Below are 57,671 nucleotides of genomic sequence, written 5' to 3' on the forward strand. Positions count from 1 at the left end.
GGTATTTTCTCCAATTACTTCCTCCTGTAGCTTCTAAAGCAGTATCATCTCCTCCTAAATATTTACCAGCAGCGTTATAATGTGCCATTACCCATTTTACATTAACCGTGTAATCATAATGACGCATCGCTTCAATTAATTCCTTATTTTCTTGCACCTCTTTAGGTAGTTGTTTAAACTTTTTTGAAAGATTACAATCATTATAGTCTTCCATAAAATCAATAAACTCACCCATGTATTTCTTTTCAAACAACTTTAACAAGGTTGTCTTTTGTCCAGTAGAATAGTTCTTTCCAGCAGCTTGCCAATATAAATGATCATAGGCATTCTTGAATGACGAACTTCTGTCAATAGTATCTCTAAATCGGGCATCTATTAAATTTATCAACTCTGTTGATGCAAATTCTATTTTTCTATATTGCGCACTTTGAAATCCACTTGCCGGAGTTAAAGTATTTCTAAACTTTAAATATTGGTCTACGTCCATTCCTTCTCCCATTACGGAGAAAGAACTACTTAGAACATCAAAATATCTGCTAATTCTCATTAAGTGTTTTGTGAATTTTTCCGCAGATATGTCATTAGATTTTGCCACTTGATCTATTTCCCAAAGAATCATTTTAAACAACAATTCATTTACCTGATGATACATGATAAACACCATTTCATCTGGCTGTGTTGTTCTTGGTATTTGTAATCCTAAAAGCGCATCGGTTTGTATATAATCCCAGTAAGTAATTGGTTTACTCCAAAGTAATCCTTCTAACATAGCTTCTACTGGTACTCCTAACTCTTCGTATTTATTTTCTATTGATTTTAATATTTCTTCTTTACTCATTGTTTTGTTTATTAAAATAGGTATAACATTCACTTTCTAATTTTAAAGTGACGTTTACGAGAAGGGAGATTTTATATTTAAATATCGATCCATTTTTTATACCTAAAAACCAAGAAACGCAACATATATGTTTTGATTCTTGGCTTTTGATTTTATTAACTGAGTTATATTCCTATAATGTTCCTCTTAATTGTTGTTCTCTTTCAATTGATTCGAAGAGTGCTTTAAAGTTTCCTGCTCCAAAACCACGCGCTCCCATTCTTTGAATAATTTCAAAGAATAATGTTGGTCTATCTTCAACTGGTTTTGTAAAAATTTGCAATAAATATCCTTCTTCATCTGCATCGATCATAATACCTAAAGCTTTTAATTTTTCGATATCTTCTCTTAACTCATGGCTAAATTCTTCTAATCTACCTGGAACTGCTTTGTAATACTCTTCTGGAGGAGTTGATAAAAACTCTACACCATTAGAACGTAGCTGAGTTACGGTTTTGATGATATCGTCAGTAGCAACTGCAATATGCTGTACGCCTGCTCCTTCATAAAAATCTAAATACTCCTCAATTTGAGAACGTTTTTTCCCTTTGGCTGGCTCATTAATTGGGAATTTAATCCTACCATTTCCATTAGACATTACCTTACTCATTAATGCAGAATACTCTGTGTGGATTTGTTTATCATCAAATGATAAAAAGTTTTCAAACCCCATTACATCTTCATACCATTTTACCCAAACATCCATTTGGTTCCAACCAACATTTCCAACCATATGATCAATGTATTTTAATCCTGCTGCTGGTGGGTTATATTCTGATTCCCATTTTTGAAACCCTGGTAAAAAAGCTCCATTATAATTTTTACGTTCTACAAACATATGTACTGTTTCTCCGTACGTATAGATTCCAGCTCTTACAACTTCTCCATGTTCATCGGTTTCTACTGTAGGTTCCATATATGATTTAGCTCCACGAGAAGTAGTTTCCTTATATGCTTGTCTTGCATCCTCAACCCAAAGTGCAACAATTTTCACACCATCACCGTGCTTTACAATGTGATCATTAATTGGTGACTTGCTATTTAATGGAGTAGTAAGCATTAATTTGATTTTGTCTTGTGTTAAGACATAACTTACTGAATCTGTTGCACCAGTTTCTAATCCACGATATGCGTGTGATTGAAATCCAAATGCTGTTTTATAAAAATGTGCTGCTTGTTTTGCGTTTCCTACGTAAAACTCTACATAATCTGTTCCTAAAAGTGGTAAGAAGTCTTGTGCTCCTTCAAATATTTTTTCTAAACCGTAGTTTACTGATTTTATTTCTTTACTCATGATGTTGTTTGTTGTTTTTGTTACTCTAACCAAGATTTGTAATAATCCTCGTCTGCTATTTTCATTGCTTCTTCAGTTACCTTTAATGGCTTAAATGTATCTACCATTACAGCTAATTCTTCAGTAACTGTTTCTCCTATACTTCTTTCTGTTGCTCCTGGGTGTGGTCCGTGTGGAATTCCTGCTGGATGTAATGAAATATGACCTGCATCAATATCATTTCTACTCATGAAATCTCCATCTACATAATACAATACTTCATCAGAATCTATATTACTGTGATTGTATGGTGCAGGAATGGCATTTGGATGATAATCGTATAATCTTGGAACAAAACTACAGATAACAAAAGCGTCTGTTTCAAATGTTTGATGCACTGGTGGTGGTTGATGTATACGACCTGTTATTGGCTCAAAATCATGGATTGAAAAAGCATACGGATAATTATATCCATCGTATCCTACTACATCAAAAGGATGTGATGCATATACCATTTCAATAATTTCATCTTGCTTTTTTACTTTAATGACAAAATCTCCTTTTTCATTATATGTTTCTAGTTCTTCTGGTCTACGAATGTCTCGCTCACAAAATGGAGAATGCTCTAATAATTGACCAAACCAGTTACGATAACGCTTTGGAGTATATACAGGACGATATGATTCTACGATAAATAAACGATTTTCTTCAGTATCAAAATCTAATTTATAAATCATTCCTCGAGGAATTACTAAATAGTCTCCGTACTTAAAATCTAAATTTCCATACATCGTACGTAATTTCCCTGTTCCTCTGTGAACAAAAATTACCTCATCTGCATCTGTATTTTTATAAAAATAATCTTTTGTTGATTCTTTTGGAGCTGATAATATAATATTACAATCTGAGTTAGTTAAAACTACTTTTCTACTCTCTAAATAATCATTCTGTGGAGGTACTTGAAAACCTCTAAAGCGATATGATTGTATATTATTGGCTTTGGCTACTTTTGGAGCAACTGAGTATTGCTTACGAATTTCTTTGACCATTGTTGGTCTAAATTCGTGATAAGAATTGGTTGACATTCCATCAAAACCAATAGTACCAAACAATTGTTCGTAATATAAACTTCCGTCTTCTTTACGGAACTGCGTGTGACGTTTAGGTGGTATTTTTCCTAATTTATGATAAAAAGGCATATTTTAATGTACTTATGAATTTATAAAAATGATGCTACAATTTATTCTAGTAAATAAATTGTACCATCCCATACTACTTAACACTTAAGTAACATTATTCAGGATTTCGCTTAATCATAAACTTCAAATGTGCTAAAAGACCTAGCCAATACATTGTGTAAGCATTTAGTTGTTGCCTTACAAATATACAGATTTTAAAAATGGAATTCATTTTATTCGTTTTCAAAAAATACATTATTTAAATTTATTCTAAATAAGTATTGTGAATCCGTTTTTCATACCATACATTTGCAGTTAAATTATTTTTAACAAATCTAAATAAAAACAAATGAAAAGAGTTTTACTAGCCATATTTCTACTTACTACTTTGGCAATAACAGCTCAAAATTCTAGAATAAGTGGAAAAGTCATTGACAACAATAACAACCCATTAGTAGGGGTAACTATTCTAGTTAAGAATTCCGAAATAGGTACTCAAACCGATATTGACGGAAAGTTTGAATTCACTAATTTAAATGCCGGTGGTGCAGAATCATTAGTTATATCTTATGTTGGTTTCAAAACGAAAACAATTAACGTCACAGCGCCTCAACAAAATCTATTGATAACCTTATTCGAAGGAAATGAATTATTACAAGAAGTAGTAATTGATACTGACAGAAAAAACAAGTTTTCAAGAAAGAAAACTGCCTATGTTTCTAAGCTTCCTTTAAAAAACATTGAAAACTCTCAAGTATACAGTACAATTACGAATCAACTTTTAGTTTCTCAAAACGTTACTAATTTCTCTGATGCCCTAAAAAATGCAGTTGGAGTAGATCAGTTATGGCCTTCAACTGGTAGAAGTGGTGACGGTGCTGGATATTATTCAGTAAGAGGTTTTTCTGTTCAACCTCAACTGGTAAATGGTATGCCTGGAATTACCAATGGTTTTATCAATCCTTCTAATGTTGAGCGCGTAGAAGTAATTAAAGGACCTTCTGCTACTTTATTCGGAAGTACTGTTACTTCTTACGGTGGATTAATCAATATTGTTACTAAAAAACCTTTCAAAGGAACGGGGGGTAACATCTCTATCGGAGCTGGTTCATTTGGCTTTAGAAAGTTAACCGCAGATGTTAACACTACCGATGAAAGTCAAAAATTCTCATTACGCTTAAATGCAGGATTTCAATCTGAAGATAGTTTTCAAGATGCTGGTTTTAGGAAATCACATTTTATAGCTCCAGCTATTTCATATCAGGTAAACAACAAGTTATCTTTAAACGTTAGTTACGAATTGTCTTCTACCGACCAAACTAATCAAGTTTTTTTATTCTTGAATAGAGCAGCTCCTTTGACATTTGGGAATATAGAAGAACTAAACTACAACACAGAATTATCATTAACCAATAATGATGTTTCTATTAAGAACCCTACTCAAAACTATCGTGGAGAGATTGCCTATAAAATAACAGACAATTGGTCATCTCAAACCATTATTGCAGGAGGAAACGCAAAATCTAAAGGTTACTATACCTACCTATATAATTTACAAGCAGACATGTTTGGGTTATATGCTCAAAATACAGACGCCGAAACAAACACTCTTAATTTACAACAAAACTTTACTGGAGATTTTAAAATAGGAGAAGTAAGAAACAGAATTGTTGTTGGTGTAGACTATTTAGAATCACAAACCATAGACAAAAGTTCTAATTGGAGAGGAATTCATGTAGTAAACCCGCAGGGTCAAGTAATTCCAGTTCCTGCTGCTTTTGGCTTTGCTAATTTACCTATTAACAAAGCAAATATTGATACTGTATTAGCCAATGCTGGTAATGTTGACACTGATGTTAATCAAAACATTTTCGGAGCCTATATTTCTAATGTTGTTAACGTTTTACCAGAACTATCATTAATGGCTGGTGTGCGTTATGATCGTTTTGATTATAAAGGTGATGATAACAACCCTTTAGATGATGATACAGCATATACAAAATCAACTTTCTCTCCGAAATTTGGTGTTGTATATCAACCGATACTAAATAAAGTTTCTGTTTTTGCAAACTATCAAAATGGATTCTCTTACGTAAACCCAGAGTTAACTTTAGTAGATCCAAGTAATCCAGCTGCAGGAACTCAGCTACTATCATTTGATTTGGAAAGAGCAAATCAGTTTGAAGCTGGAGTTAAAACAAATTTATTCAACAATAAATTAGAAACTACTGTTAGTTACTATAACATTTTGGTAAGTGATAAAATTATTGGTTTTGGACCTACTAAAACACAAGATGGAAAGGTTAGAAGTCAAGGTATCGAAATTGAAGCAAACGCTAGTCCTATAAATGGATTAAATATTAGAGGTGGATTTAGCTACAATGATTCTGAGATATTAGAATCTCCTTCGAATCCTGCAACTGTTGGTAACAGATTCGGAGAAGCTGGTGCCAAATTCAATTATAATTTCTGGGCCGATTATAAGTTTGACACAGGAGTTTTAAAGAACTTTGGAGTTTCTGGTGGATTTAATGGGGCTAGCGATTTTAACACCATGGAAAATTACCCAATCTCAGGAGATTTCATCCTTCCTGCATATACGGTATTTAACGCTGCTATATATTATGAAAACAATCTATTTAGAGCTAGCATAAACGTAAACAATTTAACAGACGAAACCTATTTTAAAGGGTGGAGTACTGTAACACCACAACAACCACGAGCTTTTTACGGATCATTAACGTACAAGTTCTAATTAAACACCTATTATTTATCTGAATTTCAATCAACTAACCCAAAACTCTGGATAAATTATCCAGAGTTTTGATTTTCTAGTCACTTTACTTTTCTCAATAAAATCTTAAACTAAGATCTTCTTTATTTTTATTTAAAATAAATCTTAATAAGCTTTGTTCTTAAGCTTTTGTGAAATATCTTTGAGCCGTTTTTTAAATTATTAATCTTATTAAATCTAAATTAAAACAATGAAAAGATTTATGACAACCATAGTGTTTTTTATAGCTATGGTAACTGCAGTAGCCCAAAGTGGCTCTGTAACAGGTACTGTTGTTGATAACAGTAACCAGCCTTTAGTAGGAGTAAACATTCTTATTAAGGGAACAGAAAAGGGAGGGCAAACCAATTTCGACGGGAAATTTGAAATCAAAAATGCTCCGACTGGAAATCAAACATTAGAAGTATCTTATATTGGATATAAAACTAAGTTTGTAAATGTTAATTTACCAGTTCAAAATATTGCTATCACTTTAAACGAAGGAAATGAGCTATTAGAAGAGATTGAAATCACTTCAAGAAACAATAAATTTTCTCGTAAAAAAACCGCATATGTGTCTAAATTACCATTAAGAGACTTAGAAAACTCACAAGTGTACTCCACAATTACATCAGACTTATTAGAGTCTCAAATTATAACAAATCTAGAAGATGCTTTAAATAATTCTACTGGTATTAGTAAGTTATGGGAAGCTACCGGTAGAGCCCCAGGAGAAGGAACTGGTTATTTTTCTGTACGCGGTTTCGCTACACAACCAAAACTAGTTGATGGAATGCCTGGCTTTACTTTAAGTGCACTAGACCCTTCTTACATAGAAAGGATCGAAGTTGTTAAGGGGCCTTCTGCAACCTTATTTGGAAGTACAGCAACTTCATTAGGAGGTTTAATTAATATTGTAACTAAAAAACCTTATAAAGGAAAGGGCGGAAGTGTTTCTTTCACTGCTGGTTCATTCGGACTTAATAGGTTTTCCGTTGATTTTAACACACCTCTTTCAGAAAATAAAAGAACTTACTTTAGATTAAATGCTACTCATTTAAAACAAAATAGTTTCCAAGATGCTGGGTTTAGAAATTCTTTCTTTGTTGCCCCATCTATTACCCATAAAATAAATGATCGCTTAAATATTTCGTTTGGTTTTGAATATGCGAAAACTTCGCAAACCAACCCTTCAATGTTATTTGTAAACAGATTAGGGAAAGACAGATTAACGGCTATTTTAGCTCCATTTGGAGTAACTCCAAACGTACCAACAAATGTAGATGAGCTAAATGTAGATCCGTCGAAATCTTTCACTTCTGATGATGTTGTTTTAAACAGTTTAAATTTCAATACAAGATCTATTGTTGATTATAAGCTTTCTGACAACTGGACTTCTCAAACAATTTTTGCTAGTAGTTATGCAAGAACTAAAGGTTTCTATCAATATAATATTGATGGTGGTGCTGCTGGTTTATTACAAGTAGCCGGAGGTTTAGGCGCTTTATTACAAAACCCTACTTTAAATGCTGTATTAGGGCCTACAATTACTCCATTAATTGATGAGGCTGTAAACTTAACTGCAACGCCTTCTTTTGCTAGAATCTTTGATAAAAGAAACGCCAATGCTACAAATTACAATTTGCAACAAAACTTTATTGGAGACTTTAAAGTTGGTGATTTAAGAAACCGTTTTGTTGGAGGGTTAGACTTTGTTAGTAGATCTCAACATTCCAGAAATCAAAATGGAAGTCCTGTAATATCTCCATCTTCAAATCTTGGAACTGTATTAGGCTTCTTAGATAACCCACAAGCTTTTGCTCCTATAGACGACACAACCGCTGCGTTTTTACAAGGTGTTGGTGATCAAATAAGAAATGGATTAACTGTTTTCCCATATTTCGATGCTTTCTTAAGCCCTCAAGGGAATATTCAATCTCCATACTTTACTCCTGATGCTACTTACAACATTAGAAGAACAGATTTAGAGAATGTATTTAACAGTGTTCCTGTTATGGATATTAAGACAAACTCTAAAACCTATGCTGCATATATCTCGAATGTATTAAATGTAACTCCTCAATTAACGGTTAACTTAGGTTTACGTTTAGATCACTTTGATCAAGATGGTAATACCGCAACTAGTGCTGATAATTATACGAAAACAACATTATCTCCAAAAGCCGGAATTGTGTATCAAATTATTCCTAATGAATTATCTGTTTTTAGTAACTATCAAACAGGATTTGTTAACAAAGACCCTGTAATTAACCAAGATGGTACAACAACAAATTTTAAACCTATAAAAGCAAATCAATTTGAGGGTGGTATAAAAACAAGTTTGTTTAGCAATAGATTAGACTTAGGAGCTTCATATTATCATATTATCGCAAATAATATTACAACTACTGATCCTATGGCTTTTTTAACAACTAATCAGGTTGATTTAAAAGAAGTTACTAGTAAAGGAGTTGAATTAGAACTAAATGCAAATCCTATAAATGGATTAAACATAAGAGCTTCTTATGCATATAACGATAGTAAAGTTACCGATGCTTATAGTGAAAAAGCTGTAAGAGGAAATGTTACTGGTGTAACTTTAACAGAATTAGAAGGAAGAAGACCAGAAGAGGCAGGTCCTCAAACTACCTATAACTTTTGGACCGATTATAAGTTTCCAGAAGGAACTTTCTTAGAAAAGTTTGGTATTGGAGCTGGATTCAATGGTGCTTCTGAGCATTTAACAATTAACAATGCTATTTCAGGAACTTTTACATTACCAAGTTATGTGGTTTATAATGCTGGTATGTATTATAACTCAGATAAGGTTAGAGTTGGCTTAAAAGTAAACAACTTAACTGACGAAGTTTATTATAAAGGATGGAGTACAGTGAATGCACAAGCTCCAAGAGCATACTTAGCTTCTGTAACTTATAAGTTTTAGTTTAGATCAATTTGAATTACCAATCACAAAACTCTTTACAAACTTGTTTAGGGTTTTGTGATTTCAACAAAACAACAAATGATTACAAGTATAGTTTTATTTATTTTCTTAGGAACTTTTGCCTTATATAACACCTCTAAAAAAGCTGTATTAAATAATCATACGTCTCTTAATAAATGGTTACAAGCAAACATTAAGCAATCTAAAATAATTGGTGTAATTTCTTTAATCCTAGCTCTAATTTTAGCACTATTAATGTTAGGCATAATGGGTGGCTTTTTAACCTGGTTAATCGCACTGATGATTGCTTTAAGTTTATTAATCATTTTTGCTCCTACAGGAATTTTTAATCGAAAAAAGTTAATAATTCTCTTTGTTTTAATTTTTGTACTAGAATTGCTCTCTAATCTTTAAAAATCATATCTGTGCCTGCTAATCCAAAACATCTTTCAAAGTCTCCCTCTCAACAATTTGCTAAAATTTCAGCAGGAATTATTGGAGGATATATTGTTACTGCTTTATTTCATATGTGTTTAGCCTTATGGTTACCCAATCCAAAAGAAGTTCTTATTACTTCTATCTACACCACATTTATTTTATGGTGTACCTTATTAATCATTCCATTTCTTTTTAAAAATGGATGGAAAGCTTGGGGATTATACATAGCCATTAGTATTGTGCTTTTTGGTTTTTATTATTTAGGAAATCAACAAAATCCATTTGTATAATGAGTAACAGAAACTACAATGTATTTTTTAATACCCATACCGTAAGTGGTATTGTTATTAGTGTTGCTTTGTATGTGATATTTTTTGCAGGAGCTTTTGCTCTATTCAAAGATGAAATAGAAGCATGGGAAGAAGCAAAGCATTCGCAAAATATTGCTAGAGAAAACATCGACTTTGATTTTTTATTAAATAAACTATCAGAAAACAATCATCTTACAAGCAGAGACATTCGATTCAATTTAGGACATAATAGTGATAATATTTATGTGCTAATGGATGCAGCTAAAGACACATTAAATGTTCCTGCAGAAGCCAAGGGATTTACCTATCTCTCTGTAGATGTTAACTCAGCAAAAACAGCTACCTATACTGAAAAATATAGTTTAGGAGAGTTCTTATATCGTTTACACTTTTTTGCTCAAATTCCAACATTTGGGGTGTATCTTGCCGGTTTCGTTTCTTTATTTTTCCTCTTTGCAATCATAACAGGAGTTATCGTTCATTGGAAAAAAGTTATATCAAACTTTTACCAATTCAACCCTCAAGTAGTTTTAAAACGTGTTTGGACCGATGCTCATACTGCCTTAGGAATTATCGGCCTACCTTTTCAATTTATTTATGCCGTTACCGGAGCTTACTTTTGTTTGAGTATTCTTGTTTTGATTCCTGCTAATTTCTTATATAATGGTGATCAGAATAAACTAATGGAAGATTTACGTCCTGATCGTAAAGTTATTGAATGGGTTGCTAAAAGTGAAAAAGATATCCCTAGCATAAATAGTTTTGTTAAAAAAAATGCTGCTCAATGGGATCACTTTAACCCCGAATACCTTATTATAAAAAATTACGGAGGTGTTAATATGCAATATCTTCTTATAGGAGCTTTAAATACGGACAAAAGGTTTTTAAGCTCAGGAAGTATTATATACGATACCGCTACTCAAAAAACTAATATAAATAGAAATCCCAATAACGCTAAATATACTGATGACATTCAATTATCAATGGGGCGTTTACACTTTGGTAATTTTGGTGGTAAAACAACCAAAGTTATCTACTTTATTTTAGCTTTAATTACTTGTTTTGTAATTATTACAGGTGTTTTAATTTGGATTGAGGCTCGAAATAAAAAGAGCATGTCATTAAAACAACGATTATATACTGCAAAAGTAGGGCATATTTATATGGCTATTTGTCTATCTCTATTCCCTGTAATTGCACTTTTCTTCTTAGTTGTAAAACTGTTACCAGAGGCTTACCAAACTCAAAAAATGAGTATTTTATATACTTGGTTTTTCCTAGTTTGGTTGATAGCTACTATTTACTTTAGATTTAAAAGAAATAACTATTTTACAAATAAATTTACTTTACTATCTGGAGCTATTTTAGGATTTTTAATTCCTATTTCTAATGGCGTTGTATCTAACAATTGGATTTGGAATACATATCAAGCAAAACAGTTTGACATTTTATCAGTAGATCTACTATGGATATTTCTTTCACTAATTGCCTTATTTGCTTATTTCAAAATAAAACCAAACGTACAAACTCAAAGTGCATTTGACAAACATCCTATAGATTATAAAAACCGAAAAGCTTTATTAGCTGAAGAAGCTAAAAAATCAACTTTAAAATTAACCAACAACGAGAGTGAAGACCTCTCAAAACACAAAAATCATATACCCATGAAAACAAAGATTGTAATACTATGGATATTTTTAGGAATTGGATGGATAGTACATCATATGTACGGTTTATTCAACATCTATTATAATGAAACATTAGTAATGGAAGGTGCCACTGGTGAAGCTCCATTAGTACATCATATTTATCGAATTTTATTTGAAGGAATGTGTTTACTTTTCGGACTATTAACATTAGAAGTTTCTAAAAAATGGTTTAAAGTAACTTCATTAGTTTGGGCTAGTATTGCTGCCTTATATAACGTATATCATTTCATTGAAGCTATTTTACATGAAAGTGGAAATGTTTCAGAAATTTTTATGCTTACCCTTGTAGCAATAGCAAGTATATTCTTAGTAAAAAATATTTATGCTTGGACGAAAGAAAAATAAGCCTTCAAGGCTTATTTTTCTTTTTCCTTAATTACCCTTCTTTATGGAAATTGCTATTGCGAACAATGAAGCAGAGCAGTTTAAAAAAATTTTAACCCTACAATCGAAAACAAATGAATGTGGGTTAAAAACATCTACATATTTAATTAATACGACCTTTGGGAAAGGGAATGTTATTAGTTATTATTTCGATGGATTATTAATAAACATTATCAATGCTCAATTTAAAGAGGATATACTCTTTACTGGAAAACACAACTTTAATACATTAGAATTATCTATTTTAACTCAAGGACAGAAAATTATACGAGTTTCTGAACTTAAAAATGACATTGTTTTGGAACAAAATGAAAGTTATCTCGTTTACGCCAATGATGTACAAGGGAAACTTATTTTTTACAAAGACAACCCTGTAAAAGAAATAAAAATTAGAATGTATGATGAGTTTATAAACAAACATCAATTACAACCAATTTTGTTTAAGGAGGAAGTAGCTGGTTTAAAAAAATTAAACAAAAGCTTTTCCATGCAATTGACTTCTAAAATGGAAGAAATTGTTACTGAAGTTTTAGGTAATACCCAACAAGGACTGTTAAAACGTCTTTTTTTAGAATCTAAAACACTCGAGTTATTAAATCAACAACTCAATTTTAAACACAAACAATCTGACAATCTATTAAAAAAAGTATATAAAGCAGAAGCCATAATTCAATCAAACATCCATCAACAAATTACGATACAACAACTCTCCCGGAGGGTCCTACTAAATGAAAATGTGTTAAAAGTAGAATTTAAAAAAATATTTGGTTCTTCTATTTTCAATTATAGTTTAGCCTTAAGAATAAAAAAAGCAAAACTTCTTTTAGCAAATACATGTAAACCCATCTACGAGATCGCAGATACTGTTGGATATAAAAACCCTACGCACTTTACGGCAGCGTTTAAAAAAGCCGAAAAAATGACCCCGAAAGCTTATCGAAAAACATTTAATTAGATAAAAAAAGCCTCTTAAAAGAGGCTTTTTTTATCTACTATGTTAATTTGTTGTTTCGTTCTGACCAAGCCTTATCTCTATATTCTTTTGCCATCTTTCCTCCATCAATATGATTCCAACCTGGTGGTTTTAACATATACTTTATCTTATCAGAAAAGGTTGGTGCTTTTTTTACATCATTCCACAATTCTTTCCACATTAGAAATTGAACATCTGAAAAACTCTCACTATTCAATGTATCGTGCATAATTCCATAGCTTATTTTCTCATTGTCTAATTCTTTCTGAAAAGTTTTAAAAATGCGATCCCAAATACTAAATGTCTCTCCGTAATTTCTATCCAAATAAATATGGTTTTTTGCATGGTGTACCCTATGAACAGAGGGGGTAATTAAAATTTTATCTAACCATCTTTGCTTTCCTATCACCTTCTCATTAACATGCGTTAGAGTTGCATACAATCTTGCAACAGGCTCTATAACAAAAATCATAAATGGATGAAATCCTAAAATTGGTAACCAAATAAAGTTAAATGGGGTAAAAAACACATCAAAAACAGATCCTCTTGCGACCACCGTTAAGTTCATATCTTCTGCAGTATGGTGTACTCCATGAATGCACCACAACACCCTTACTTTATGCCCTAAATAATGAATAAAAAATACTGTAAAATCATATAACAAATAAGCTAAGACCCACACATACCATTGGTACCCTAAATCAAATAACCTGTTTTCATACAGCAAAAACATAGTTCCTACAATCATAACTTTTGATAATAAAAAGTATGGAATACTTTGCACTAAGTATGATATTATACTTACTACTCCTTCCTTTTTATGCTCTACATAATTGGTCGCAATCAATATTCCCCATTCAATAAGCATTAATGCTAAAACAATTACACTCATATGTTGTAATTGCCCCATAATATTCTCAATTGATGATAAATCCATAATATAAAATTCTTCGAGGTATTACTTATGTAATTTCTCTTTACGCAATTGCGCATTAATTATTAATTCCATTCGTCTTAGACTCTCCTTTTCCATACTCATACAAGCTTCTACCCACATATTAGTAATATCAAACAGCTCTTCCTTTTGAAGTGGAAATACTCGTTTTAAACATTTGTAATGATTGTAGATAAAATGGAAGCTATTCTTAGAAATGTATTGGACAATAGCATCAAAACCTGCTACTTCCTTAAAAGCCATATTAATCAATCCTTTTTGTTGTAGTTGCTTAGCATCGTATACATCTCCACTATATAAAATATCCATTGCCGATGAAAGATTTATCTTTCTACACAAAAAACTATAGGCCCCCATTCCTGGAAAAAGGTGAAACTTGTTTTCTGGTAAACAAAATTGGGCAGACTCTTTAGCTATAATGATGTCATGTGCCATTACACATTCAAAACCTCCTCCATAAGCGTTTCCTTCTACCAATGCTATACTTAATACAGGGAGCCCAAAAGCATTGTGTATATTGTAAACAGCTTCAATGCATAAATCGGCATACTCTGCAAGTGCCTCTTTATTATTTTCTTTAATGTTTTTATAGAAAAAAGGTAAGTCTCCACCCATATTATAAACCTCATCATGAGAAGATGCAGAAACTAAATACTTTAACGGGTATTTATTATCGGCAAACATCATATGCATATCTTTCGACAAAATTTGAAACTCCTTTAAAACTTCTATTGAAAAATTGGGAACCCCACTCGTTTTTATTCTCCATAACACCATTTCATGCTCTGGATAATAGGCTACTTCAAAATTTTTATAATTCTTTATCATTGTTCTTTTTCTTTCTTTTATAACTTTCTTTTAAAAAACTTGATATTTGTGCAACAGCCGCCTTTGAGGCTACCGTCTCTCGCAATGGATTTAGTACTATAAAATCATGTATTGTTCCTCCATACCTTGTAGAAATCACGGGTACTCCTGCTGTTCTTAGTTTTTTAGCATAAGCTTCTCCTTCGTCTCTTAACACATCATATTCTGCAGTAATTAAAAGTGTTTGAGGTAAATTTTGAAGTTCCTCTAAACTTGCTTTTAAAGGTGCTACTGTAGGTAATATTTGTGTTTCCTTTTTAGGAGTATACACATCCCAAAACCACTTCATAGTGGCTCTAGTTAAGTAATGTCCTTTAGAAAATCGTTCGTAAGAATTTGTATTCAAATTAGTATCGGTTACTGGATAGAGTAAAACCTGCCCTTGAATTTTAGGGAATCCTTTTCGTTTTGCCATCATGGTAACAGCAGTTGCCATATTACCACCTGCACTATCACCTCCAACAATAATATTATTAGAGTCTAAACCGTATTTTTTTCCGTGTTTCGACACAAATAATGTAGCTGTATATCCTTCTTCATTTGCAACTGGATAACTTGCTTCTGGTGCTCTTGAATATTCAACAAAAACGATTGCTACCTCAGCTTTTAATGCAATATCTCTCATTAGTCGCTTATGAGTTTCAAAACTATTAAACACCCATCCTCCTCCATGGAAATAAACTAATGTTGGTAATAGCTTCTTTGCTTTCTTTGGCTTTACTACTACCACATTCACTTCTTTATTTTCTTCTTTAAAAATGGCTTTGGTAAAACTTACTTTGTCATAGGTTAATGTAGAATCCTTTTGCATATTCTCCATAGCGGGTCTACCTATATTTAAAGGTAGTTTTTCTAATGGGGAGCCGTTATATGAATGTATTGCCTCTAAAAACTCTTGAACTGCTGGATCTAATCCATAGCTTCCTGCTAGTTTTGCTTGTGCATAGTTTTTGGTGCCTAAAAACAACAGCAACACAATTGTAATATATCTCATAAATTAAGTAGTTGCTTGTTTGATAGCTTTTGATGAAATCTCTTTCTTTCGATTAAGTAACAAAATTCCTTTTTCTCTTAACCAAAGTATTCCGAAGGTTAGTAAAGTAATACCAATAATTATTGAAAGTAATTTTATTTGACTCGTTTGTGATGAAAACCCAAAGACTAAAACTCCCCAGTACACTAACACCCATTGTATTAAATAAAAATAGGTAACATTCTTACTTGAATAATAGATAACATCGTATATCTTATTATGAGGTATATAAGTAACAAGTATATGCCCAAACCACACTAAGAACAAGTTAACCCCAATTAAGGCAATTGTACCTCCTGGTCCTAAGTGATAATAGTCTCCAAAATGATAATCATAATTATAATAACATAAAGCCACACCAATAGCTATTGATAATATACCCGAAACAAGCATTCTTCTATAAGTCAATACAACATTGTTTCCACTTTCTTGATACCACATTCCAAAAAACAATCCCATTAAAATAAATGACATCCATGGAAAAACTGGGAAATACACATTATAGTTTTTTCCCCATAATAAATCGCAGATATAATCTAATCCAACAATTCCTGGTCTATAACCACTTAATTCTCCCGAAAAGAATACAATAAACAAAGCTAAGATTAAAGCAGCGTATTTGTTTTTTATAAACTTTATAATAATTCCCATGATAATTAGTGAGATTCCTGCTAGTTGTAAAATATCTCCTAATAATGTAAAAAATAACAGATTGTAAGAATCTCCAACAGTTAGTCCATTCCCTTCTATAAATGCTCTTGGGAAACCTCCAAACAACAACATTGGAATAGCAAACCTTAAAATATTCAGCAAGTATCCTTTCGCCAAAATATCTAATCCTCTTTTAAATATTTTAGTCATACTTAACTTACTTGAAAACACAAAAGAAAACCCCATTACTACTAAAAACATTGGAGTTCCTCTTTCCATTACTTGAGCTATTTTTCCTATCAATGTATTGTTCCATGTATCCATTGTAGAATACACAATCATTACATGCACAGGAATCATAGATAAAACACTTATTCCTCTAGCCATATCAATAGCTAGTATTCTTTTTTTTGTATTCATTCTTTATTCTTTAAAATTCCAACTTAACTTCTTCGTTAATGGCTTTCTTTTTCTTTTTACTTCTGGGGTATCTTCTTTTATATGTCCCATAAAAAAGATGCCTAAAAATTGTTCTCCTTCTTTTAGATTTACTTGCTCTTTTCCATATGCTATCGTTGCTGGAGAAGAATCCCAATAACTCCCTAAGCCCAAAGATGTACAGCTTAACCACATATTTTGTACCGCACACGAAACCGCAGCAAGCTCTTCCCATTCCGGTAATTTGGCCTTTTTATTTGGCGCGAAAACAATAGCGATTAATGTGGCGTTATTAGCATAGGTTTTTGTGGCTTCATATCGTTCATTAGAAAATTGTTTTTCTGTATACAACTTTCTATAATATGATGCCATAAACTGACTCAATTCTTCTTGATGTTTTCCATCCAACACTACAAAACGCCAAGGTTGTGTAACCATATGTGTTGGCGCCCATAATGCATTCGTAACTACATTTTCTATAGTTTCTTTATCAATTTTCCTTGGAGCGTAATCGTATGCATAGGTACTTTTACGTTCTTGTATCACTTTTGTAAGTTCCTGAAAGTTCATTCTAAAAAGCTGCTATAGTGTTTGATATTTCTACTGCTTTTTTAAATTGAGCAAGCGGATTCTCTAGAGTTCCTTCTAACTTTAAGCTTTCGATAGGATCTGCTAAACTCAGCATTTGCTTTGTGTTTCCTAATTGAAGTCTATTTAAACAACAACGATCAAATTCTTTTACAAACAAGTCGTAACGTTCATATTTTTCAGAAAACTCAGGGTGTTGTTCTTGATATTCATACACACATTCTGCTACTAGTTTCCAAAAACTATTTTCAGAAAAATTCGCATAACTATCTAATTGCTGTGCCATAAAACGGAAGAAACAATCAAAAACATCTGTAAAGATTGATAACACCTTCATTTTATCTGAAGTCTTGGTAAACAATCTATCTGCATGTTCTGGTAAGTGCATTGTTTCATTAAAAACAATTACTTCTTCAGTGATATCTTTCATTAATACATGAACAGGAGTGTTTTCTTCTAACACCATAATCAGGTTTTCTCCATGTGGCATAAACACAAATTCGTATTTATAAAAACAATGTAACAACGGAGCTAAATAGGCTTTTAAATATCGTTGAACCCAAGTAGCAACTCCATAAGGAGATGCTTCTATTAATGAAGCTAACAATGAGTTGTCTTTATAATCTACATGCAATAAAGCAGCCATCGTAAACACTCTTTGATTCGATGCTATTTTGCTAAATGGACTTTCTCTCCACAACGCTGACAACATCTTATTATGTGGATTTGTTTTTCCTAACACCTCATAATAATGATTATGGTATCCAACAGTGGCTACCTCTCCAAGCATGGTAAAACCGTTCTCTTGTAAGTATGAATCTTCTGCTAATAAATTTGTTATCCATGTGGTAATATGTGGAGTACTTTGCATATAATATGGAGACAATCCTCGCATGAATCCCATATTTAAAATAGATAAAGCAGTTTTCGTATAAAGTTTTTCTGGATGAGAAGCATTAAACAAAGTTCTAATTGATTGTTGTGCCGAAAATTCATCGTCACTCTCTCCAACTAAAACAATATTTTTTTGTGCAATATCAGCTCCAAAAACTGCTACAATCTTATTCTTCCACTGCCAAGGATGTACTGGCATGAAAATGTAATCTTCTGAAGCTAGATTATGCTGTTGTAAAACTTCTTTAAACATAGTAACCTTCTCTTCTCCCAGTTCATTTAGTAGCAATTGTTCATATTCAAAACCTTCTACTGCTGTATAGGTTGCGTACTTTTTATGACCTGCAATCCATAAAATTTGGAAAGGTTGGTTACTTTCTGGAGCATAGACATGATAATCGTCTATATTAAACCCTATTCTTCCATTATTTGCAACAAAACATGGGTGGCCTTCGGTCATACCATGTTCTATTTCTTGAAAGCTTTTTTCTGCTAATTCTTTTGCAGAAAATTCTTCATTTACATATTTATATGCCGCACCCGAAAGTGTGCTTGTTATTTCTTCTAAATAGGTTCCTAAAAATTCATCAGGAATACCTAGTGTAGTTTTAAATTCTGTGATAAAATGAAGTGCATCTAAATACATTTTTTCAGAACTAGTATTTTTTTTCAAAATACTTTCAGCATCTACTAGCCAATGATCTAAGAAATATTTCTTAGCTTTAAATTGATAATTAAACTCTTTAGTATCTGACTGTATTTCATATACGTTCCATCCGTCCTCTTCATTCAAAAATTCGGGGGTTAAAATAAGCTCATGAGAAAACTCACTTATAGCCTTTTTTATCAATTGACGATTTACAAGTTCCCAAACTTGAGGTTGTAAATGTGCTATATTATTTTTCATTATTTTCTAATTGATTTAAAGCTTCTGTATACATTTCTTTTGTACAAAAAGCCAATGCCGCTTTTTTATAAGACAGTTCTATTTCCTTTTGATATACAAAACCCGCTTTCTTATTCAACTTGTGAATTTTTTCATTGTTTATATCTGGTTCAACCACCACTCTTTCTACTTGTGGTAAACTGAAAAAATAATCGATAATCGTTGAAAATACATGCCAAGTAAACTGTGGTATTCTCTTTTCTATAGGTGCCACTAAAATGTGCATTCCATAATCACTTTCTTGAGCATCATAGTGTTCTGCTATGATGTCTTTTGAAGCTTTATAACGTTCCATTAAAAACACAGGAACGTTGTTTAACATTCCTATGTAACTATGATGGTGAGGGTTTTCTTCAATCTCTTGATATTCGGCACGTACTTCTTCTAAAGATTTATCTAACATTCCCCAATACTTTGCATAAGGTTGTGTTACCCAAGTATGCAACATTGGTGTATCTGCATCTACTTGAAATGGGCGAATACTTATAACTCCCAATTCAGTAATTTCTTTGCTAAATACTTCTTGATTCGTTTGTACCATGATTACACCTCTTGAGTTTTAAATGCCGCTATTGGGTTATGCAGTTTCCCAGCAAATTGTAATAAAGCTACTGGGTCATCTAAATCAATCATTTGCTTATGATTGTTTAATTGTAACCTATTTAAACATGATAATTTGAAGTCTTCTGCAAATAAATCGTATTGCTCAAATTTTTGAGCTAATTGTGGGAATTTGCTCTGATATTCTTGGATATTTTCTGCCACTAATTCCCAAAAACGAGTTTCGCTATAATCAGCGTGTTCTTCTAAAATAGGTGCTAAGAAACGGAAGAACCCATCAAACATATCTGTAAAAATTGATAATAACTTTACATCTTCTGGCACTGGAGCATACATTCTCTTTAAGTGCTCTGGTAATTCAACCTCTGGATTTAAAATACAAGCCTCCTCCGTAATATCTTTCAATAATGCATACACAGGAATATTATCTTCTAATACCATAATTAAGTTTTCTCCATGCGGCATAAACACTAAATCATAGTAATAAAAACAATGTAACATCGGACTTAAATAGGCCTGTAAATATTTACGTAACCAATTGTCAATTGAAATTCCCGAGTCTTTTATTATTTCTGGTAACAATGCATTTCCATGATGATCAATATGAAGTAAGGCTGCCATAGTTAAAGGCTTCTGATTTTCTTTAACCACTGAATATGGGCTTTCTCTCCATAAAGATGCTAACATCTTGTTATAGTCATTATGAGGTCCAAACTCATCAAAATAAGGATTCACATAACTTACAGACCCTATTTCACTTAACATTCTAAATCCATTTTCTTGGATGTAAGCATCATTGTATAGCAAATTCTCTAACCACACTGCCATTTTAGGCGCCGTACCTAAATAGTATAACGGTAAGCCTCTCATGAATCCCATATTTAAAATAGATAAAGCTGATTTTGTATAGAATTTCTGTGGATTTGTAATATTAAATAAGGTTCTAATAGATTGCTGTGCTAAGTATTGATCTGGGCCATATCCTAAACAAATCAAATCTCCTTTTGCTACTTCAGGAGCAAAGATATTAGCCAACTTATTGAACCATTGCCATGGGTGAATTGGTAAAAACAGATAGTCTTCTGCATTGTGTCCTTTTTCTTTAATGGTTTTATTGAATTGAGCTATGGTATCAGCATCTAATTCTTGTTGTATTAATGTTTCATAAGGAAGTGATTCTATAGCTGAAAAAACTGCTTTTGATTTGTGCCCTGCTAGCCATAGTAAAGAAAATGAGTTTCCTGCTTCTGGTGCATATGAGCGATAATCACTACTATCAAACCCAATTCTTCCATTGTTAGCAACAAACCCAGGATGTCCTTCAGTCATAGATTGCTCTATCGTTTGAAAATCAGCTGTGGCTAATTCTTTTGCGGTTGGATTTCCTTTGGTTATTTTAAATGCGCTTCCGTATAAAGTGCTAATAATTTCTTCTAAGTATACTGGCATTTTTTCGTCCGCAATACCCAATACTTTTCTAAATTCTTTTATAAAATAGATAGCATCAATTTCTGTAATGTTATCATTTACATATTTTTTTATAGAATTTTCTTCAATTCTATAGTGATTTAATGCCATTGGTTTTGCATTGAACTCATATCGAATATCTGTACTGTCTGCATAGACACGATATTTTTTGAATCCATTGCTTAGTTCTTCAATAACTTCTGGGTTAATTAGTAACTCGTGTGAAAATTCACATAATGCTTTTTTTACTAATAAAACATTTGCTTGTTTCCAAACATTTGGTTGTATATGTTGTGTTGATTGTTGTGGTGATACCACATTATCTAATGTGTTCATTGCACTTCTTTTAGATGGTGAAAAGGATTGTATTTTTTGTTGATAGTTGGTTCTTGTTAAAAATGCCAACTGCGCTGTTTTATGAGGTAGTTCAATTACATTTCCTAATTGAAACCCTATGCGTTGACACAGTGCAAACATTTTTTTATTTCGAATATCTGGTTCTACAACAATTTTTTGAATTGTTGCATTGCTAAAAACAAAATCCATGATAGATCGAAACATAAACCAAGTAAAATTCGGGGTCTTTGGTTCTTTAGGTGGAGCTACGATGATATGCACTCCACAGTCAGATTCTTGAGTTTTATAAAATTGATTAATACTATCTAATTGAGGATTGTAACGCTCTAAGACAAAAGCGGGCTCATTGTTAAACATTCCAACAAAAACATCATAATGTTCGGGAGCGGTTAACTCTGTATACTCTTTTTTTACATCTTCTATAGTAGCATTTGGCATTCCCCAGAAAATAGCATACTCTTGAGTTACCCATTTTTGTAAAAAAACACTGTCTTTTTTTACTTGAAAAAGACGAATGGTAATTGTACCAAATTCCTTATACTCTTTTGAAAAAACTTCGGTAGGTGTTATTGACATGTCTTAGGCTTTTGCTAGTTGTTTATGAACATTTCGTACCGATTTAAACACAAAAAAGTACAATACTAAGGTTAGTGAAAATCCTCCTAAAGCGATTGCAAAAGGCATTTGTAAACCGAAATTATCTACGATAATTCCAACGTTTAAAGAAGCTAGTAAAACTCCTAAATTTTGAAAGAAATGTATTTTACTATAATCTACTGAATATGATTCTGGTGTACTTAATTCAAACAATAAAATATCGAATTTTACCACTCCTTGGAAAATCGCCCATCCGTAAACAACTCTACCTAAAACAACTACTCCATCGTATGGGATTCCTTGTAACAAAAGACCTATTAACCCAATAAATAAAGCATTTATTATTCCTTGGTGTCCATGTGCTTTTCTTTTATTATTTATCCATAGTGCTACTAATGCAACAAATCCTGGAATTGCATAAATGGTTCCAGACACTAATTTGCTTTTAAAAGCAGAAAAGCTCTCCCAATACAATGAAAAGAAAGGTCTAATTAAAAAATCACTGAAGTATAAAATCAAGGTTATTAATCCTAACTTTAAGATAAAACCTTTAGGTATAAACTTCTTATCTGCATTTTCAGGCTCTTCTGAAATGATTAAATCTGTAGCGTACTTTTTACTTCTTAATAAATAGGCACTCATTGTCATTTGAATGAAATCTCCTGCAGCCATGATTAAAAAGATACTGCTTGGTGCAATATAGTCTACGGTTATTCCTCCTAATACTGCTCCTAATATTCCTCCTAAATGCACTACAACCGAAAGTAGTCCAATAGTACTTGGATGCTCTACTTTGGTAATAATTTTCAATATGTAAGGGTATACTAATAAATAACTTCCTTTAAATAACACCATAATCAGCGAAACTATCCAGAAGTTGATATAGGAGGTGGTGTAATAACAATAGATAGCTAAAACACCTGCTACCGCTTGGGTATATACTAAAATATTAAGTTCTGAAACTTTTTTAGAAACATATGCCCAAAAAGGAAACGCTATCATTACCATAAAGCAAATAGCTGCGAAATAATATCCTACATTTTTTGGATTCGTCATTCCGAAACGAAGCTCAAAAAATTGCGGATAAAAAGGATGCAGTAGATAATCACTTACTACTGCAACCAATGTCATGAGTATTAAAAATGTTTTTAGCTTCATACTCTAGGCAAAAACGTTTAATTGAATTTCTTCTTCTTGAGAAACACCAAACTGTTGGAATGCTATCTTTTCTTCAATAGGGTAGTACTCTTTTCCAGTAATTTCTCTGATGATATAAGAGTTTCTATAAGCAACCATTCCTAAATCTGGAGTTACGAAACCATGCGTATGTAGTTCAGCGTTTTGAACAAAGATTTCTTTATTGTTTTTATCAATACTATAATTTCTTTGTACATCAAAACGACTCTGGTTATCCCAAAGAATTCTATTTGAAACCCCCTCTAAAAACTCAGGTAGTTTGTACCCATACCCTGTTGCTAATACTAAACCTTCCGTTTCATGTTTAAAGTACTTGTCTTGCTCTACTTGGTGTAACTCAAGAGTAACAGTACCATCATTCAACTCCGTATTTTTCAACTCAGTATTTGTACGTAACGATACTTTAAGCGGTGCGTTTGTTGCTACTCTTTTTGCATATAACGTATCGTGAATTGCTCCAATTAAGTCTTGGTTAATTCCTTTGTATAAATGCTTCTGATTTTTAATTAAAGAATCTCTTTTCTTAGCAGGTAAATTGTAAAAATAGTCTACATACTCAGGAGAAGTCATTTCTAAGGTTAACTTAGAATATTCTAATGGGAAGAAACGCGGTGAACGTGTAATCCAATTTAGTTCATATCCTTTTGTATCGATCTCTTGTAATAAATCAAAGAAAATCTCAGCTGCACTTTGTCCACTTCCTAAAACTGTAATTCTCTTTTCTTTTTGAAGCTCTTCTTTATAGTTTAAGTATCCAGAAGAGTGTAGTGCTTTCCCTTTTAATTTTTTACTACATTCTGGAATATAAGGTTGCGTTCCTGTACCTAGTACTATTTTTTTAGCTTTATAGATTTTAATCTCATCGGTTTTAGTACAAATACTTGTAACGACATATAACTCATCCTTCTCATCATAGTCAATATGTCTAACCTCTGTACTAAAATGAATGTTAGATAATTTTTGAATCGCCCATTGGCAATATTGATTGTATTCGTTTCTTAACAACAAGAAGTTCTCTCGTATATAAAAAGAATAGATTCTGCCTTGTTCCTTTATATAGTTTAAAAAACTAAATGGGTTGGTTGGATCTGCTAAGGTTACCAAATCTGCCATAAAAGGTACTTGTAAGGTCGTATCTTCTAATAGCATTCCAGGATGCCAATCAAACTTTTCTTTTTTATCTAAAAAAACACCATTTAAATCTTCAATAGGTTCTGTTAAACATGCCAAACCTAAATTAAAAGGTCCTACACCTATAGCTATAAAATCTGCAATTGTATTTTCCATTATAATAATTCTGTTTTAGGTTGAAAACTCTTTCCTGTTTCTTCTATCATTTCAACAATATTTAGAATATTGTTTAAAGTATTTTTAGGGTTTAGTAAAGTAAATTTTAAGTAAATATTCCCGTTAAGCTTGGTACTAGCTACAGAAGCTTTCCCTGCTGCAAACAAAGTATTTTTAATATGTAAGTTCACCATATCATGTGTCGGCTCGTGTGCTGCTTCAGAGTTTTTATATCTGAAAACTAGCGTACTTAATTCAGGTGTATGAGCCAATTCAAAATTTGGATTCAAGCTCATTTTCTCATGCACTCGTTTTGTTAGATTATGTACTTCTTCTAAATAATTCGCAATGGTTTTTACGCCCAACGTTTTAAGTGTTAACCAAACTTTTAACGCATCAAATCTTCGAGTAGTTTGAATTGATTTTTCAATTAAATTCGGGCGCTCTTGATCTTTATTTTCAAGCGGATTTAAATAATCAGCATAGTAAGACACATACTTAAAATGCTCCTGGTTTTTTGCCAAAAATGCACTGCAGCTTACAGGTTGAAACAATGTTTTATGAAAATCTATCGTAATTGAATCTGCCATTTCAGCTCCTTCGAAATAATGTTTGTGGGTATCGGTAAGTACATAACACCCTCCATAAGCACCATCAATATGCAACCACATTTTTTGCTCCTTGGCAATTTTACCAATGGTTTGCAACGGATCAAAACTTCCGTAATCTGTAGTTCCTAAAGTAGCCACAACTGCAATTGGAATATTTCCCTCTTGTTTTGTTCTTTCAATAGCCAATACTAATTCATTTGCATCCATTCGCATAGTATCATCTGCCTTTACAGGGATTACTGCATCATACCCCATACCCAATAAAGCCGCATTCTTTTGAATACTGAAATGTGCTTTTTCAGAACAAAAAATTCTAAATTTACTTATCTCGTCAGACCAACCATTTTGTTTGATATTGATTCCAAAGTTTTCAAAAGCATAATGATCTCGCGCCATTAGTAATGCCATAAAATTCGATTGTGTACCTCCGCTGGTAAATACACCATCTGAATTTTCAGGAAGCTCAAAAGCATTACAAATCCAGCGAATCACTTCCTGTTCTATAAAAGTAGCTGATGTACTTTGATCCCATGTTTCAACCGCTGTATTGATTGTAGTTGCTATCATTTCAGCTACAATAGAAGGCAATGTAATTGGGCAATTTAAGTGAGCCACATAATTTGGATTATGAAAAGAAATAGCTTTCTGAATATACAGCTCATTTAATTGTTCTAAAGCAACATCTAATGATTGTGTTCCCTCAATGTTTTCTAATTTTGCATTGAGCTTATCATTTTGAATCTCTGATAATTCATCTCCTTTATAAAACTTTCTGTTTGACAAAAATTTTTGAATATAAGAGAGTGTTTTTAACGTATATTCCTCGTACAATTTGACAGATTCATCATTAAACAAATAGTTGTTTAATGACAACTCTTTTAGCGAAGGACTTTCTTTAAGAATCATTTATTTTTATTTAGTCTTAATAGTTATTATATTGCAAAAGTAATTTCGGTTCTCTGAAAAAAATGACGCATTTGGGAATTAAAATGACGTAAAACATATAACCATATAGAAATCGATTAATCTCATAAAATGAAGTTTTCAAAAGAAGATCTACTAGCGCTTGAATCACAGTTAAGTCACCCTACAGGAACTAAAGGAATATCTGTAGCGGAGAATATGGCTACGAGCAATCTGAGTATGATTACTACCAGTTTTGAAAGTTTAAATATTCAGGATAAAGAAACTGTTCTTGAAATAGGCCATGGTAATGCTTCACATGTTCAAAAAGTATTACAAAAAGTCAAAGGTGTTTCTTTTACTGGTTTAGAAATTTCAAAAACAATGCATAAAGAAGCATTAAAGAATATTGTCTCTTTAAAAAACGACTTAGAGTTAACATTTAAACTTTATAATGGGGTAAACTTTCCTTTTGAAAACAACAGCTTTGATAAAATAGCTAGTATTAATACACTCTATTTTTGGAAACAGCCAAAAGTCATTTTAAATGAATTATATAGAATTTTAAAATCAAAGGGAAAGATTGCATTGTGTTATGCAGATAAGGACTTTATGGAAACACTACCCTTTGTAGGCTCTAAGTTTCGTTTATATGATAAAGAAGAAATACTAAAATTAATAAACTCCTCTCCACTACAACTAGCTTCTTTTAAAAGCTTTGAAGAAACTGTAAAAAATAAACTGGGAGAGATAGTACAAAGAAACTATAACATAATCGTTTTAAATAAATAATATGGAAGACATTGCATTAATCTTTGGATCGGACACTGGAATGACGGAAGAAGTTGTTAGCTCAATTGTTGATGATTGGTCTGCTTCTGAATTGAATGTTATTGAAGTGTTTAATTTAAACAAAGAGACTTTTAATCAATACAACAACTTTATACTGGGCTTATCTACCTGGTATGATGGAGATTTACAAAGTGACTGGGAAGATTATTTTGACAAAGAATTTAAGGAAATTGATTTTACAGGAAAAACAGTAGCCCTATTTGGATTAGGAGATCAATATGGATATGGAGAGTACTTTATAGATGGTGTGGGCATACTCGCTAAAGTAATTCTTGAAAATGGCGGGAAAATTATAGGAAAATGGTCTACTGAGACTTATGATTTTGACACCTCAAAAGCACAAATTGAAGGTGAAGATTACTTTTATGGTTTAGCAATTGATGAAGATAACGAACCTGAAAAAACACCTGAACGTTTAACCCATTGGTTACAACAAATAGAAAAAGAATTTCAACAAGTAGATTAGCTCTCTGGAGCTAATTCTACTTCTAAGCCATCCATTTCTGGAGTCATTTGTATTTGACATCCTAAACGACTATTATCTTCTACATAAAACGCCTCTGCTAACATCGCATCTTCATCATCCGTCATTTCAGGTAATTCATGGTCTGATTTTACATAACACTGGCAAGATGCACACATCGCCATACCACCACAAATACCAATGGTACCCTCAGGAGCTAATTCGTATGAACGAACTACTTCCATTAAGTTCATAGCCATATCTGTAGGCGCTTGTACTTCATGAGTTACACCTTCTCTATCTGTAATTTTTATTGTAATATCTTGTTCCATGTTCTTATAAAAAATAATCTCCTCTCAGTAATTGATACAATGGAGTTACGGCAACCAAAAATATTAAAATAAATGTAATTGCCTTCACCCAAATAGAAGTTGCCTTTTTTGAAGGTATTACTTCTAATCCAAGGTTTTTTTCTTGTAATAAAATGTCTCTTGTTTGATATATAGGTATATCATATCGAACAGGTTCTACTGTACCATTCTTTATTTTTATCCTACTGTAACACCAAGATAAAATCATTATCAAAATAGTCGCTAATAAAGTAAAAGCAAGCAAATCACTCCAAGACAAAGAAGGGCCTAAATAAGAATTCCCAAGTAAATTTAATCCAATCATAACTTTAGTTTTTTCTAAAAATACAAAAACTAATGAGTTTCTTGCTCTTTTAATTGCCTTCTCAACACTTTCGCTCTTTTGTCTTCTCCATCATGACTCCATCCTGGTGAATTAAAAATGTAATTTAATTTATCCCTCCACGTATCTGCACGCTTTACATCTTTCCAAATGGCTGTATATTCATGGGTTGCTACTTTAACTGGGTTGTAAGTTTCTATGTTTACAGTTAATCCATATACTGGTTGATCAATTTCTTTTAACTCTTCTGAAAAAGTACCAAACATACGATCCCAAATAATTAAAATTCCAGCATGGTTACAATCTAAATAACGAATATTCGATGCATGATGCACTCTATGATGTGAAGGAGTATTAAAAATAAGCTCTATCGGTTTTGGTAGCTTATCTACCAATTCTGTATGCACAAAAAATTGATAAATTAAACTCACGCCCATCATCGTAAACATCATTAATGGATCAAAGCCTAGTAACGGTATCCACATCCAAAAGAAAAATTTATGAACACGTTCTCCAACTCCTTGTCTTAAGGCCGTTCCTAAATTCATATGTACCGAAGAGTGATGTGGCACATGACCTGCCCAAAATAGACGTACTTCATGATTCAATCTATGAAACCAATAATAGGCAAAATCATCTGCTAATAACAATAGAATCCAAGCCCACCACTGACGTCCTACGATATCTTTTAAAGGACTTAATTCATACAAATAGAAAAAGGCAACGAAGGCTAATACTTTAGGTATAAATTCAACAATTGCAGAAAACACCATCATCAACAAAGAAACACTAGTATCTTTACCATAATACTTCTCTTTTGCAAACTGATATTCAACCAGCATAGAAATAAAAAATATAGGTAAGGCAAAGTATAATAATTTGTCTTCTGAAAGTTGTTGTATATAATCTGCTATAGTCAATGCTTCTCTTTTTATTTTAATTATGAAAGGTTCTTATTTTACCAAGAACCTTTTTACTACTTTTTAATTTATTGCTTTTACAACTGCTTTTGGAGCTTCTTTCTTCGTTCCGTCAAAACCAGTAACTCCACCCACGGTTGTATATTTCATTACATATTTCTTATCTGGGTGAATACGTTTATAAGCACTTTGGCACATCAACGTTGCTTCGTGGAATCCACATAAAATAAGCTTTAACTTCCCTGGATATGTATTTACATCTCCAATTGCATAAATACCTTCTATATTGGTTTGGTAATCTAAAGCATTATTTACTTTAATAGCATTCTTCTCTATCTCTAATCCCCAATTGGCAATAGGACCTAATTTAGGAGCTAAACCAAATAATGGAATAAAGTGATCACAATTCAATACAAATGGTTCTTCATCTTTCTTATGAATTTCAACACCACTTACTTTATCTTCACCTATAATTCCTTTAATTTCTGCAGGAGTAATTAAGTTTATCTTTCCTTCGTCTTTCAGCTTTTGTACTTGTTCTACAGAATCTAAATGACCTCTAAATTCGTTACGTCTATGTACTAAAGTTACTGATTTAGCAACATTTGTTAAGAAGATAGACCAGTCTAATGCAGAGTCTCCACCACCAGCAATTACTACATCTTTTCCTCTGTAAATTTCTGGTTCTTTAATCATATACTCTACCCCGTTATCCTCAAAGTCTGCAATATTCGGAATAGGTGGCTTTCGAGGTTCAAAACTACCTAATCCTCCAGCAATAGCAACTACTGGTGCTTGGTGTTTTGTTCCTTTATTGGTGGTTACAATAAAAGTACCATCCTCTTGCTTTTCGATTGTATCAGCGCGTTCTCCTAAAGTAAATGTTGGTTCAAATTGTTTGATTTGCTCTAGTAACTTATCAGTCAAATCACCAGCCAAAATCTCAGGATAAGCCGGGATATCATAAATTGGTTTTTTAGGATAAATCTCCGAACATTGTCCTCCTGGTTGTGGTAGTGCATCAATTAAATGACAACGTAATTTTAACAAGCCAGCTTCAAAAACTGTGAATAGCCCTGTTGGACCCGCTCCAATAATAAGTATATCTGTTTTTATCATAGCGATAAAGTATATTCTTTATTTATAAATGAGATTCCTGCCTTAAAAACAAGGCAGGAATTTTTATGTATTCAAAAATAATTGTAGTAATAATATTAAAAACTGATTTTTATCAGTTACGCTACATTTATTACCTCTTCAATTTCGGGAGCATATTTTTTAATGGTTGCTTCCACACCATTCTTTAAGGTCATTTGATTTACAGAACAACCACTACAAGCTCCTTCTAACTGTACTTTTACAGTTGCCTCTTCAATAGAGATTAACTTTATATTTCCTCCATCACTTACTAAAAATGGACGAATCTCTTCTAAAGCTTTTTCTACATTCTTTTGTGTTTCTGTCATAACTTTTACTTTGTACTACATCCACTCATTGTAGTAATTCTTACTACTTCAGTTGGAGGTAAATTTGCATTTCGTTTTAATAATTGAGAAACCATTTCTTTAGTTACATTTGAAAATGCAGTCTCTAAAGGTGTATCATTTTGTAAAGCAACAGGATGACCAACATCACCCGCTTCACGAATACTTTGTACCAATGGTATCTCTCCCAAAAATTTAGTATCAATATCTGCTGCTAAATTCTTAGCACCATCTTTTCCAAAGATATAATATTTATTATTTGGTAACTCTTCTGGTGTAAAATACGCCATGTTTTCAATAATACCTAACACAGGTACATTAATTGATTCTTGTTGAAACATAGCAACCCCTTTCTTAGCATCTGCCAAGGCAATGTTTTGCGGTGTACTTACTACTACTGCTCCGTTAATTGGTAATGCTTGTACAATTGATAAATGTACATCTCCTGTTCCTGGAGGTAAATCAATTAGTAAGAAGTCTAATTCTCCCCAATCAGCATCAAAAATTAACTGATTTAAGGCCTTAGAAGCCATTGGCCCTCTCCAAATAACAGCTTGATCTGGATTTGTAAAAAAACCCAGTGATAATAATTTAACACCATAACTTTCAATAGGCTTCATCTTAGAACGTCCTTCCACTTTTACCGCTAAAGGTTTCTCACGTTCAACATCAAACATAATGTGCTGAGAAGGTCCATAAACATCTGCGTCTAAAACACCTACTTTGAATCCCATTTTCGCTAAAGAAACTGCAAGATTTGCAGTAATCGTAGATTTACCTACTCCTCCTTTTCCAGAAGCAATAGCAATGATATTTTGAATATTAGGAATTTCTTTTCCTCTAATCTGGTTTGGGTTCTCTTTTTGCTGAACCTCAACCTTTAAATTCACTTTTACATCTAAACTTTCACCTACATGCTTATGAATTGCTTTTATAATCTCCGACTCTACCTTCTTCTTAGCTTGTAAAGTTGGATTTGAAATTGTTACATCTACAATTACCTCGTTACCAAAACCAACAACGTTTGTTACATTGTTGTTTTCTACTAAACTTTTACCTTCACCAGGTGCAGTAATTGTTTCTAACGCTTTATATATATCTTGTTTTTTAAAACTCATTAGAGTATTTACTTAAATTAAATCTAAATTGCAAAGATACATTTTAGACCTCAGATTTTAAAGTCTTTACATTGGTAATATTTATAAGCTAATTACTCTTTTTTATAACAATTTTTATAAGACGTTAAGCTCTAATATTTTTTACTATATCTTAGCCTTCCATGGAACTCATAAATCAAATCAATACTTTTGCCTATCCTATAGCTATTCCCTTCTTTATCATTTTAATAAATATTGAAGTTTATTTGGGGTATAAGGACAAAAAACAAACTCATGAAAAGAAAGATTCTTATACCAGTATTGCTACAGGACTTGTTTTTTTCGGAATTAATTTACTTACAAAATCGATAAAGCTTCTTATCTTTTTTTGGGTATATAATAACTTCCGGTTTTTTACTATTGATTACAATCTTTGGACCAGTTGGGTTGTACTTTTCTTTTTAGATGATTTTACTTTTTACTGGGGACATAGAATAGCACATACGGTTTCTTTTTATTGGGCAAGTCATGTGGTACACCACTCTTCTGAAAAATTTAACTTTTCAACTGCAGTAAGAAAAACATGGACATATGATGTTACTGGACATTTTTTGTTCTGGATTTGGCTTCCCTTAATAGGTTTTCATCCTTTACAAATATTTGCGATAAAAACTTTAAATTTTATTTACCAATACTGGATTCACACAGAGAAAATAGACAAACTTCCTAAGTGGTTTGAATTCTTTTTTAACACCCCTTCTCATCATAGGGTACATCACGGTTCAGATTTAAAATATCTTGATAAAAATCATGCTGGTGTATTAATTATTTGGGATCGTATGTTTGGTACATTTCAACCTGAAGAAGAAAGACCTAACTACGGGCTAACATCCAATATTAAAACATATAATTTATTCGATGTAGAATTTCACGAATGGAAAAACATGTTACACCGTGCATGGAATAGTAATAACTTAAAGAACGGTTTTAAATACTTAATAATGCCTCCTGGATGGAGCCATGACAAGCGTACGCTAACCACTAAAGAGTTACGACAGAAAACAAAAGAAAGTTAATAATGCTATAATTCAATAGCTGGATCCCAAAAAATCTCTTTAAAGTTTTGAATTTTATTATCAACAACCTCAACGCCTTCACTTTCTAATAATTGTTGCATTAAATTCGTTCCATCAAAATGATGCTTTCCTGTTAGTAACCCCACTCTATTGACTACTCGATGAGCTGGAATATCTTTTCCTGAAGAATTGTTCATTGCCCAACCAACCATTCTTGCTGATCGTGCGGCGCCTAAATATTTAGCGATTGTACCATAGCTAGTAACTCTTCCATAAGGAATTAAGCGGGCTACATCATAAACTTTTTCAAAAAAATTATCTGAGGATTTCTTTTGTTCCATGTTCTAAAAATACAGTTTTACGGCGGAATATATAGCGACAAAACCCGTAATAATTCCAATACAAATCGTTAAGTATTTTGAGTATGCCAAGAGCTTATCTTGTAGCTTTTGTGCTAAAAACATGTAATTACTTAAAATAGCAAAGGTTCCAAGCACCGAACCAACTCCAAAAACAGAAGTACATGTTATTCCAGACATTGCCCAGCCGTGCATTACAAAAGAGGAATGTGCCACGGCGAAAAAAGGAATTGCAAACATATTTATGGAGGATAATGAAAGTCCGAAGAGAAATCCGTTTTTCACCGTTTTAGAAGCACGCTCTTTTGGTGTATTGAATCCCTTATATAAAAAAACAACTGAAAGTATGGCAAAAATTAGCACAGCTATTTTTTTTACCCAATTGATAAGTTGTGGGTATTCGTCTAAAAAAGAGGCCAACAATATTGCTAAAAAAACTTGAACCAATACAACAACAGAAGCACCCAAAATAAATTGACGTGCCACTTTTTTATTGTTTTCAATGGTAATCTTACTTGCCGTAATATTAAGCATACTAGGTGGAGTGTAACCAATATAAGATGTTACAAAACCTAATACCAGATGCGATAAAATCATAAAAATTTAGAGTGTTTAATACTTCACTCTAAATTTGACGTAAGTTATCGGCTTTCCTTGCTCTAAATATTGTTTTTCGTAGAAAGTTTGTGTACCAGTAACCTCTTCTGGACTGTATACATTTTTATATACATCATGATTTGCATGTAATATCTCATGTCCTTCACCATGTAATAAACCTAAAGTATACCCATGCATAAACTCACTATCTGTTTTTAAGTTTATACATCCATCTTCTTTTAAAACGGTATGGTACTTTTTCAAGAACTCAGAATTAGTCATTCTATGCTTCGTTCTTTTGTACTTTATTTGAGGGTCTGGGAAAGTAATCCAAATTTCATCTACTTCATTTTCAGCAAAAATCAAATCCACTAATTCAATTTGAGTTCTGATAAAACCAACATTATTCATGTCATTTTCAATCGCAGTTTTAGCTCCGCGCCAAAAACGAGCACCTTTAATATCAATTCCAATAAAGTTCTTGTTTGGATTTTTCTCTGCAAGTGCTATTGTATATTCTCCCTTACCACAACCTAATTCTACTACAATAGGGTTATCATTCTTAAAAAAAGTATTCCACTTTCCTTTATATTTAAAGTTTGTAGTTACTTCTTCTCGAGTTGGTTGAATAACATTCGCAAACGTTTCATTTTCTTTGAAACGCTTCAATTTGTTTTTACTTCCCAAATTAAAAGGTAATTATGCTCTATCTTCTGTTCCTTCCTTCATAAACGTAACTGATTCTTTCATCCAATAAGCGAATAACACTAAAAGGATTACTAAAAACACCCAGTTTATAGCGTTAGATGTCCACCATCCACCATCTGATTTAGCTAGAGATAAACGTAATGCGTCAAATGGTATGAATAAAATATCAGTGAATAAACTACCAATCCATCTAAAAATATTGCCTGCTATCATATCTTAAGTATCTTTACAGCTGCAAAAATATAAAAAGAAACCATGTTAGCCAATTTTTTCGGAAAATCTAAGCCTATTAATTTTTTAGTGATTTTTGGGTTGTTCCTATGCTATTTTGTAGTGATAGCGTTTTCTAAAGAGTTGACTATAGAAACCTTTAAAGAACTTGCTTGGTTTTTAATCATTTTTTCTGTTTTCAATTTTATTATTGCGAAAAACCAACTTACGTTCGATAACTCCTATGCATACTTGTTTTATGTTATCCTGATTGGCTTTTTTGCGGAGGTAATACAACTTAATTATTTACTATATGCCAACGTTACTGTACTACTTTTTTTAAGAAAAGTATATAGTTTACAATCTTCAAAGAATATACTTCATAAACTATTTGATGGTGGGCTATGGTTAGGTGTTTCTTTTCTTATCGAACCATACACAATACTATTCATTCTTTTATTATATATATCAACTTTTTTACACCAACGTTTTACCTACCAAACACTTTTCACCCCTGTATTGGGTTTTTTTGCTCCAGTATTTTTGTATTTTACATATTGTTTGTGGTACGATAAAACTGAAGATTTTACCAATTTATTTTTATGGTATAGCGAATATGATTTTCAATTTTACTTTTCAAATAAATATTTAATTCCAATGCTTTTTATTGGGTTCTGTACCTTTTTTACACTGGTATTAAAAACACCTAAAACCCTTGCTGTTAAAAATTTATTTAGAAGAAACTGGATAATCGTTTTATTTCATCTTTTGCTAGCAGGAATCATTATTATTTTAATCAATGAAAGAAATGTAAGCGAACTTCTTTTTGCTTTTTTTCCAACAGCAATCATTTTAGCCAATGGTCTTGAATTAGTAAAGAAAAAATTGCTAGCAGAAATTATTTTAGTTGCTTTCTTACTACTTTCTTTTATGCACTTCTTTTTCTAACTTACATCTTTGTTCCAAAAGCTAAGTCTCCAGCATCACCTAATCCTGGAATAATATATCCTTTTTCGTTAAGATCTGCATCAATATCAGCAATCCATAAGTGCGTATTATCAGGAAAATGTTTTTTGATAAGATCTACACCTTCAGAAGAACCAATTACTGCTGCAACATGAATTTCTTTCGGGGTTCCGTATTTTAAAATTGCTTCATATACGGCAACTAATGATTGCCCAGTTGCTAACATTGGATCTGCCAACAATAGTGTTTTTCCTTCTATTGACGGAGAAGCAAAATATTCTACAACAATTTCAAATTCTGCATCATTGTTTGGGTGATGACGGTACGCAGAGATAAAGGCATTTTCAGCATCATCAAAATAATTTAACAATCCATTATGCAAAGGAAGACCTGCTCGTAAAATCGAACATAATACTACATCATTGGTAATAACATCAATATTTTTTACTCCTAATGGAGTTTTTATTTCTTTCGAAGAAAAAGACAATCCTTTACTAAGTTCATATCCAAGAACCTCACCAATTCTTTCGATATTTCTTCGAAATCTCATCGAATCCTTTTGGATATCTACTGATCGTATTTCTGCCAAAAACTTATTTAAAATTGAATTTTCTTTACCAATATGATGAATATGCATGCTCTTTTATTTTGTGCGAAATTACAAAAAAGAAAAACTCCATCTAAGCAGATGAAGTTTATAAATTTCTAAGAATAGGTTTTCTTTTAAAAACGATATCCTATTCTAAAACCAATATCTAAAATGGCATCGTTGATATGTACGTCGACATCATATACATATCCAATACCTGCTGAAAACTCATATTCAAAATTCTTCGCAAAACTTCTTCTAAGTCCCCATTTAGGAACTACTGTAAGGTGATTATTAATCGATAAATTATAATTAGAGATAACAAATAAATCTGGATTAAAACTCGTTTTTATACTAAAGTAGTTTCCTGTATTATTACTTATGTTTTTACCAAGTTTTTCTCTTCTCTTTAAATTGTAATAGTATCTCGGTTCTAAAGATAGCGTAGGAAACATTACATATCCAGTTTTAGGATAATAGCTTCCTCCAAATACTCCCATGTTTAACCCTATTTCCGTTTTCAAGGTAAATTCATTTCCTATAGCAGTTTCATTATAAGCCCATGCACCAAATAATCCTGCCTGAACACCATAAATAGATCTTTCAACCAATCGTTCTTTTTTTTCTTGTGCTCTTATAATATTTGAGCTTAAAAATACTGCGACAACTAATAGTAGTAATTTGTTTTTCATAACTTAAGTAGTTCTATTTTAAAATTAGACACTTGAAAAACAAAGACTATGCCCTAATTTAGAAATTCTTTAATCTTACTTGTTAAATCTTTGTTAGATTCTATATAACTCATATGGCCTAAGGGTAAAAAAGTAATAGGTGTTTTTGTTCTTGTTGCTTCCAATACCAAAAACTCTTTATGTAAAATAGGATCCTTTTCTCCAGAAATAATTAGTCTTTTCTCTATTTTTTTCAAAACAGTTTCTCTATTTTTTCTTTCTCTCATTCCTTTTGTAGCAGCAATATATCCTTGCACTGGCGTTTTGAGGGCATCTTTTTTAATTACTTCAATTTCTTTAGCAAATGTTATACGTGAAGTTTCTGCAAACAAGTTAGTAATAGACATCTTTACCAAAGCTTCGTAATTGGTTTGTGCCATTCTACAAGCTCTTAATCGTAATTCTTTTCGTTCTTCTGAATCAGCTTGAGATGTTGAATTGAGTAAACATATACCGGTTACTTTCTCTATATATTTTTCTGCAAAAGCCAATCCTACATAACCTCCCATTGAATGCCCTATAATAGTTGCTTTTCCAATTTGTAACGATTTCAACACTTCATTAACTGCATCAGCCATTTCTTCCATAGTATGTACATATCCTATACACCCAGTTTTTCCGTGACCTAATAAGTCAACACAAATCACTCTATGCTTTTTCACTAATTCTTCCGAAAGCTCCTTCCACATTGATGAATTTTCTAAAAATCCATGAAGTAACAATACTACATTTCCTTTTCCTTCAGAAGAATAATAAACTTTATTGTTTTTAAACTCTATAAAATCTTGCATCGAGCAAAAATATGTATCTTTCATCAGTAAATTAGATTCAAAACCTTAAAATGCTCGTTTCTCCTTTTAAAAACCTCTCCAAAAAACAGGAACAAAAATTCACTTTTCTTCTTATTTTTTCTACTGCCCTCTTATTAATGAGCATGTTGTATCTAGACAGCTTTTTAAAAAATGATGTTTGTAAACATGGAATTGTAAGCTTTCAACTTGCTAAAGATATAACTACCTCTAACGAAATTATTAATTCTTGGAATCAAACTTCTCAAATAGCCTGCGGAATTAGCTTAGGCCTTGATTTTCTATTTTTAATTTCTTATCCCTTACTAATTTCTATTCTTATTCATAGTTTAAATGAAAAACTATGGCTAAAATCATCCATCTATAATTTTAGTGTAATTCTCATCTTTTCTTTAGGGTTTGCGGCTCTCTTTGACGCCATTGAAAATATTGGCCTTATACAATTGTTACTCGGAGACATAAAGCAAATATGGAGTTCTATAGCTTATTATTTTGCCATACCTAAATTTGTGATTATAGTATTTGGAATTATTTACATACTTTTCAACTTTGTTTATTCTTTATTTCAAAAAAATCATAATGAAATTCTCTAAAGAAGTTTTAGTTACAGGCTTTGCATTGTTCTCTATGTTCTTTGGTGCAGGAAATTTAATTCTGCCTCCATTTTTAGGAAAAAATGCTGCTGATAGTTGGTTTTTAGTAACCCTAGGTTTTTTTATTACTGCTGTAGTTATACCTATTCTAGGAATTTTAGCACACGCTAAATTACAAGGAACTATGTATGATTTCGGAAAAAAGGTTTCTCCAAACTTTAGCTTATTATACTGTTTAATTGTATACGCTATCTCTATCGCATTACCCGCTCCTAGAACAGCTTCTGTAACTCATGAAATGGCTATTCAACCCTATTTCTCCATCTCCTCTTTAATTACCAGTTCTATTTACTTTGTGATAGTATTCATTTTTGTAATGAATCGATCTAAAATATTAAATCTAATAGGAAAGTTTTTAACTCCTTTGATTATACTTATTTTACTAAGCATCATTTTTATTGGTGTTTTTGCAGCTCCAGAAACTATGAATGCAACTGGATTTAAAATCCCATTTGTAGATGGCCTTTTAGAAGGGTACCAGACCTTTGATGCTATTGGAGCAGTGGTAGTCGGTGGGGTATTAGTAATTTCTATGAATTTTAAGAAAGATGTTTCTTTTGAAATAAAAAAAGATCATATAATAAAAGCCGGTATCATTGCTGGTTTAGGTTTACTAATTATTTACGCAGGATTGATTTATAATGGGGCTCTATTTAGCTCTACTTTTTCACAAGATGCTAATAGAACACAAGTGTTAACCAGTTTGAGTACACAAACACTTGGTAACATTGGAACTGCATTTTTAAGTATATTAGTTGCTCTAGCTTGTTTTACAACCGCAGTGGGAATTATTACAGGTACAGCAGATTACTTCAAAGGTTTGTTTGGCAACTCTCAAAAAGTATATTCAATTACCGCTGTTATTGGCTGCATTTTAGGAATTGTTATAGGACAACTCGATGTACATGATATAATAGTTATAGCCTTACCTGCATTGATGTTTATTTATCCAATAACTATTGTTCTTATTCTGTTAAATGTGATTTCTGAAAAGTTCGCTACCCCAATAGTATTTAAAATGGTAGTGCTTGTAACCTTTATATTTAGTATTCCAGATTTTCTACAATTTATAATTAATAAGGAGTATTTAACTGGAGTTATAAATACCATTCCTTTAGCTCAACATCACTTAGGATGGGTACTTCCAGCAATTATTACTTTTATTATAACTAATCTAATAAAAAACAAAGAGCTTGTATAACACAAGCTCTTTGTTTTTCTATGAAAATTATATAGATTTTTAAAATCTATAACCAATATTAATTCCAACTCTAGGAACAATACTTCTCGAGATATCACTAAACATATTACGTCCTAAACCTCCATGAATATCAACAACAAATCCTCCATCAGAAACATACTTTGATCCTATTGCAATACCCAAAGCTCCATCTGTGTATTTTTGAACAGCTCCATCAATATTTCTCTCTCCTGAATTTATCCCTAAGAAAACCTCTCCAAAGTAATTCCAATTTCTATTATCTGTAAAATAATGACGGAAATAAGGAGTTACCATTACTTCTTCATTATACCTAAAATCTGCACTAGATTTTTCAAAATTGAATAAAGCAGATACCCCTACTGATGATTGGTTACTTGTATAATGCTCATAAGACAACTCTAATGTTTTTATAGCCAAAGCATCCAATAAGTCTACTTTTACCTCTTGCTGTGCTTTTGCAAGTGAACTTACCAATAACAATGTTGCTATTACTAATTTTTTCATGTATTTATTTTTTTGATTTAATGTAATTACTTCAGCAATTATAGTACCACAAAAGTAATTAAAAGAATTTATTAATGACATCCACAATTGGTATCACAACTCTTATTTGTGCTCCTTTTAGGTAAAAATTTCTTTATCAAATAAACTACCGATAAAATCACTAAACCATATGCTATTACTTCTTGCATTTAACTTAATATTTGATACGCTATTAATGATGATACATAGGCCAATAATCCCATTCCTATTAATTGTATTAACGGCCATTTCCAGCTTTTGGTTTCTCGCTTTACAATTGCTAAAGTTGCCATACATTGCATTGCAAAAGCATAAAATAGCAATAATGAAATTCCAGTAGCAAAATTAAAACGTTTCTTTCCTGTACTTGGATTTATTTCTGCTGCCATTTTTTCTTTTATTGTAGAGGTATCTTCATCATCATTTTCTACACTGTAAATCGTAGCTAATGTTCCTACAAAAACTTCTCTCGCTGCAAATGAAGTAATTAATCCAATTCCTATTTTCCAATCATATCCTAAAGGTTTTACTGCAGGTTCAATAGTTTTACCCATAATACCAATATATGAATTCTCTAATTTTGCCGAAGCTATTTTCTTTTCAACCTCATCTTTAGAAAGCTGAGCATTTTCAACATTTTCTAAAATATTTGCCTCTACGTTAGTGTAAGATGATGGACCGTGCGAAGCCAAAAACCATAAAATAATAGAGAGTGCTAGAATTATTTTTCCTGCATCAAATACAAAAGCTTTCGTTTTTTCGAACACATCATAAAACACATTCTTTAAAGAAGGTAGTTTATAATTTGGCATTTCAATTACAAAGAGAGAAGTATTCTTAATTTTTAAGGTTTTATGTAAAATATATGCAGCAATAATAGCCATTGCAAATCCCAAAATATAAAGACTCAATAGCGTTAAGCCTTGCAAACTTATAAATCCAAACACCTTTTTACTTGGAATAATTAAAGCTATTAAAATAGCATACACTGGTAACCTTGCGGAGCAAGTAGTAAATGGAGTAACTAAAATGGTAATTAAGCGTTCTTTCCAACTAGAAATCGTTCTCGTAGCCATTACAGCTGGTATTGCACAAGCTGTTCCTGAAATTAATGGAATAATACTCTTACCACTCATTCCAAATCGACGCATAATTTTATCCATTAAAAACACCACTCTACTCATATAACCTGTTTCCTCTAATATGGCAATGAATAAAAATAATATGGCTATTTGTGGAATAAAAATTACAACTCCTCCTATTCCTGGAATAATTCCATCTGTTATTAAATCGGTAAGCTTACCTTCTGGAAGTTGTGTTTTGGTAAACTCTGAGAAATTAGCAAAAACTTCATCAATAAAATCCATTGGCGTAGAAGCCCATTCAAAAATTGACTGAAAGATTAACAATAACAAACCAAAGAAAATTACGTACCCGAAAATTTTATGTGTAAATATTTTGTCTAATCTACTGCGAATATCAGTTGCTTTAGATTTATCAACAACATATGTCTTTTTTAAGGCTTCATTAATTCTTTGGTATCGAAAAATCGTTTCTTTATGCTGGTAGCGCTTTACCTTGCCTAAGTCTGATTGAAAATCTTTAATTTCCTCTTTTTCTTCTTGTGAAATAGTGTCTGGAAAATAGTTTTGAGTAACCATTAACCACAACTCATATACATTATATGTTGAACTTGTCTTTTTTAACTCTTCAAAATAGTTTCTATCAATTTTTTGAGAAATATCAAAAACCGAGTCTTGTTTTTCTTTAGAAGTTATCGAAACCAACTTCTCCTTTACCTTAACTACTTCAGAATTATCTCTAGCACTTATCAGAACAATTTCAGTTTCTAATTCTTCTTTTAACAAATCAATATCTATAGAAATCCCTTTTGACTTCATTTGATCGGCCATATTTATAACCAATAAAGTAGGGATCTCTAAATCCTTTATTTGTGTAAAAAGTAATAAGTTTCTCTTTAAGTTTTCTACCTCAACAACAACAGCAATAACATCTGGTTTGTTAGAATTTACCAATGATTTTAAAACGATACTCTCATCAATTGAGGTTGGGTTTATGCTATAGGTTCCTGGTAAATCAGTAATAAGTGCCTTTGAACCATCAGGTAATTTACAAGATCCTTGCTTCTTATCTACAGTTACTCCCGGATAATTCCCAACTTTCTGCTTTAACCCTGTTAACTGGTTAAACAACGATGTTTTCCCTGTATTTGGATTTCCTATTAAAGCTACATGAAGCTGTTTACTCATGAATTAAATTTTAGTAATTAAAATTTTTGAAGCAGTATCCTTACGAATTGATAAATGACTTCCGTTTACACAAATATAAAGAGGGTCTTTTAACGGTGCTATTTGTAAAAGTTCTACTTCAGATCCTGGCAAACAACCCATTTCTAATAATTTTAATGGTATTTTATCTAAGCTCTCTTCTAAGATAATACCCTTTTCTCCAATATATAACGATGCAATTGTACTCAAAAAAACAAGTATAAGTTAGCTAGCAAATATACTAAAATAGAATCATTCTAAACAACCTGTAAATCATTTATAAAATCTGTATGTATAAACCTTATATTTGCGTATGACTTTCGATGAAATAATTGGCCAAAATCATATAAAGAAACACTTAGTTCAATCAGCAGAAAATGGTAGAATACCACATGCACAACTATTTGTAGGAAAAGAAGGTTCAGGCACCTTAGCTACTGCAATTGCTTACGCACAGTTTTTGCTTTGTAATAGTGCTCCGAACCCTGAAGTTTGTAATCTAAAATGCAACAAGTTACAACATCCTGATTTACATTTTGCTTTTCCCGTAACTACAAATGATACTGTAAAGAAACACCCAGTAAGTAGTTTGTTTATGGAAGATTGGAGGTCTTTTATTGATAAACAACCTTATGGAAGTTTATTTAATTGGCTACAACACATTGGGGTTGAAAATAAGCAGGGACAAATTGGAGTTGATGAGGCAGAAGAAATCGTAAAAAAACTTCAGTTAAAATCATATGAAGGTGGATTTAAGATAATGATTATTTGGATGGCTGAAAAAATGAACACCGCAGCTTCAAATAAACTTTTAAAACTAATAGAAGAACCTCCTAACAAAACGATTTTTTTACTAGTTGCTGAAGATGAAGGTCAAATTATCAATACGATAAAATCACGTTGTCAGGCAATACACTTTACACCTGTAAGCAATCAAGATGTTGCAAATGCCCTTGTTTCGAGAGAACAAATCAATGAAAATGAGGCTACAAAAATTGCCTATCAATCTGAAGGAAATTATAACAAAGCACTTCATATTTTACACAACAACTCTAACGACTTACAGTTTGAAGAGTGGTTTATTACTTGGATTCGTGCTGCCTTCAGAGCAAAAGGAAACGCAGCCGTTATTCAGGATTTAATTGGATGGTCGGAAGAAATAGCAAAATCTGGTAGAGAAACTCAAAAGCAATTTTTACAATATTGTTTACAGTTTTTCAGACAAGCACTTTTATTAAACTACGGAACTCCAGATTTGGTGTTTTTAGAAACTCAAACAGCTAATTTCGATCTAGCAAAATTTGCTCCCTTCATACACAGTGCGAATATGTTAACCATTGAAAAGGAAGTAGGAGAAGCGCAATATCATATTGAAAGGAATGGAAATGCTAAAATTATTTTACTAGATTTATCTATTAAACTAACACGTCTTCTACATACAAAAGAAGAAAAAATTCAATCTTAAATTATGAATTCTAAATATTTATGGATTATTGCAATTTTCGGAATGTTTTTTGCTGCATGTAAACAAGAAAAAAAAGAAGGACAAGAAACGGTTCTTGAAAAAACAGCATCAAACAAACCGTTGTTAAAAGATTACATGGTCGGAAACTGGGAAACAAGCTATATTAAAATTGAGTACCCTACCTACCAAAAAACAGATTCTACTTCTGTTTTTGAAGATGACTTTAGCAACGAAAACTCTGGAAAAGCACAATCTACCTATAAAGATGATGGTACTTTTACCGCTTGGTTTTTGCAACCCGATGGCACAAAAGTTGGAAAAAGCGGAGGTAACTGGAAAACAAAAGGAGATAGCTTGTATGTAGATTATCCATATTTAGGCAAAACAGTCCAGGCCTGGTATAAGATAACACAAACTAAAACCGGCTTTAACGGAAAGGCAATTTACGATTGGGACAATGACGGAGAGTTTGATGACATTTTAATTATGAAATCGAAAAAACTTAAATAATTGGTCATTTTAAACAACATTTCACTTAGAATAAGAATCTTTTTGTCAATGATATTATTAATATTATTGGCTTCTATTCTTATTGTATTAGTAACTATTTATCAATACGACGAACAAACAAAAGATTATAACGTTCATCGTTTAGGAAGAAAAGAAGATGCAACTCGACACGACATTGAAATTGAATTAAAACACAAAACTACTTATCCGGTAACCACAGAGAATCTATCCAGAATATTTCAAGATAGAATTTACGAAATGGCAACCGTACATAAATTAAACATTCTTATGTACGATATGAATGGTAAGTTGTTAAAATCTTCCAAACCTTTTAATTTTGAACGAGTTGAAAACCTACCACAATTATCTAAGGAGGTTATTCTAGAATTAGCGAATAATTCTAACCATAGAATTTTAAAAAGTCGTAAAACTGGTGGAGGAATTACCTATCAATCATCTTATACCTATATTAACGACCTACGTTTTAAACGAATAGGAATTCTCGAAATAGAAATAGCTCAAAATAACGAAGAACAAAAGAAAGAACTAGAAGAGTTTATTTCACGTTTGGCTGTTGTATATATTTTCATGTTTATAGCCGCTATTTTGTTGGCTTATTTCTTATCTGCATACATCACAAGATCTATACAAACCATTTCAAATAAAATTAAAGAAACACGCTTAAACAAACGAAACGAAAAAATTACACTAAATTCGGCTAGTTCAGAGATCAACTCTTTGATTGATTCATATAACAATATGATTGATCAGCTTGAGGAAAGTGCCGTAAAATTGGCGCAAAGCGAACGTGAACAGGCATGGAGAGAAATGGCGAAACAAGTTGCCCATGAAATTAAAAACCCACTAACACCAATGAGGTTATCTGTGCAAAGTTTTGATAGGAGATTTGACCCTAATGACCCTAACATCAAACAAAAGATGACAGAGTATAGTGAAACACTCATACAACAAATCGATGTAATGAGTTCAATTGCTTCTGCTTTTTCAGATTTTGCAAAAATGCCTACTCAGAAAAAAGAAAAACTTGAAGTTATTGATGTTGTGAAACACGCGTTAGATATCTTTACGGAAGATTATATTCATTATATTCCAAGTGAAGAAAAAATTTATGCTAACCTAGATAAAACGCAATTAATACGTATTATAACGAACTTGGTGAAAAATGCCACGCAATCAATGCCTAAGGGAAGTAAAACACCAAAAATTGAGGTAAAAGTTGCTTCGAAAGGAACCAATGTAAAAATAACTGTTGCCGATAACGGAAAAGGAATCAAAGAAGAGAATAAAAAGTTAATTTTTGAACCTAAATTCACTACTAAAACAAGTGGAATGGGATTAGGTTTACCAATGATAAAAAAAATAATTGAAGCATATGACGGTACCATCACCTTTACATCAAATGAAGGTATAGGAACTGTATTTACTGTAATGTTACCAAAAATTTAAATCATGAATTTCGAAAACATACTAGTTGAAAATTCAAATGGATTAGCAACTATTACCATCAACAGACCAAAAAAACTAAACGCGTTAAACAAAGCTACTATTGAAGAACTTCATAGTGCTTTTAATTCCTTAGACCAAGACAACGAAACTAAAGTAATCATAATAACAGGAAGCGGTGAAAAAGCTTTTGTAGCTGGTGCTGATATTTCTGAATTTGCACATTTTTCTATAGAAGAAGGAGGAAGTCTAGCTCAAAAAGGACAGGAAATCTTATTTGATTTTGTAGAAAATTTATCAACCCCTGTAATTGCTGCGGTTAATGGGTTTGCTTTAGGAGGAGGTTTAGAATTAGCCATGGCGAGTCATTTTAGAATTGCTTCTGACAATGCTAAAATGGGACTACCTGAAGTTTCTTTAGGGGTTATTCCAGGATATGGAGGAACACAACGCTTACCTCAACTTGTTGGTAAAGGAAAAGCGATGGAAATGATTATGACTGCTGGAATGATTTCTGCAGAAGAAGCAAAACAAGTAGGGCTGGTAAACCATGTAACCTCTCAAGAAGAATTACTAGGATTGGCTGAAAAAATTGCCGGAAAAATCATGAAAAACTCTTCTGTAGCCATTGGAGCTGCTATTAGAGCTATTAACGATAACTTTAAAGATGGAGTTAACGGATATACTTCCGAAATAAAAGAATTTGGAAACTGCTTTGGGACCGAAGATTTTAAAGAAGGAACTACTGCCTTTTTAGAAAAAAGAAAACCTCAATTCCCAGGAAAGTAAAACTCTAAAAATAAAAAAGATAGCATTTTGAAACGTAGTTTTAAATGCTATCTTCTTACTTTAAGGGGAAATAAAAATTTTTAAAAAGGGGATTAAAAATCTTTGGTAAAAATATACTTTTGATATCAATAAACAAATCTTTTTTTATTTTTTTTACACAATATCTTAAAATTTGTTTAATTCATTTAAAAGTTCGCATTCCACTCTTTGTAAAATTGCTCCAGAAACTGCTTCATAAAATCGTCTCTATCTTGAGCTAACCTTCGACCTGTTTCAGTATTCATTTTATTCTTCAATAATAATAGTTTCTCATAAAAGTGATTAATTGTAGGAGCAGTAGATTTCTTATATTCTTCTTTCGACATATTCAAATTAGGCTTAATTTCAGGATCATACAATGCCCTATTCTTAAATCCACCATAATTAAAACAACGTGCAATTCCAATTGCTCCAATAGCGTCCAACCTGTCTGCATCTTGAATTACACCCAACTCCGGAGAACTAAACTCTTGATGAAAGTTCCCTCCTTTAAAAGAAATATTCTTGATAATATTCTCTACGTGCAAAATCACATTTTCATCAACTCCTTCTTTGCTTAAAAAAGCTCGTGCCTTTTTAGGACCAACAGTTTCATCTCCATTATAAAATTTGCTATCTGCAATATCATGTAATAAAGCACCTAAAGCTACTACAAATCGATCTACCTCTTCCTCTTGAGAAATTAATAACGCATTTCTATAAACTCGCTCAATATGAAAAAAATCGTGTCCTCCTTCTGCCCCTTCTAAAGTCTCTTTAACAAAGGATATTGTATTTTTTATTATTTGTTCTTTATTCATATGTCAAAAATAAAAATCCTGTACAATTATGTACAGGATTTTAAAAACTTAATATATTATTTTCTTATGCTTCAACAGAATTTTTAATAAGACTGTTTGCCACTAAATATTCTGCAATTTGAATCGTATTTGTAGCAGCCCCTTTTCTAAGATTATCGGAAACTATCCACATATTCAATGCATTTTCTCTAGATAAATCTCTACGAATTCTCCCTACAAAAACTTCATCTTTCCCTTCTGCATAAAAAGGCATTGGGTATTCATTATTCTCTATATTATCTTGAACAACTACACCATCTGTTTCATTCAAAACTGTTCTTACATCATCCAACTCATAGTGGTTATCAAACTCAATATTTACAGATTCACTATGTCCTCCTACTACAGGAATTCTAACTGCTGTTGCGGTAATTCCAATACTTGGATCGTTTAAAATTTTATGTGTTTCTCTAACTAACTTTAACTCCTCTTTAGTATAACCAGCTTCTTCAAAAACATCACAATGAGGTAAAGCATTCTTATGAATTTGATGAGGATATGCAGCCTCCCCTTCAATACCTTTTACTTCATTTTCTAACTGACGTACAGCTTTTACACCAGTTCCTGTAATTGATTGATAAGTAGAAATTACTAACCTATTAATTCCATATTTCTTATGTAAAGGAGCCAAAGCCATGACCATTTGAATGGTAGAACAATTTGGGTTTGCAATAATTTTATCTTCTTCAGTTAACTCAGAAGCATTAATTTCAGGTACAATTAATTTCTTTGTAGGATCCATTCTCCATGCAGATGAATTGTCTATTACCGTCGTTCCTACTTCAGCAAATTTAGGCGCCCATTCTAATGAGGTGCTACCACCTGCTGAAAACAAAGCTACATCTGGTTTCATAGAAACAGCAGTTTCTAACCCAACTATCGTGTAGTTTGTTCCTTTAAACTCTAACTGATTCCCTACAGAACGCTCTGAAGCTACAGGAATTAATTCTGTTACAGGAAAATTACGTTCTGCTAATACTTGTAACATTACATTACCTACCATTCCGGTAGCTCCTACTACTGCTACTCTCATTTTTTACTTTTATTTACGGTAAGTTGCCAATAGCCAACATCTACCCATTTATTAAATTTATATCCAACTTCTTTAAAATGCGCTACCTTTTCAAACCCAAACCTCTCATGTAATCTTACACTAGCTTCATTTGGTAACGATATTCCTCCAATTAATACTCGAAACTCACTTTCTTTTAATGTATCAATGAGTTTTGTATATAATTGAGTTCCTATTCCTTTTTGAATTGCTCCTTGCTTCACATATACGGAAACCTCTGCTGAATTACTATAAGCGCTTCTCGTATTCCAAAAGTTTGCATGTGCGTAACCAACAACTCCTTGTTCATCTTCAAAAACAAACCAAGGAAAAGACTTTGTTACATCAACTATTTTATTTTCAAAATATGTCACAGTAACAGGAGATTCATCAAATGTTGCAATATCGTTTTCTACATAATAATTGTAGATGTCTGAAATCTCCTTTGCATCTCGTATGCTTACACTCCTTATCATTTCTTTTAAATACTAGTACAAAGGTTTAAAAAAATCAGATTAGTTGTATCTCTTTTTACTTAAAATTTTAGCTAAAAGTTTAATTCCTATCAATTTGATATCAAATGTGTTATTTTAAACACCGAAACTAAATTTTATGTACATTTGCAGCGATTTTATTGAAAAATCATAACTTATTATTGTTTAACTTAAAAAGGTATAGCATGCAACTGTACAACAAGTTAAGCGCAGAGGAACGCGCTAAATTAATTGACGAAGCGGGAAAGGACCGTCTTACTATTTCTTTCTATCAATATTTTAAGATAGAAAACCCAACACTTTTTAGAAATAAATTATTCATCGAATGGAATGAACTTGAAGTTCTTGGAAGAACTTATGTTTCTTATGAAGGAATCAATGCTCAAATTTCTGTTCCAGCTGAGAATTTCTTAGCATTAAAAGAACAATTAGATAGTATTTCTTTCTTAAAAGATATTCGTTTAAATGTTGCTGTAGAGCAAGACAATAAGTCGTTCTTAAAACTAAAAGTAAAAGTTCGCAATAAGATTGTAGCCGATGGATTGAATGATGATACTTTTGATGTTACCAATAAAGGGGTTCATTTATCAGCAAAAGAGTTTAACGAAATGCTTGCAGACCCTAATACTGTTTGTGTAGATATGCGTAATCATTACGAAAGTGAGATAGGTCATTTTGAAGGAGCCGTTACTCCAGATGTAGATACTTTTCGTGACTCTTTAGACATTATTGAAAATGATTTAAAAGAACATAAAGAAGATAAAAACCTATTAATGTATTGCACAGGAGGAATTCGCTGCGAAAAAGCCTCTGCTTACTACAAACACAAAGGATTTAAAAATGTTTTTCAATTAGAAGGTGGTATTATTGAATATACGAGACAAGTAAAAGCCGAAGGCATCGAAAATAAATTTAAAGGAAAGAATTTCGTTTTTGATCATAGACGTGCTGAACGAATCTCTGACGATATTATTTCTAATTGCCATCAATGCGGTAAACCTTGTGACACACACACTAACTGTGCAAATGAAGGATGTCATTTGTTATTTATTCAGTGTGATGAATGTGCCGAACAAATGGAAAATACATGTTCTTCAGAATGTCAAGAAATCATTCATTTATCATACGAAGAGCAAAAAGCTTTACGTAAAGGAAAGCACGCCAGTAATAAAATCTTTAAAAAAGGACGTTCAGAAGCTTTAAAGTTCAAGAAATAATGCAAAAGATAGAATTAATGGCTCCCGCTGGTAATTTTGAATCATTACAAGCGGCATTAGATAACGGATGTGATTCTGTATACTTTGGAGTTGAACAACTAAACATGCGAGCTAGAGCATCTATAAATTTTACCTTAGATGATTTAGAAGAAGTTTCTCGTAGATGTAAAGAAAAAAACGTTCGAACTTACCTTACTTTAAATACGATTATTTACGATCATGATTTATCAATTGTAAAAACATTAATAAAAAGAGCTAAAGAAGCAGATATTACAGCTGTAATTGCAATGGACCAAGCTGTAATTGCGATGGCTAGGGCAGAAGGTATGGAAGTACATATCTCAACACAAATAAATATTACAAACATTGAAACCGTAAAATTTTATGCGATGTTTGCCGATACTGTCGTTTTGAGTAGAGAATTAAGCTTACGCCAAGTAAAGAAAATTACCGAACAAATAGAAAAAGAAGAAATCAAAGGACCATCGGGACGTTTGTTAGAAATTGAAATTTTCGGACACGGAGCTCTTTGTATGGCTGTTTCCGGTAAATGTTACATGAGTTTACACTCACACAATTCTTCTGCAAATAGAGGTGCATGTAAACAAAACTGTCGTAAAAAATACACAGTAATAGATCAAGAATCCGGTTTTGAAATGGAATTGGATAATGAGTACATTATGTCTCCAAAAGATTTATGTACTATTGACTTCCTTGATCAAGTGGCAGATGCTGGGATTAAAGTGCTTAAAATTGAAGGTCGTGGACGTGCACCTGAATATGTTGCCAAGGTAATTAAATGTTACCGAGACGCTATTGATAGTTTATACAATGGAAATTACGATAAGCAGAAAGTAATTAGCTGGATGCAAGAACTTGAAAAAGTATACAATCGTGGTTTTTGGAATGGATACTATCTAGGTCAGAAATTAGGAGAATGGAGCAAAGAACCTGGTTCTCATGCTACTCAAAAGAAGGTATACCTAGGAAAAGGAGTTCATTATTTTTCAAAGGCCGAAATTGGTGAGTTTAAAATTGAAGCATATGATGTAACTGTTGGAGATACAATTTTAATTACGGGGCCTACTACTGGAGCTAGAGAAATGGAATTAAAAAGCATGTTTGTAAACGACAAAGAAGCACAAACGGCTACCAAAGGTGATGAAGTAACTATGAAGCTAGATTTTAAAATTCGTCCATCAGATAAACTATACAAAATCGTAAAAACCGAATTTTCAAAAAACTAATGGTCGTAATTACATTACAGCGTAATAAATGCATAGGTTGCAATTATTGTGTTGAGTTAGCTCCTGCACAGTTTCAAATGTCTAAAAAAGACGGTAAATCGGTTTTATTACATTCAACAGAAAAAAAAGGTTTTTTTACTATAAAAACTCATGACGATAGTATTTTTGAAGCTTCGCTAGAAGCAAAAAAGGCATGTCCTGTTAAAATTATAGAAGTAAAACAACGATAAGAAAGAACATTTCTATTTAAAAGCTCTCAAAATTGAGAGCTTTTTTGTTTTAAAAATTCAGTAATTTTATCTTAAAACAAAATCAATGTCAGGAGAAAAAAACTTAGCTGTTCTAATTAAAGAAATGAAGCCTTACCTTAATACAGGTGAATATGTGTTTGTTTCAGTTTCTCCCAATGAGGCGGCAACTATTTCTAACAAAGATATTATAGGTTTGTTTAAAGAAACTGAAGGTAATACTCTCGTTTTAGAACGCTCTATTGCAGATAAACATAATCTTTCTTATGATTTTATAGCTTCTTGGATTACTCTTAAAATTCATTCTTCTTTAGATGCTGTTGGACTTACAGCTGCTTTTTCTAATGCATTGGCAAAACACAATATTAGTTGTAATGTTATTGCTGGTTTTTATCACGATCATATTTTTGTTGCCAAATCAGATGAAACTAAAACCATCAATACTTTAAATAAGCTGTCTGCACAATATTAAAATGGAACTCCAGCCACCATATCGCAAAATTATTCACGTTGACATGGATGCTTTTTATGCATCTGTAGAGCAACTTGACAACCCTGAATTAATAGGTAAACCCGTAGCAGTTGGAGGAAGTGAAATACGCGGAGTAGTTTCAGCAGCAAGTTACGAGGCACGAAAATTTGGGGTACGCTCTGCTATGAGCGGAGTACTTGCTAAAAAAAAATGCCCTCATATAATATTTGTCCCTCCAAGATTTGACAGATATAAAGAGATCTCTTTAAAAATTAGAGCCATTTTTTACGATTATACAGATTTAGTAGAACCACTTTCTTTAGACGAGGCCTATTTAGACGTAACAGAAAACAAAAAAGGAAACCCCTCTGCAAATTCAATTGCCAAAGAAATTAGAGACCGTATATGGAATGAATTGGAACTAAGAGCTTCAGCTGGAATTTCAATCAATAAATTTTTAGCTAAAGTTGCTTCTGATATTAATAAACCTAACGGACAAAAAACCATACACCCAGAAGAAGTAATCGATTTTTTAGAAAAACTTCCCGTAAATAAATTTTATGGCGTTGGAAAAGTAACTGCTGCCAAAATGCACAATCTCGGACTGTTTACAGGATTAGATCTTAAAAACAAATCTCGTGAAGAACTATCTAAACTATTTGGAAAATCTGGATTGCATTATTACAATATTGTAAGAGGAATTCATACATCTGAAGTAAAACCAAACAGGGTAAGAAAATCAATTGCCGCTGAACGAACTTTTAGTGAAAACATTTCTTCAGAAGTTTTTATGCTAGAAAAACTTGATAAAATTGCTATTGAATTAGAAAAAAGAATGGTTAAATCAAACACAAAGGGCAAAACATTAACTCTTAAGATTAAATACAGCGATTTTACGCAACAAACGCGTAGTAAAACAACACTTCATTTCATTCAACAAAAAAAAGAGTTCTATCCTATCGTAAAGGAACTGTTATTCCAAGAAAAACTAAAAAATTCAGTGCGCCTTTTAGGTATTTCTTTTAGCAATTTGAATACCGAAAAAAAGGACCCTGTTTGGGTCCAGTTAAAATTCGATTTTTAAGATAAAGGAATTTTAATAGATACTTTAGTACCGATTGCTTTTCCTTCTGCATCTTTTAGATCAAAATAATCTAAAGAAAAATCATCTTTAAATTCGTTGGTAAAGTTTTGTAAACGTTGTTTGGTTAAGTCGATTCCGATTGATCGTCTATTTAATGATTTATTCTTCTTTATTCTAAAAGCTTGTTCGCGCCCTACACCATTATCTTCAATATCTATTTGAATAAAATCTTCAGAAATTTTAAGCACTTCTAAGCTTACTTTTTTACTCCCTTTTTTCGAAGATAATCCATGCCAAATAGCATTTTCTAAAAAAGGTTGCAAAATTAATGGCGGTACTTTAATACTTTCTAAATTGATATCCTCATCTACTCTTTCAGAATATTCAATTTCATTGGAGAAACGTATATTTTCAATACTCATATATAAATTCATCGTGCTAAGTTCTTCACTCAAACTCACCTCTTTCACCTTAGACGCATCCAATATATTTCTAATAAGTTTTGAAAATTTATTTAAATAATAAACTGCATTTTTTTGTTCATTATTGATAATATAGAGCTTAATAGAATTTAAGGCATTAAAAACAAAGTGTGGGTTCATTTGACTTTGAAGAGCCTCTTGTTCTAGCATCAATATCTTCTTGTCATTTTTAAGTAATCTTTGCCTATAAATAGAGTATAACACTACGCTGAATAAAGCTAAAGAAACAAACGTAATAATTAGAATATTTCTACTTTTGGTTAAATTAAGTTCTGCTATTTTCTTCTCCTTATCTAACCTAACAATCTTATTATTTTTTATTTCATCTTCAAAATTACTCATTAGATTAGTTACCCAACGAATATTTTTCTCATTGAAGGTCTTTTTATCGATATCAATCGAACTTTGAAAATGTTCTAAAGCCTCTTTAAAATTATTTTGTTTTTGATGAAGCTCTGATAAATGTAAATAGCTCACCGACAAACTAGAAGGTATATTATTATCTGCACCTATTTTTAGCGACTTATATAAGTATTCTTCAGCCTCGTCTAAGTTATTCTTTTTTATTAAAGCCCAACCTATGGTATTATACACTTCAGATAAATAATATCGATTACCTAATTCTTCTGCAGTAGGTACAATATCATTTATATAATTATAAGCCTCATTATACTTACCTTGCTTTATTAAAATATTACTAATACTATTATGACAAATAACCCTTCCTAAATCACTATTGTTTAAATTGTTATACTCTAATGATTTATTAAAATTTTCTAAAGCCAGATCTAAATCTCCAATATTTTGATAGGCGTATCCAATGTTTTGATGGTTAATTGCCAACCCTCTTAAATCGTTTAATTCCTTTTGAATTTCAATAGATTCTTGAAACTTAGCCAATGCCAATTCATATTGCCTAATCGTCAAATAAATATTACCTATACTGTTTACACTAATACTATGACTTACTTTAAAATCTTCATTCGGGTTTTTTATCTTACTGATAATTTCTAAAGCTGCTTGATGATAATTCAGGGCTCCTTTTACCTTATCTTGTCTTCTGTAAATAACCCCTAGCTGATTTAATGTGATAACTTCTCCTTCTACACTTCTAATCTTTCTCGCTAATTCTAAAGCTGACTTATAATACTCTTCAGCCTTATCATATTCGGTTATATTTCGATGTGATCTTCCCTTGAGGTTGAGTGCAAATACTTCTCCTATTTTATAATTTTCCTCTTGACTCCTTTTTAAGAAATTAGCAATTTCTTCATTGGTAAACCTAATTCTTCTAAAGTGTTTTTGAACTTTATAATAATTTTCTTCTTTTTTGGTAACAGCATCACTAATAAGACTATCAACTTTCGTTTGAGCATAAAAGTTAGTAGTAATTAAAAATGTTAGTAGGATTTTTAAAAAAGGTTTCATTCTAAAATTTTTCTAAAAACTCAGATTTTCTTTGGCGCGAAACTGGTATTTTATGGTTGTCTGTTAATACCACATAACCGTCTGACTTTAAAAATTCTTTGATTTTATTTAGGTTTATGATGTAAGAGTTATGAATTCTAAAAAAATGTTCATCTGGTAGCAATTCATTTACTTCCTTTAATTTTTTTGTAACGACTATTTTCTTACCATTACGAATATGTATGGAACTATAGTTACCATCTGATTCTACAAAAATAATTTCATCATTATCTAGAAAAATTAGCTTTCCATCTGTATTGATCGTAATTTTTCGTCTGTTAAACTTTTCATTAAAACTGGTAAGTATTTTCTCAAACCTTTCTGCGCTATTATCTGCTGAATAGTTTTTAATTCTTCGAATCGTTTCTTCTAAATCATCTGAGTCAATAGGCTTTAATAAGTAATCAATTGCTTTATTCTTTAAAGCCTTAATTGCGTACTCATTGTAAGCAGTAGTGATAACCACTGCAAAATCTCTATTAGTTAACTTAGATAGTAACTGAAAACCATCCATGGTTGGCATTTCAATATCGAGAAACAAACAATCTATAGTAGCTAAGTCTAAATACTTGATTGCTTCTTCGGCATCAGTAAAAGTTTTCTCTATTACAATATCATTATCAAAATTAGACAATTCCCAGCTTAACCCCTGAATTGCCTTTGGTTCATCATCTACAATTACTGCCTTTAACATACACTTACATTTTCCCAAATGTAACTTTTATTATGATAAAAATAAAATGGCTTTTTAGAGATTTATTGCTAAAAAAACACTTAAAACATATGATTAGCTACCATTTATACAAAAAAAAGCACCAAACACACACTAACTCCCTAATTTAAAAAACTTTCGCTGCATATTTGCCACGTAATACACAAGGGGTAAGGTCATATTTGATGAATTGGGGAATTAATCAAGAAATGACAAAAAGAAAAAGAAACACCATAATTGGTGTTTTTTTTTGTGCATATATTAACCCTAAACCACACTTTTCTTTACCATTTACACAAAAAATAGTACCAATTATACACTAACCAATTTGTAACGAGAACTTTTAATGCATATTTGTAATGTAATACACAAGGGGGTAAAAGTCATATTATTGATAAATTGGGGGATTAATCAAGATAATGACAAAAAGAAAAGGAAACACCAATTATGGTGTTTTTTTTTTGCACTTATTTTAATAACAAATAAAAAAGGCTTAACGAAATCGTTAAGCCTTTTTTATTATTACAATCTTATTCTATTAAGCCTCAAACGGAGTAATAGAAACGTAAGATTTGTTATCTCTCTTCTTTTGGAAGTTAACAACACCATCTACCTTTGCATGTAAAGTATGGTCTTTCCCCATATATACATTTTCTCCTGGATAATGTTGAGTTCCTCTTTGACGAACAATAATATTACCTGCGATAGCAGCTTGTCCTCCAAAAATCTTTACTCCTAATCGTTTCGATTCCGATTCACGACCGTTCTTCGAACTACCGACACCTTTCTTATGAGCCATTTCTTAACGAGTTTTTTAGGTTAATTATTTACTTAATACTTCAATTAATTCAGCTTTCTTTAAAGAAGTGTATCCTGAGATTCCTCTTTCTTTAGCTAAAGCCTTTAACTCAGCAACAGTCATTGAACTTAAGTCATTTGATGCTGCTTTTTCTTCAGTCTTAGGAGCTTCTTTCTTAGCAGTTGCCTTTTTAGCACCAGAAGCAGCAATACCTTCGATTTGAATCTCAGTTAAATACTGTCTGTGACCATTTTTCTTCTTGTAACCTTTTCTTCTTTTCTTTTTGAAAACGATTACTTTATCACCTTTTAAGTGACCTAATACCTTAGCCGTTACTGCGGCTCCTTCTATAGCTGGGGCGCCAATAGTTACATTTCCAGCGTCTTCAATAAGCATTACATTATCAAAAGATACTTTTGATCCTTCTTCTGCTTGTAAACGGTGAACGTAAACTTTTTGGTCTTTTGCTACTTTAAATTGCTGCCCTGCTATCTCTACGATTGCGTACATACTAACTTGTTTTGCTTTTTAATTTAAATAATTACATCTCTTAAAAATACAGAAATGCGGGTGCAAATATACGTTTTTTCATTTACTTAACAAGTAAAAAAACAATTTTAAACACCATATTATAAAATTGATAATCAACAAAATACATCCTTTGTAAAAAGCTTCTTCTTTTTTTATCTAAATAATGTAACAAATACTCTTTATCAGCGTCAAACTTAAAGAATCAATTTAAATTAAATTAAGAACTAATGAAAAGAAGTATTTTATCTCTTGCTTCAGCTCTTTTAGTAGCATTTAGTGCAAATGCTCAAAAGGTTGAGTTTGAAGAGTA

General features: G+C 31.9%; 59 protein-coding genes (2 of these 59 only partly in view). 22 read left to right on the forward strand and 37 right to left on the reverse strand.

Features of this window, described 5'->3' with window-relative positions:
• From ABNT22_RS18015 to ABNT22_RS18025, 3 genes are all read right to left on the reverse strand, one after another.
• Positions 1-838 carry the 5' portion of a tryptophan 2,3-dioxygenase family protein gene (locus tag ABNT22_RS18015; RefSeq protein ID WP_348718113.1) on the reverse strand. Its footprint begins 80 nt before the window's first position, so 838 of the gene's 918 nt are visible here — the first part of the coding sequence; its start codon is at positions 836-838; its stop codon lies off the left edge, out of view.
• A 172-nt stretch (positions 839-1,010) separates the two neighbouring features.
• A complete protein-coding gene (hppD, locus tag ABNT22_RS18020) occupies positions 1,011-2,171 on the reverse strand; it encodes a 4-hydroxyphenylpyruvate dioxygenase (protein WP_348718114.1) in 1,161 nt (386 codons plus the stop codon).
• Positions 2,172-2,191: 20 nt separating this feature from the next.
• The gene (locus ABNT22_RS18025; RefSeq protein ID WP_348718115.1) at positions 2,192-3,349 is read right to left on the reverse strand and encodes a homogentisate 1,2-dioxygenase; all 1,158 of its coding nucleotides are present in this window, start codon (positions 3,347-3,349) and stop codon (positions 2,192-2,194) included.
• 328 nt (positions 3,350-3,677) lie between these two features.
• Here ABNT22_RS18025 and ABNT22_RS18030 point away from each other — a divergent pair, with 328 nt between their 5' ends.
• From ABNT22_RS18030 to ABNT22_RS18055, 6 genes are all read left to right on the forward strand, one after another.
• Positions 3,678-6,083: a TonB-dependent receptor gene (locus tag ABNT22_RS18030; RefSeq protein WP_348718117.1), complete on the forward strand. Its 2,406-nt coding sequence runs from the start codon at positions 3,678-3,680 to the stop codon at positions 6,081-6,083.
• A gap of 229 nt (positions 6,084-6,312) precedes the next feature.
• Positions 6,313-9,045 (forward strand): TonB-dependent receptor, encoded by a 2,733-nt coding sequence (locus ABNT22_RS18035; RefSeq protein WP_348718118.1) that lies wholly within the window; start codon positions 6,313-6,315, stop codon positions 9,043-9,045.
• Positions 9,046-9,123: 78 nt separating this feature from the next.
• Entirely contained in the window at positions 9,124-9,459 is a 336-nt protein-coding gene (locus ABNT22_RS18040; protein WP_348718119.1) for a hypothetical protein, read from the forward strand.
• An 11-nt stretch (positions 9,460-9,470) separates the two neighbouring features.
• Entirely contained in the window at positions 9,471-9,773 is a 303-nt protein-coding gene (locus tag ABNT22_RS18045; RefSeq protein ID WP_348718120.1) for a hypothetical protein, read from the forward strand.
• The gene (locus ABNT22_RS18050) at positions 9,773-11,848 is read left to right on the forward strand and encodes a PepSY-associated TM helix domain-containing protein (protein WP_348718121.1); all 2,076 of its coding nucleotides are present in this window, start codon (positions 9,773-9,775) and stop codon (positions 11,846-11,848) included. The genes ABNT22_RS18045 and ABNT22_RS18050 overlap by 1 nt, the downstream gene beginning before the upstream one ends.
• Before the next feature lie 43 nt (positions 11,849-11,891).
• Positions 11,892-12,842 (forward strand): AraC family transcriptional regulator, encoded by a 951-nt coding sequence (locus ABNT22_RS18055; RefSeq protein ID WP_348718122.1) that lies wholly within the window; start codon positions 11,892-11,894, stop codon positions 12,840-12,842.
• Between the two features lie 37 nt (positions 12,843-12,879).
• Here ABNT22_RS18055 and ABNT22_RS18060 read toward each other — a convergent pair whose 3' ends face one another.
• From ABNT22_RS18060 to ABNT22_RS18110, 11 genes are read right to left on the reverse strand one after another with little or no spacing between them, the layout of a single operon-like run.
• Positions 12,880-13,797: a sterol desaturase family protein gene (locus ABNT22_RS18060; RefSeq protein WP_348718124.1), complete on the reverse strand. Its 918-nt coding sequence runs from the start codon at positions 13,795-13,797 to the stop codon at positions 12,880-12,882.
• A 21-nt stretch (positions 13,798-13,818) separates the two neighbouring features.
• Complete coding sequence (locus ABNT22_RS18065; RefSeq protein ID WP_348718126.1) at positions 13,819-14,643, reverse strand: crotonase/enoyl-CoA hydratase family protein; 825 nt, start codon at positions 14,641-14,643, stop codon at positions 13,819-13,821.
• Complete coding sequence (locus ABNT22_RS18070; RefSeq protein ID WP_348718127.1) at positions 14,627-15,676, reverse strand: alpha/beta hydrolase; 1,050 nt, start codon at positions 15,674-15,676, stop codon at positions 14,627-14,629. Before ABNT22_RS18070 ends, ABNT22_RS18065 begins: the two co-directional genes overlap by 17 nt.
• Positions 15,677-15,679: 3 nt before the next feature.
• Positions 15,680-16,786, reverse strand: coding sequence for a heparan-alpha-glucosaminide N-acetyltransferase domain-containing protein (locus ABNT22_RS18075; RefSeq protein WP_348718128.1), 1,107 nt, complete (start codon positions 16,784-16,786; stop codon positions 15,680-15,682).
• Positions 16,787-16,789: 3 nt separating this feature from the next.
• On the reverse strand, positions 16,790-17,374 hold the full coding sequence (locus ABNT22_RS18080; protein ID WP_348718129.1) for a nitroreductase: 585 nt from the start codon (positions 17,372-17,374) through the stop codon (positions 16,790-16,792).
• Position 17,375: 1 nt separating this feature from the next.
• The gene (locus ABNT22_RS18085) at positions 17,376-19,193 is read right to left on the reverse strand and encodes an IucA/IucC family siderophore biosynthesis protein (RefSeq protein WP_348718131.1); all 1,818 of its coding nucleotides are present in this window, start codon (positions 19,191-19,193) and stop codon (positions 17,376-17,378) included.
• Positions 19,183-19,773, reverse strand: a complete 591-nt coding sequence (locus ABNT22_RS18090) for a GNAT family N-acetyltransferase (RefSeq protein WP_348718133.1) — start codon at positions 19,771-19,773, stop codon at positions 19,183-19,185. The genes ABNT22_RS18085 and ABNT22_RS18090 overlap by 11 nt, the downstream gene beginning before the upstream one ends.
• Positions 19,774-19,775: 2 nt before the next feature.
• Entirely contained in the window at positions 19,776-22,193 is a 2,418-nt protein-coding gene (locus ABNT22_RS18095) for a GNAT family N-acetyltransferase (protein WP_348718134.1), read from the reverse strand.
• 3 nt (positions 22,194-22,196) lie between these two features.
• Complete coding sequence (locus ABNT22_RS18100) at positions 22,197-23,372, reverse strand: MFS transporter (protein ID WP_348718135.1); 1,176 nt, start codon at positions 23,370-23,372, stop codon at positions 22,197-22,199.
• 3 nt (positions 23,373-23,375) lie between these two features.
• Positions 23,376-24,698: a lysine N(6)-hydroxylase/L-ornithine N(5)-oxygenase family protein gene (locus ABNT22_RS18105; RefSeq protein ID WP_348718136.1), complete on the reverse strand. Its 1,323-nt coding sequence runs from the start codon at positions 24,696-24,698 to the stop codon at positions 23,376-23,378.
• Positions 24,698-26,215, reverse strand: a complete 1,518-nt coding sequence (locus tag ABNT22_RS18110; protein WP_348718137.1) for an aspartate aminotransferase family protein — start codon at positions 26,213-26,215, stop codon at positions 24,698-24,700. The genes ABNT22_RS18105 and ABNT22_RS18110 overlap by 1 nt, the downstream gene beginning before the upstream one ends.
• A 129-nt stretch (positions 26,216-26,344) precedes the next feature.
• Here ABNT22_RS18110 and ABNT22_RS18115 point away from each other — a divergent pair, with 129 nt between their 5' ends.
• Positions 26,345-27,004 (forward strand): class I SAM-dependent methyltransferase, encoded by a 660-nt coding sequence (locus ABNT22_RS18115; RefSeq protein WP_348718139.1) that lies wholly within the window; start codon positions 26,345-26,347, stop codon positions 27,002-27,004.
• Position 27,005: 1 nt separating this feature from the next.
• A complete protein-coding gene (locus ABNT22_RS18120; protein WP_348718140.1) occupies positions 27,006-27,530 on the forward strand; it encodes a flavodoxin in 525 nt (174 codons plus the stop codon).
• On the opposite strand, the gene ABNT22_RS18125 is transcribed toward ABNT22_RS18120, so the two are convergent.
• From ABNT22_RS18125 to ABNT22_RS18150, 6 genes are all read right to left on the reverse strand, one after another.
• On the reverse strand, positions 27,527-27,859 hold the full coding sequence (locus ABNT22_RS18125; RefSeq protein ID WP_299106259.1) for a 2Fe-2S iron-sulfur cluster-binding protein: 333 nt from the start codon (positions 27,857-27,859) through the stop codon (positions 27,527-27,529). The two genes, ABNT22_RS18120 and ABNT22_RS18125, sit on opposite strands and share 4 nt — an antisense overlap.
• A 4-nt stretch (positions 27,860-27,863) precedes the next feature.
• Complete coding sequence (locus ABNT22_RS18130) at positions 27,864-28,202, reverse strand: hypothetical protein (RefSeq protein WP_348718141.1); 339 nt, start codon at positions 28,200-28,202, stop codon at positions 27,864-27,866.
• Between the two features lie 29 nt (positions 28,203-28,231).
• Positions 28,232-29,140 (reverse strand): sterol desaturase family protein, encoded by a 909-nt coding sequence (locus tag ABNT22_RS18135; protein ID WP_348718143.1) that lies wholly within the window; start codon positions 29,138-29,140, stop codon positions 28,232-28,234.
• 63 nt (positions 29,141-29,203) lie between these two features.
• Positions 29,204-30,259, reverse strand: a complete 1,056-nt coding sequence (locus ABNT22_RS18140) for an NAD(P)/FAD-dependent oxidoreductase (protein ID WP_348718145.1) — start codon at positions 30,257-30,259, stop codon at positions 29,204-29,206.
• Positions 30,260-30,375: 116 nt separating this feature from the next.
• Positions 30,376-30,606 (reverse strand): NifU family protein, encoded by a 231-nt coding sequence (locus ABNT22_RS18145; protein ID WP_348718146.1) that lies wholly within the window; start codon positions 30,604-30,606, stop codon positions 30,376-30,378.
• 5 nt (positions 30,607-30,611) lie between these two features.
• The gene (locus ABNT22_RS18150) at positions 30,612-31,742 is read right to left on the reverse strand and encodes an Mrp/NBP35 family ATP-binding protein (RefSeq protein ID WP_348718147.1); all 1,131 of its coding nucleotides are present in this window, start codon (positions 31,740-31,742) and stop codon (positions 30,612-30,614) included.
• A 161-nt stretch (positions 31,743-31,903) separates the two neighbouring features.
• Here ABNT22_RS18150 and ABNT22_RS18155 point away from each other — a divergent pair, with 161 nt between their 5' ends.
• Positions 31,904-32,797: a sterol desaturase family protein gene (locus tag ABNT22_RS18155; RefSeq protein WP_348718149.1), complete on the forward strand. Its 894-nt coding sequence runs from the start codon at positions 31,904-31,906 to the stop codon at positions 32,795-32,797.
• 5 nt (positions 32,798-32,802) lie between these two features.
• Here ABNT22_RS18155 and ABNT22_RS18160 read toward each other — a convergent pair whose 3' ends face one another.
• Genes ABNT22_RS18160 through ABNT22_RS18175 form a run of 4 tightly spaced genes read right to left on the reverse strand, consistent with a single transcriptional unit; the run spans position 32,803 to position 34,674 of the window.
• Positions 32,803-33,138, reverse strand: coding sequence for an MGMT family protein (locus ABNT22_RS18160; RefSeq protein WP_348718150.1), 336 nt, complete (start codon positions 33,136-33,138; stop codon positions 32,803-32,805).
• Between the two features lie 3 nt (positions 33,139-33,141).
• Positions 33,142-33,753, reverse strand: coding sequence for a hypothetical protein (locus ABNT22_RS18165; protein WP_348718151.1), 612 nt, complete (start codon positions 33,751-33,753; stop codon positions 33,142-33,144).
• Between the two features lie 15 nt (positions 33,754-33,768).
• The gene (trmB, locus tag ABNT22_RS18170) at positions 33,769-34,440 is read right to left on the reverse strand and encodes a tRNA (guanosine(46)-N7)-methyltransferase TrmB (RefSeq protein ID WP_348718152.1); all 672 of its coding nucleotides are present in this window, start codon (positions 34,438-34,440) and stop codon (positions 33,769-33,771) included.
• A 12-nt stretch (positions 34,441-34,452) separates the two neighbouring features.
• Positions 34,453-34,674, reverse strand: coding sequence for a DUF6341 family protein (locus tag ABNT22_RS18175; protein ID WP_348718153.1), 222 nt, complete (start codon positions 34,672-34,674; stop codon positions 34,453-34,455).
• Between the two features lie 42 nt (positions 34,675-34,716).
• Between ABNT22_RS18175 and ABNT22_RS18180 the strand changes: the two genes are divergently transcribed.
• Positions 34,717-35,619 carry a DUF6427 family protein gene (locus tag ABNT22_RS18180; RefSeq protein ID WP_348718155.1) on the forward strand — a complete coding sequence of 301 codons (903 nt, stop codon included), beginning with the start codon at positions 34,717-34,719 and terminating at the stop codon, positions 35,617-35,619.
• Position 35,620: 1 nt separating this feature from the next.
• Here ABNT22_RS18180 and upp read toward each other — a convergent pair whose 3' ends face one another.
• From upp to ABNT22_RS18195, 3 genes are all read right to left on the reverse strand, one after another.
• The gene (upp, locus tag ABNT22_RS18185; protein ID WP_348718156.1) at positions 35,621-36,274 is read right to left on the reverse strand and encodes a uracil phosphoribosyltransferase; all 654 of its coding nucleotides are present in this window, start codon (positions 36,272-36,274) and stop codon (positions 35,621-35,623) included.
• An 86-nt stretch (positions 36,275-36,360) separates the two neighbouring features.
• Positions 36,361-36,918 carry a hypothetical protein gene (locus ABNT22_RS18190; RefSeq protein ID WP_348718157.1) on the reverse strand — a complete coding sequence of 186 codons (558 nt, stop codon included), beginning with the start codon at positions 36,916-36,918 and terminating at the stop codon, positions 36,361-36,363.
• Positions 36,919-36,971: 53 nt separating this feature from the next.
• Positions 36,972-37,748 (reverse strand): alpha/beta hydrolase, encoded by a 777-nt coding sequence (locus tag ABNT22_RS18195; RefSeq protein ID WP_348718159.1) that lies wholly within the window; start codon positions 37,746-37,748, stop codon positions 36,972-36,974.
• A gap of 50 nt (positions 37,749-37,798) precedes the next feature.
• On the opposite strand from ABNT22_RS18195, the gene ABNT22_RS18200 reads away from it, so the two are divergent.
• Together ABNT22_RS18200 and brnQ are read left to right on the forward strand one after the other, a co-directional pair.
• On the forward strand, positions 37,799-38,359 hold the full coding sequence (locus tag ABNT22_RS18200) for a hypothetical protein (protein ID WP_348727188.1): 561 nt from the start codon (positions 37,799-37,801) through the stop codon (positions 38,357-38,359).
• A complete protein-coding gene (gene brnQ / locus ABNT22_RS18205; RefSeq protein ID WP_348718161.1) occupies positions 38,346-39,620 on the forward strand; it encodes a branched-chain amino acid transport system II carrier protein in 1,275 nt (424 codons plus the stop codon). The genes ABNT22_RS18200 and brnQ overlap by 14 nt, the downstream gene beginning before the upstream one ends.
• Before the next feature lie 39 nt (positions 39,621-39,659).
• Here brnQ and ABNT22_RS18210 read toward each other — a convergent pair whose 3' ends face one another.
• From ABNT22_RS18210 to ABNT22_RS18220, 3 genes are all read right to left on the reverse strand, one after another.
• Positions 39,660-40,145, reverse strand: a complete 486-nt coding sequence (locus ABNT22_RS18210; protein WP_348718162.1) for a DUF3575 domain-containing protein — start codon at positions 40,143-40,145, stop codon at positions 39,660-39,662.
• A 188-nt stretch (positions 40,146-40,333) separates the two neighbouring features.
• The gene (feoB, locus tag ABNT22_RS18215; RefSeq protein WP_348718163.1) at positions 40,334-42,433 is read right to left on the reverse strand and encodes a ferrous iron transport protein B; all 2,100 of its coding nucleotides are present in this window, start codon (positions 42,431-42,433) and stop codon (positions 40,334-40,336) included.
• A gap of 3 nt (positions 42,434-42,436) precedes the next feature.
• Positions 42,437-42,661 carry a FeoA family protein gene (locus tag ABNT22_RS18220; RefSeq protein ID WP_348718164.1) on the reverse strand — a complete coding sequence of 75 codons (225 nt, stop codon included), beginning with the start codon at positions 42,659-42,661 and terminating at the stop codon, positions 42,437-42,439.
• A gap of 103 nt (positions 42,662-42,764) precedes the next feature.
• On the opposite strand from ABNT22_RS18220, the gene ABNT22_RS18225 reads away from it, so the two are divergent.
• Genes ABNT22_RS18225 through ABNT22_RS18240 form a run of 4 tightly spaced genes read left to right on the forward strand, consistent with a single transcriptional unit; the run spans position 42,765 to position 46,679 of the window.
• A complete protein-coding gene (locus ABNT22_RS18225) occupies positions 42,765-43,916 on the forward strand; it encodes a DNA polymerase III subunit delta' (protein WP_348718165.1) in 1,152 nt (383 codons plus the stop codon).
• Between the two features lie 3 nt (positions 43,917-43,919).
• Positions 43,920-44,426 (forward strand): hypothetical protein, encoded by a 507-nt coding sequence (locus ABNT22_RS18230; RefSeq protein ID WP_348718167.1) that lies wholly within the window; start codon positions 43,920-43,922, stop codon positions 44,424-44,426.
• A 48-nt stretch (positions 44,427-44,474) separates the two neighbouring features.
• Complete coding sequence (locus ABNT22_RS18235; RefSeq protein ID WP_348718168.1) at positions 44,475-45,893, forward strand: sensor histidine kinase; 1,419 nt, start codon at positions 44,475-44,477, stop codon at positions 45,891-45,893.
• Positions 45,894-45,896: 3 nt separating this feature from the next.
• On the forward strand, positions 45,897-46,679 hold the full coding sequence (locus tag ABNT22_RS18240) for an enoyl-CoA hydratase/isomerase family protein (RefSeq protein WP_348718169.1): 783 nt from the start codon (positions 45,897-45,899) through the stop codon (positions 46,677-46,679).
• Between the two features lie 185 nt (positions 46,680-46,864).
• On the opposite strand, the gene ABNT22_RS18245 is transcribed toward ABNT22_RS18240, so the two are convergent.
• The 3 genes from ABNT22_RS18245 to ABNT22_RS18255 all read right to left on the reverse strand — a co-directional run bounded on the left by ABNT22_RS18245 (position 46,865) and on the right by ABNT22_RS18255 (position 49,084).
• Positions 46,865-47,518 (reverse strand): HD domain-containing protein, encoded by a 654-nt coding sequence (locus ABNT22_RS18245; protein WP_348718170.1) that lies wholly within the window; start codon positions 47,516-47,518, stop codon positions 46,865-46,867.
• Positions 47,519-47,582: 64 nt separating this feature from the next.
• Positions 47,583-48,590 carry an aspartate-semialdehyde dehydrogenase gene (locus tag ABNT22_RS18250; RefSeq protein ID WP_348718171.1) on the reverse strand — a complete coding sequence of 336 codons (1,008 nt, stop codon included), beginning with the start codon at positions 48,588-48,590 and terminating at the stop codon, positions 47,583-47,585.
• A complete protein-coding gene (locus ABNT22_RS18255) occupies positions 48,587-49,084 on the reverse strand; it encodes an N-acetyltransferase family protein (RefSeq protein WP_348718172.1) in 498 nt (165 codons plus the stop codon). Before ABNT22_RS18255 ends, ABNT22_RS18250 begins: the two co-directional genes overlap by 4 nt.
• Positions 49,085-49,287: 203 nt before the next feature.
• On the opposite strand from ABNT22_RS18255, the gene ABNT22_RS18260 reads away from it, so the two are divergent.
• From ABNT22_RS18260 to dinB, 5 genes are all read left to right on the forward strand, one after another.
• Positions 49,288-50,319, forward strand: coding sequence for a rhodanese-related sulfurtransferase (locus ABNT22_RS18260; protein WP_348718174.1), 1,032 nt, complete (start codon positions 49,288-49,290; stop codon positions 50,317-50,319).
• The gene (locus ABNT22_RS18265; RefSeq protein WP_348718175.1) at positions 50,319-51,566 is read left to right on the forward strand and encodes a peptidase U32 family protein; all 1,248 of its coding nucleotides are present in this window, start codon (positions 50,319-50,321) and stop codon (positions 51,564-51,566) included. Before ABNT22_RS18260 ends, ABNT22_RS18265 begins: the two co-directional genes overlap by 1 nt.
• Positions 51,566-51,796, forward strand: coding sequence for a ferredoxin (locus ABNT22_RS18270; RefSeq protein WP_348718176.1), 231 nt, complete (start codon positions 51,566-51,568; stop codon positions 51,794-51,796). Before ABNT22_RS18265 ends, ABNT22_RS18270 begins: the two co-directional genes overlap by 1 nt.
• 85 nt (positions 51,797-51,881) lie before the next feature.
• Complete coding sequence (locus ABNT22_RS18275) at positions 51,882-52,286, forward strand: ACT domain-containing protein (protein WP_348718177.1); 405 nt, start codon at positions 51,882-51,884, stop codon at positions 52,284-52,286.
• Position 52,287: 1 nt separating this feature from the next.
• Positions 52,288-53,370, forward strand: a complete 1,083-nt coding sequence (dinB, locus tag ABNT22_RS18280) for a DNA polymerase IV (RefSeq protein ID WP_348718178.1) — start codon at positions 52,288-52,290, stop codon at positions 53,368-53,370.
• Here dinB and ABNT22_RS18285 read toward each other — a convergent pair.
• The 4 genes from ABNT22_RS18285 to rplU all read right to left on the reverse strand — a co-directional run bounded on the left by ABNT22_RS18285 (position 53,367) and on the right by rplU (position 57,340).
• A complete protein-coding gene (locus ABNT22_RS18285) occupies positions 53,367-55,280 on the reverse strand; it encodes a tetratricopeptide repeat protein (RefSeq protein WP_348718179.1) in 1,914 nt (637 codons plus the stop codon). The genes dinB and ABNT22_RS18285 overlap by 4 nt on opposite strands.
• A 1-nt stretch (position 55,281) precedes the next feature.
• Positions 55,282-56,013, reverse strand: a complete 732-nt coding sequence (locus tag ABNT22_RS18290; RefSeq protein WP_348718180.1) for a LytTR family DNA-binding domain-containing protein — start codon at positions 56,011-56,013, stop codon at positions 55,282-55,284.
• Between the two features lie 556 nt (positions 56,014-56,569).
• On the reverse strand, positions 56,570-56,830 hold the full coding sequence (gene rpmA / locus ABNT22_RS18295; protein WP_299106179.1) for a 50S ribosomal protein L27: 261 nt from the start codon (positions 56,828-56,830) through the stop codon (positions 56,570-56,572).
• A gap of 24 nt (positions 56,831-56,854) precedes the next feature.
• Complete coding sequence (gene rplU / locus ABNT22_RS18300; protein ID WP_299106177.1) at positions 56,855-57,340, reverse strand: 50S ribosomal protein L21; 486 nt, start codon at positions 57,338-57,340, stop codon at positions 56,855-56,857.
• A 248-nt stretch (positions 57,341-57,588) separates the two neighbouring features.
• Here rplU and ABNT22_RS18305 point away from each other — a divergent pair, with 248 nt between their 5' ends.
• A protein-coding gene (locus tag ABNT22_RS18305; protein WP_348718182.1) for a pitrilysin family protein crosses the window boundary here: on the forward strand, positions 57,589-57,671 show its 5' portion. The gene runs 1,234 nt beyond the window's last position; 83 of the gene's 1,317 nt are visible here — the first part of the coding sequence; its start codon is at positions 57,589-57,591; the stop codon falls past the right edge of the window.

Origin of the sequence: Tenacibaculum sp. 190130A14a, assembly GCF_964048965.1 — a bacterium.
Taxonomy (GTDB): Bacteria; Bacteroidota; Bacteroidia; order Flavobacteriales; family Flavobacteriaceae; genus Polaribacter; species Polaribacter polynesiense.

What these genes read in the sequence shown, in the direction of transcription:
- ABNT22_RS18245 (WP_348718170.1), bottom strand. Translation starts at nt 47,518, where the DNA reads ATGAATAAAGAACAAATAATAAAAAATACAATATCCTTTGTTAAAGAG.
- ABNT22_RS18190 (WP_348718157.1), bottom strand. Translation starts at nt 36,918, where the DNA reads ATGAAAAACAAATTACTACTATTAGTTGTCGCAGTATTTTTAAGCTCA.
- ABNT22_RS18260 (WP_348718174.1), top strand. Translation starts at nt 49,288, where the DNA reads ATGCAACTGTACAACAAGTTAAGCGCAGAGGAACGCGCTAAATTAATT.
- ABNT22_RS18025 (WP_348718115.1), bottom strand. Translation starts at nt 3,349, where the DNA reads ATGCCTTTTTATCATAAATTAGGAAAAATACCACCTAAACGTCACACG.
- ABNT22_RS18235 (WP_348718168.1), top strand. Translation starts at nt 44,475, where the DNA reads ATGATATTATTAATATTATTGGCTTCTATTCTTATTGTATTAGTAACT.
- ABNT22_RS18195 (WP_348718159.1), bottom strand. Translation starts at nt 37,748, where the DNA reads ATGCAAGATTTTATAGAGTTTAAAAACAATAAAGTTTATTATTCTTCT.
- rpmA (WP_299106179.1), bottom strand. Translation starts at nt 56,830, where the DNA reads ATGGCTCATAAGAAAGGTGTCGGTAGTTCGAAGAACGGTCGTGAATCG.
- ABNT22_RS18055 (WP_348718122.1), top strand. Translation starts at nt 11,892, where the DNA reads ATGGAAATTGCTATTGCGAACAATGAAGCAGAGCAGTTTAAAAAAATT.
- ABNT22_RS18250 (WP_348718171.1), bottom strand. Translation starts at nt 48,590, where the DNA reads ATGAGAGTAGCAGTAGTAGGAGCTACCGGAATGGTAGGTAATGTAATG.
- dinB (WP_348718178.1), top strand. Translation starts at nt 52,288, where the DNA reads ATGGAACTCCAGCCACCATATCGCAAAATTATTCACGTTGACATGGAT.
- ABNT22_RS18285 (WP_348718179.1), bottom strand. Translation starts at nt 55,280, where the DNA reads ATGAAACCTTTTTTAAAAATCCTACTAACATTTTTAATTACTACTAAC.
- ABNT22_RS18290 (WP_348718180.1), bottom strand. Translation starts at nt 56,013, where the DNA reads ATGTTAAAGGCAGTAATTGTAGATGATGAACCAAAGGCAATTCAGGGG.
- ABNT22_RS18110 (WP_348718137.1), bottom strand. Translation starts at nt 26,215, where the DNA reads ATGATTCTTAAAGAAAGTCCTTCGCTAAAAGAGTTGTCATTAAACAAC.
- ABNT22_RS18065 (WP_348718126.1), bottom strand. Translation starts at nt 14,643, where the DNA reads ATGATAAAGAATTATAAAAATTTTGAAGTAGCCTATTATCCAGAGCAT.
- ABNT22_RS18130 (WP_348718141.1), bottom strand. Translation starts at nt 28,202, where the DNA reads ATGATTGGATTAAATTTACTTGGGAATTCTTATTTAGGCCCTTCTTTG.
- ABNT22_RS18030 (WP_348718117.1), top strand. Translation starts at nt 3,678, where the DNA reads ATGAAAAGAGTTTTACTAGCCATATTTCTACTTACTACTTTGGCAATA.
- ABNT22_RS18255 (WP_348718172.1), bottom strand. Translation starts at nt 49,084, where the DNA reads ATGATAAGGAGTGTAAGCATACGAGATGCAAAGGAGATTTCAGACATC.
- ABNT22_RS18275 (WP_348718177.1), top strand. Translation starts at nt 51,882, where the DNA reads ATGTCAGGAGAAAAAAACTTAGCTGTTCTAATTAAAGAAATGAAGCCT.
- ABNT22_RS18180 (WP_348718155.1), top strand. Translation starts at nt 34,717, where the DNA reads ATGTTAGCCAATTTTTTCGGAAAATCTAAGCCTATTAATTTTTTAGTG.
- ABNT22_RS18085 (WP_348718131.1), bottom strand. Translation starts at nt 19,193, where the DNA reads ATGAAAAATAATATAGCACATTTACAACCTCAAGTTTGGGAACTTGTA.
- rplU (WP_299106177.1), bottom strand. Translation starts at nt 57,340, where the DNA reads ATGTACGCAATCGTAGAGATAGCAGGGCAGCAATTTAAAGTAGCAAAA.
- ABNT22_RS18160 (WP_348718150.1), bottom strand. Translation starts at nt 33,138, where the DNA reads ATGGAACAAAAGAAATCCTCAGATAATTTTTTTGAAAAAGTTTATGAT.
- ABNT22_RS18145 (WP_348718146.1), bottom strand. Translation starts at nt 30,606, where the DNA reads ATGACAGAAACACAAAAGAATGTAGAAAAAGCTTTAGAAGAGATTCGT.
- hppD (WP_348718114.1), bottom strand. Translation starts at nt 2,171, where the DNA reads ATGAGTAAAGAAATAAAATCAGTAAACTACGGTTTAGAAAAAATATTT.
- brnQ (WP_348718161.1), top strand. Translation starts at nt 38,346, where the DNA reads ATGAAATTCTCTAAAGAAGTTTTAGTTACAGGCTTTGCATTGTTCTCT.
- feoB (WP_348718163.1), bottom strand. Translation starts at nt 42,433, where the DNA reads ATGAGTAAACAGCTTCATGTAGCTTTAATAGGAAATCCAAATACAGGG.
- ABNT22_RS18050 (WP_348718121.1), top strand. Translation starts at nt 9,773, where the DNA reads ATGAGTAACAGAAACTACAATGTATTTTTTAATACCCATACCGTAAGT.
- ABNT22_RS18115 (WP_348718139.1), top strand. Translation starts at nt 26,345, where the DNA reads ATGAAGTTTTCAAAAGAAGATCTACTAGCGCTTGAATCACAGTTAAGT.
- ABNT22_RS18100 (WP_348718135.1), bottom strand. Translation starts at nt 23,372, where the DNA reads ATGAAGCTAAAAACATTTTTAATACTCATGACATTGGTTGCAGTAGTA.
- ABNT22_RS18210 (WP_348718162.1), bottom strand. Translation starts at nt 40,145, where the DNA reads ATGAAAAAATTAGTAATAGCAACATTGTTATTGGTAAGTTCACTTGCA.
- ABNT22_RS18240 (WP_348718169.1), top strand. Translation starts at nt 45,897, where the DNA reads ATGAATTTCGAAAACATACTAGTTGAAAATTCAAATGGATTAGCAACT.
- ABNT22_RS18165 (WP_348718151.1), bottom strand. Translation starts at nt 33,753, where the DNA reads ATGATTTTATCGCATCTGGTATTAGGTTTTGTAACATCTTATATTGGT.
- ABNT22_RS18175 (WP_348718153.1), bottom strand. Translation starts at nt 34,674, where the DNA reads ATGATAGCAGGCAATATTTTTAGATGGATTGGTAGTTTATTCACTGAT.
- upp (WP_348718156.1), bottom strand. Translation starts at nt 36,274, where the DNA reads ATGCATATTCATCATATTGGTAAAGAAAATTCAATTTTAAATAAGTTT.
- ABNT22_RS18095 (WP_348718134.1), bottom strand. Translation starts at nt 22,193, where the DNA reads ATGTCAATAACACCTACCGAAGTTTTTTCAAAAGAGTATAAGGAATTT.
- ABNT22_RS18125 (WP_299106259.1), bottom strand. Translation starts at nt 27,859, where the DNA reads ATGGAACAAGATATTACAATAAAAATTACAGATAGAGAAGGTGTAACT.
- ABNT22_RS18040 (WP_348718119.1), top strand. Translation starts at nt 9,124, where the DNA reads ATGATTACAAGTATAGTTTTATTTATTTTCTTAGGAACTTTTGCCTTA.
- ABNT22_RS18200 (WP_348727188.1), top strand. Translation starts at nt 37,799, where the DNA reads ATGCTCGTTTCTCCTTTTAAAAACCTCTCCAAAAAACAGGAACAAAAA.
- ABNT22_RS18225 (WP_348718165.1), top strand. Translation starts at nt 42,765, where the DNA reads ATGACTTTCGATGAAATAATTGGCCAAAATCATATAAAGAAACACTTA.
- ABNT22_RS18140 (WP_348718145.1), bottom strand. Translation starts at nt 30,259, where the DNA reads ATGATAAAAACAGATATACTTATTATTGGAGCGGGTCCAACAGGGCTA.
- ABNT22_RS18060 (WP_348718124.1), bottom strand. Translation starts at nt 13,797, where the DNA reads ATGGATTTATCATCAATTGAGAATATTATGGGGCAATTACAACATATG.
- ABNT22_RS18155 (WP_348718149.1), top strand. Translation starts at nt 31,904, where the DNA reads ATGGAACTCATAAATCAAATCAATACTTTTGCCTATCCTATAGCTATT.
- ABNT22_RS18270 (WP_348718176.1), top strand. Translation starts at nt 51,566, where the DNA reads ATGGTCGTAATTACATTACAGCGTAATAAATGCATAGGTTGCAATTAT.
- ABNT22_RS18150 (WP_348718147.1), bottom strand. Translation starts at nt 31,742, where the DNA reads ATGAGTTTTAAAAAACAAGATATATATAAAGCGTTAGAAACAATTACT.
- ABNT22_RS18230 (WP_348718167.1), top strand. Translation starts at nt 43,920, where the DNA reads ATGAATTCTAAATATTTATGGATTATTGCAATTTTCGGAATGTTTTTT.
- ABNT22_RS18075 (WP_348718128.1), bottom strand. Translation starts at nt 16,786, where the DNA reads ATGAATACAAAAAAAAGAATACTAGCTATTGATATGGCTAGAGGAATA.
- ABNT22_RS18035 (WP_348718118.1), top strand. Translation starts at nt 6,313, where the DNA reads ATGAAAAGATTTATGACAACCATAGTGTTTTTTATAGCTATGGTAACT.
- ABNT22_RS18090 (WP_348718133.1), bottom strand. Translation starts at nt 19,773, where the DNA reads ATGGTACAAACGAATCAAGAAGTATTTAGCAAAGAAATTACTGAATTG.
- ABNT22_RS18080 (WP_348718129.1), bottom strand. Translation starts at nt 17,374, where the DNA reads ATGAACTTTCAGGAACTTACAAAAGTGATACAAGAACGTAAAAGTACC.
- ABNT22_RS18070 (WP_348718127.1), bottom strand. Translation starts at nt 15,676, where the DNA reads ATGAGATATATTACAATTGTGTTGCTGTTGTTTTTAGGCACCAAAAAC.
- ABNT22_RS18105 (WP_348718136.1), bottom strand. Translation starts at nt 24,698, where the DNA reads ATGGAAAATACAATTGCAGATTTTATAGCTATAGGTGTAGGACCTTTT.
- ABNT22_RS18120 (WP_348718140.1), top strand. Translation starts at nt 27,006, where the DNA reads ATGGAAGACATTGCATTAATCTTTGGATCGGACACTGGAATGACGGAA.
- ABNT22_RS18265 (WP_348718175.1), top strand. Translation starts at nt 50,319, where the DNA reads ATGCAAAAGATAGAATTAATGGCTCCCGCTGGTAATTTTGAATCATTA.